Here is a 48,788-nt window from a genome sequence, read left to right as displayed (position 1 = left end):
CGGTCGCGGGGCGCTGGCGGTGAACGGTCTCGTCCTTATGCACCTCGCCCAACGCCGCCCAGGTCTGTTCGGCAAAGCGCAGCGCCGCTTCGTGGCGGCTGTCGCAGGCGATCCACTGGCGCAGCTCGGCCTGCTCCTGGTCGGTCAGGGCACCGGCGTGCAGGCGCACCGCCCACTCGGCGGCCTCCTCGGTAATGCTGTGCTGTTGCGGACCCTGGCTATTCACGTGTGAATCTCGAATTTTTCGTTATATGACGCTGTGACGTCTGAGCTGAGGTTTTTCCGTAATTCATTCGTCGGCTGGCTCCACCTCGCCGTCCTGCAAGCGCTGCATCACATATGCCAGCGCCTTGGCCAGGTGCTTTTGCACGGAGCTGTCGGAGATATCCAAATGCCGGGCGACCTGGGCGTGGGTCATGCCCTCTATACGGTTCAGACGGAAGATCTGCTGGGTGCGTTCCGGCAATTCCGCCAACGCCTGCTTCAATGCCTGTCGCTGTTGCTGCGCCATTGCCTGAGCCTCCAACCCGGCCACTTCATCTTCAATCTCGGCCAGCGCCTCATGGGGCACGGAGTCTGTCTTGCGCCGCGCTTCCTGGCGAATATGGTCGATCAGCAGATTGCTCGCCGTTCGATAGAGATAGCCCTGGGAGTTGTCGATACGCTCGCCGGCGGGTTTTTCCGCCAGGCGCAGGAAGCTCTCCTGCACCAGGTCGGCCGCCAACTGCGGGTCCCGTACCTTGCGCGCCAGATACCCGCGCAGGGTATCGGCGTGCTTGAGAAACAGGCCTTTGAGATCCACGTCCGACAAACCGACTCCCTGGAATGTAAAGGAAACAGGCGGGCATCTTAAGCGTTGTCGAGAATGATTTTCAATTGATATCTAATCTGATTCGAGCGCCGGACACGTCTGATTAACGGTTCGGTAATCGAACACATCTGCCGTCATCAATTGACCAAATTAACTAACCAGTACATTTTATCCCCACAACCAACAAGAACTGTGGAGATCCCCCGTATGCCGCCCATCGTGTTGGTGCTCAACGGCCCCAACCTCAACCTGCTCGGCACCCGCGAGCCTGCGACCTACGGCCACGAAACCCTGGCCGACGTCGCTGCCCTGTGCGGCCGCAGCGCCGAACAACTGGGGCTCAAAATCGAATTCCGCCAGACCAACCACGAAGGCGAACTGCTGGACTGGATCCACGGCGCCCGCGCCCGCTGCGCCGGTATCGTGATCAACCCGGCAGCCTGGACCCACACCTCGGTGGCGATTCGCGATGCCCTGGTGGCCAGTGAAGTGCCGGTGATCGAGGTGCACTTATCCAATGTGCATGCGCGCGAGGCGTTTCGGCATCACTCGTTTGTGTCGCCCATCGCCAAGGCGGTGCTCGCGGGCTTTGGCAGCCATGGCTACCACTTGGCCCTGGAACATTTCAGCCAGTTGTTGAAGGGGTCGGCCCGATGAAACCGCGCATCCTCGCCGGCCTGATCGGCGCCGGCATCCAGGCTTCCCGCACCCCTGCGCTGCATGAGCAGGAAGGCGACGCCCAAGGCTTGCGCTACCTGTATCGCCTGATTGACCTTGAGCCCCTGCACCTGGACATCAACGCCCTGCCCGACCTGCTGGAGGCTGCCGAGTTGATGCACTTCACCGGGTTGAACATTACTTACCCGTGCAAGCAGGCAATCCTGCCGTTGCTCGATGATTTGTCCGACGAGGCCCGAGGCATCGGCGCGGTCAACACCGTGGTGTTCAAGGACGGCAAGCGCATCGGCCATAACACCGACTGCCTGGGATTTGCCGAAGGCTTTCGCCGCAACCTCAACGATGTGCCGCGCCAACGCGTGGTGCAGATGGGCGCGGGCGGTGCCGGCGCAGCGGTGGCACATGCGCTATTGGCAGAAGGTGTGGAACACTTGAGTATTTTCGACGTGGACGCCAGCCGCGCCCGCGACCTTGTGGATAACCTCGCCCAGCGTTTCGGCGCCGGCCGCGCCCAGGTCGGCACCCACCTTGAAAACGCCATGGCCGAAGCCGATGGCTTGGTCAACACCACGCCCATGGGCATGGCCAAGCTGCCCGGCACACCGGTGCCCGCGGCCCTGCTGAGAGCCGAACTGTGGGTGGCTGAAATTGTGTACTTCCCGCTGGAAACCGAACTGCTGCGCGATGCCCGCGCCTTGGGCTGCCGCACCCTGGATGGCGGCAACATGGCGGTGTTCCAGGCGGTGAAGGCGTTTGAGTTGTTCAGTGGCGAGGTGCCGGATGCGCAGCGGATGCTCGCGCACTTCAAGAGCATGAACAGCTGAAATGTGGGAGGGGGGGGCAAGCGCCCTCCCCCATTGGGTCAGGCGGTGTACTCAGGCCTGCAGGTAGCGCAGCACCGATTCGCAAATCATCTCGCGATGCCGTTGTTTAACCGCCTCATCCGACAGGTCGATCTGAAAGATCTCACTGAACGTATGGCGGTTGGACACCCGGTAAAAGCTGAATGAGTTGATCAGCAGGTGCACGTCCAACGGTTCCAGCCCTTCGCGAAACAGCCCCATCTCGGCGCCCCGGCGCAACGTCACCCCTAGCCCCTCGAGGATTTTGCTGTTCATCGCCTTGATGGTTTCGGTGCGTTTCACGTACTCGGCATTGTGGATATTTTCGATGCTGACGATTCGCACGAAATCGACGTTCTGATCGTGGTGATCGAAGGTGAACTCCACCAGCCGCCGGATCGCCTCACGCGGTTCCAGGGCGGTGAGGTTCATCCGCGTTTCGGTGTTGCGAATATCGCCGTAGAGCTTCTCCAGCACCTCGACGTACAACTGCTCCTTGCTGCCGAAGTAGTAATAGATCATGCGTTTGGAGGTATGGATGCGCTCGGCGATGGCATCCACGCGAGCGCCGGACAGGCCCTGCTGAACAAACTCGACGATGGCTTCCTGGAGAATGTTCTCGCGGGTCTTTTCCGGGTTGTTCTTACGACTCTTGCGCGGTGCGTCTGACACCGCGGGGAGTTCGGGACTTGAGGTCATGGTGCGCTCACGGCCATTTTTATTGTGCAGGCCGCGATTATGGGCCGAGGCGTCTTACGAAGGAAGCACCTGGCCCACCGTTATAAACGCGCCTGGCGCACCGCGCCGCTGCGGGATTTGGCCATCGCCGCCAGGCGCACCGCTACGTTGGCCGCGCCGTAGCCGGCGTAACCGTTCTTGCGTTGGATGATCTCGAAGAAAAACCGTCCTTCGAAGGGCTCGGTGTACACATGAAACAACTCACCGCCCTGGGCGTCACGGTCGTACAACACGTTGTAGTACGCCAGTTCGCTGAGGAACTCATCATCGAAATCAAAGCGCGCGGCCAGGTCATCGTAGTAGTTGAGCGGAATATCCAGCAGCGGCACCCCGGCCTCCTTGGCACGGCGCACTTCGGCAAAAATATCCGCGCAGTCAAAGGCAATGTGATGCACACCCGAGCCGCGATAGCTCGACAGCGCGTGGGAAATCGCGGTGTTGCGGTTCTCGGAAATATTCAGCGGCAAGCGAATCGAGCTGCAACGGCTGCGCAGCGCACGGCTCTTCACCAGGCCGTAAGGGTCGGGCAGCACCACTTCGTCATCGGCTTCGAAATCCAGCAGGCTCTTGTAGAACAGCACCCAGCTGTCGAGGCTGTCGGCCGGCAAGGCCATGGCCATATGGTCGATGCGCAGCAAACCACCGCCGGCAGCGCTGGACGCTTGCAGATTGAAGTCGGTGTCGTAGATCCCCCCCTCACTCTGATCCACCAGGTAAATCAGGCTACCGTCCGGCGCACGTACTGCCGCCAGCTCCAACTCGTTGGGCCCGACCAGGCCGCGATAGGGCTGGCCCTTGTAGGCCACCGCCCGTTCCAGGGCCTTGGCGCTGTCCTTGACCCGAATCGCCGTGGCGCACAACGACGGCCCATGGGCCTCGAAAAAGTTATGCGCGAAGGAATAGGGTTCGCAGTTGAGGATCAGGTTGATGTCGCCCTGGCGCAGCAGGCTCACGCTCTTGGAGCGGTGCTGGCCGGCCTTGACGAAACCCAGGCGTTCCAGCCAATGGGTGAGCTTGGCGCCGAGGTTTTCATCCACGGCGAACTCAAGGAACTCAATACCGTCGTATTCGCTGGCCGCCGGGGTATCAAACAGAATCTCGACAGGTTGCGCGGGGGCCTCCTGTTGCAGGCGCTCGCGGGTTTTCTCTTCCAGGTACAGCAGGGAGCGCAGGCCATCCGCCGCATTCGCGCGGGTTGGGGCGGCGCGAAAGCCATCGTTGAAAATTTCCAGGGACAACGGCCCGGTGTAGCCGCTCTTGATGATCGGCGCGAGGAACCCCGCCAAGTCGAATTCACCCTGGCCGGGGAAGCAGCGAAAATGCCGGCTCCACTCCAGCACATCCATGGCCAGGATCGGCGCGTCGGCCATTTGCACAAAGAAGATCTTGTCGCCGGGGATCTGCGCGATGGCACTCGGGTCGCCCTTGAGCGACAGCGTGTGGAAGCTGTCGAGCAACACCCCAAGGCTCGGGTGATCGACCTGGCGCACCAGGTTCCACACCTGCTGCCAGGTGTTCACATGCTTGCCCCAGGCCAACGCTTCATAACCAATGCGCAGGCCGCGACGGCCGGCGTGTTCGGCCAACAGGCCGAGGTCGTCGAGCAGGATGCGTTCATCCCCGACGCAATCGGCCGAAGCGTTACTGCACACCAGCACCAGGTCGGTGCCCAGTTCCTGCATCAGGTCGAACTTGCGCTCGGCGCGCTCCAGGTTGCGCGCCAAGCGATCGCGGCGGCAGCCTTCAAAGTCGCGAAACGGCTGGAACAAGGTGATGGCAATGCCGAGGTCGGCGCACATCTGCCTAACTTCCCGAGGGCTGCCGTCGTAATACAACAGGTCGTTCTCGAAGATCTCAACCCCATCGAACCCGGCGGCGGCAATGGCTTCGAGCTTCTCCGGCAGGGTACCGCTCAAAGACACGGTGGCGATGGAACGTTGCATGGGTGACTCCCGGCAATTGTTGTTTATGGCAAATTATTCGCCCCCAGACTACCCGCAGCAATTAAAATGTACGAACCGGTTAGTTTTTGGTGCGATTATCGAACACTAAGCCTCTTTGGCGAATTGACGATTTTTTAGCCACTGCGCACCATCAATCACGCAGCGACACCCAAAAGAAGACCCACAACACCTCATAAAAATTTCAAAAAACGGGTACAACCACATGCCTTCGCAAAATTCCGCCCTGGCCGCGCGCCCGGGCACCCCGCACGCCGGCATCGGCGACAAGATCCGCGGCGCCATGGCCGTGGGTAAAACCCGCTGGGGCATGCTGGCCCTGGTGTTCTTCGCCACCACCCTCAACTACATCGACCGCGCCGCCCTGGGCGTGATGCAACCGATCCTGGCCAAGGAAATGAGCTGGACGGCGATGGACTACGCCAACATCAACTTCTGGTTCCAGGTCGGCTACGCCATCGGCTTCGTGCTGCAAGGCCGACTCATCGACCGCGTGGGCGTCAAGCGCGTGTTCTTCTGCGCCGTACTGTTGTGGAGCCTGGCCACTGGCGCCCATGGCTTGGCCACTTCGGCGGTCGGTTTTATGGTCTGCCGCTTTATCCTCGGGCTGACCGAAGCCGCCAACTACCCGGCCTGCGTGAAGACCACCCGCCTGTGGTTCCCCGCCGGTGAGCGTGCGGTGGCCACCGGTATCTTCAACGCCGGTACCAACGTCGGCGCGATGATGACGCCGATGCTGCTGCCGTTGATCCTGCATGTGTGGGGCTGGCAGGCTGCGTTCCTGTGCATGGCGTCGCTGGGCGCGATCTGGCTGGTGTTCTGGGGCTTGAAGTACTACAACCCGGAAGACCACCCGAGCGTTAAACAATCCGAACTGGACTACGTGCAACGGGAAGTCGAACCGGAACAACCCGGCGTACCGTTCAGCCGCATCCTGCGCATGCGCGGCACCTGGGCCTTTGCCATCGCTTATGCACTCACCGCACCGGTGTTCTGGTTCTACCTGTATTGGCTGCCGCCGTTCCTGAACCAGCAATACAACCTGGGCATCAACGTGACCCAGATGGGTATCCCGCTGATCATCATCTATCTGACCGCCGACTTCGGCAGTGTGGGCGGGGGGATTCTGTCTTCGTTCCTGATCGGTCGGGGGATGAACTCGATCAAGGCGCGGTTGCTGTCAATGCTGCTGTTTGCCTGCTGCATCGTCGGCGTGATCATGGCGGCCGGTTCCAGCCAGCTGTGGGTCGCGGTGTTTGCCATTTCCCTGGCCATCGGTGCGCACCAGGCGTGGACCGCCAACATCTGGAGCCTGGTGATGGACTACACGCCCAAGCACATGATGAGTACGGTGTTCGGTTTCGGCGGCATGTGTGCGGCCATCGGCGGCATGTTCATGACCCAGATCGTCGGCCACATCCTCACCGTGACCAACAACAACTACACCGTGTTGTTCACCCTGATCCCGGCGATGTACTTCATTGCGCTGACCTGGATGTACTTCATGGCACCGCGCAAGATTCCGACCGTAGACGCCTGATCACCTGCGCCGCTGCTGCCAGGCAGCGGCCAGACCGCTCATGCAGATCACCCCGATGCCGACCACCGTGGTCACATCGGGGGTATGGTTGAACACCAGCCAGCCCAACAACCCCGCGAAGACGATCTGGCAATAGCCGAACGGCGCCAGCAAGGCCGGTGCCGCGAAGCGAAACGCCTGGGTCAGCATCAAGTGCGCGGTCATCCCACAGGTGCCCAGCGCCAGCATCAACACGCCATGCCACAGCGTGGGAACCTGCCAGAAGAACGGCACCATCGCACTCATCACCAAGGTATTGCACAGCCCGGCGAAGAAGTTGCTGGTGGTGGGCGTGTCGTATTGGCTGAGGATGCGCGTAAGCAGTTGGTAGAAGCAGAAGAACAGCGCCGAGCACAGCGGCAGTAACACCGCGGGCGTGAACAACTCACCGCCTGGGTGAATGATCACCAGCACGCCGACGAAACCGCAGATCACCGCCAGCCATTGGCCGCGTGTCACGTGTTCGCCAAGCAGCGGCACCGACAGTGCCGTCACCAGGATCGGCGCGAGGAAGTTCACCGCCGTGGCTTCCGCCAACGGGATGTAATGCAGCGCCGTGGTGAAAAACAGGCTGGTGCCCAACAGGCACAAGGCCCGCACCACCTGCATCCCCGGGCGTTTACTGCGCAGCACGCGCAGCCCTGATTGCGGCAGGAAAATCCCGGCCATCAGCAAGGTGTGCACCACGTAGCGCACCCACACCACCATCACGATCGGGTAGAACCCGGCCAGGTATTTGGACAAGGCATCGTGGCTGGAGAACAGGAATGTCGCCAACACGATCAGCAAAATGCCTTTGAAAGGATGGTTGACGCCGGAAAGGGGGGTGCTGACAGTCATGGAATTCTCTTGCGTGGCGAGCGGAACGCTGAGCACTGAACGAAACAGCGCTCAACCCGGTAATCTAGCAGCCGGGCTGGCGCCTGCCCCAAGAGCATAACCAAACACCGGGCGAACAGCGCACTAAATCACTGGATTCGAGTCCAACGCAGCACCTTAGCCTGCGCATTGCATACTTTTTAACCAAGGCCTTGCCGCGATGAAAAAAATTCTTTTTGTTCTTTCTGCCCTTGCCCTGCTGACCGCCTGCAACCAGGCGTCCACGCCAGCGCCCAAACCTGCGCCGCCTTCCGTGCAGGCCACCCTGGTACCCGAAACCCCGCCCACGGATAAATGGGTCGGCAAATGGATCGGCGTCGAAGGCCTGCACCTGACCATCGTCAAGGACGACAGCGTCGGCCGTGGCCATTACCTCCTGACCATGCAATACGGCCTCGACGCCGACGACTCGGGCACCTTCAAGGGTGAAGCGGCCGAAGACGGCATCGCCTTCACCCGTCCGGACGGCCCGCAACTCCTACGCGCCGGCGACGGAGAAGCGACCGGGCTGAAATGGCTGGCGGACAAAAAAGACTGCCTGATCGTCGCCACCGGCGAAGGCTATTGCCGTTAATACCGACCATACTCAATCACGGTTAGCACACAGAGGATTGCCCCATGCTATGGAAAAAAGGCCGACGCAGCGACAACGTGGTGGATGCCCGCGATGACAGTGGCGGCGGCGGTGGCGGGATGCGCTTTGGCGGCGGCAAGGGCCTGAGCCTGACCGCGATTGTGCTGATCGTCGGCATCGGCTGGCTGACCGGCCAGGACCCGATGCAGATCCTCGGCCAGTTGACCGGCCAGATGGAACAGGCGCCCTCGGTGAGTACGCAGTCACGCCAGGCGCCGCCGGCCAACGATGAGCAAGCCGACTTCGTACGCGCGGTGCTGGGCGATACCGAAGACACCTGGGGCCAGGTGTTCAAGGAAAACGGCCTGGTCTACAAAAACCCGAAACTGATCCTGTTCCGTGGCCGGGTCAATTCCGCCTGTGGTGGCGCCACCTCGGCCAGCGGCCCGTTCTATTGCCCGGCGGATCAGCAGGTTTATCTGGACCTGGATTTCTTCCGGGAAATGTCCCAACGCTTCCAGGCGGCCGGCGATTTCGCCCAGGCCTATGTGATCGCCCACGAAGTCGGGCACCACGTACAAACATTGCTGGGCATTTCGTCGAAGATCCAGGCCGCACGCCAGCAAGGCCGGCAGATGCAAGGCGACGGTGGCCTGCTGGTGCGCCAGGAGCTGCAAGCCGACTGCTTCGCCGGTGTGTGGGCCAACCGTGCGCAAAAGCGCCTGAACTGGCTGGAACCGGGCGATATTGAAGAAGCGCTGAATGCGGCCAACGCCATCGGCGATGACCGTTTGCAGCAGCAGGGCCAGGGACGCGTGGTGCCGGACTCGTTTACCCACGGCACCTCGGCACAGCGGGTGCGCTGGTTCAAGACCGGCTTCGCCCAGGGCCAGATCACTCAATGCGACACGTTCGCTGCCAAGAGCCTATAAATGAATCAACGATTGGGACTGCTGTTGGGCCTGTTGCTCATCTCATCATCCGCCTGGGCCGCCGAGCATGGCGTCAAGGTGGTCAGCCCCGAGCGTTTTCATCTGGAGGCCGGCGATCTCAGCCTCGGCCTGAGCCAGGACTGGCGCCAGCCACTGCCCGACGTCACCCGCGCGTTGATCATCGTGCACGGGCGCCTGCGTAATGCGCAGACCTACCTGCAAAGCGGAATGGATGCCGCCGAACACGCCGGCGTCGCCGCCAACACCCTGGTAATCGCGCCGCAGTTTCTGAACGGGTCCGACATGAAGCGCAACCACCTGGGCAACCAGGTGCTGCGCTGGAAGGGCAATGACTGGATGGCCGGCGACGCCTCGACCGGCCCGGGCCAGATCAGCTCTTTCGGCGCCCTCGACCAGATCATCAAGCACCTGGGCAACCGCACGCTGTTCCCGGCGCTGAAGGAAATCGTGGTCGCCGGCCATTCCGGCGGCGGCCAGGTGGTGCAGCGCTTCGCCCTCACCGGCCACGCGCACCCGACCCTGCAAACCGAGGGCATCCGCCTGCGTTATGTGGTGGCCAACCCCTCGTCCTATGCCTACTTCAGCCCACAGCGGCCGGTGAAGTTCGAGACCGCCAGTTGCCCGGGCTTCAACGCCTGGAAGTACGGCATGCAGCACCTGCCGGCCTACGCCAACGGCCAAAGCGCCGAGCAGCTGGAACAGGCCTACGTATCACGCACCATCACTTACCTGCTGGGCCAGCAGGACACCGACCCGAACCACCCGGCACTGGATAAAAGCTGCGAAGCCGAGACCCAGGGCGCGTATCGGCTGATTCGCGGGCACAACTACTTTGACTACCTCAAGCAGCGCCATCCGCAGTTGCGCCAGACGCTGGTGGAAGTGCCGGGGGTGGGGCATGACGGAGATAGGATGTTTACGTCGCCCGAGGGCCAGAAGGTACTGTTTTCCCAGCATTAACTGAAGAAACCGCACCTCCCACATTTGATCTCTATTGCCTGGCCTAAATCATCCGGCGCAGTACCGCGCAATCTGCAGCATGCCAATCCGCCAGCTCCGGCCACGGGTTCTCCGGCAGGTTGACCAACACCGTCCGCGCCCCTGCCGCCCGGCCGCAGTCCAGGTCAAAACGGTAATCGCCGACCATCACCATCTCGCTCGGCGATACATCCCACGCCGCCGCCAATTTCAACAACCCACCCGGATCGGGCTTGGGCGGCGCATCGTCGCGCCCCAGCACATCGTCCACGGCAAAGCAGTCCGCCAGGCCAATCGCCTCCAGGGTGATATGCGCCAACTCCCGCGCATTGCGGGTCAAAATGCCCAGGCGATAACCGCGCCCGGCCAGCTCGCGCACCAGTTCCACCGCACCGTCCGCCGCGACGGAGCCCAGCGCCAGCTCGCGCTCATGTTCCAGCAACCAGGCGTGCTTGGCCGCTGCGATGTCCGCCGGTAATGCGGCAAGGTGAGTGAGGATGTCGTCCTCGGGGGGAATATCCAGGGCCACGCGAATCGCCGCAAAGTCATGCACCGCCACCGTCAGGGTGCCGTCCATGTCGAACACCCAGTGCTTAACGTCCGTCAGGCTCATGCCCAATCCTTGCGATGGCGGATCAAACCTTCCTGGGTCACCGACGCCACCAGTTGCCCGGCGCGGTTGTACACGCTGCCGCGGGAGAACCCACGGGAATTGCCGGCCCATGGGCTGTCCATGGCGTACAGCAACCAGTCATCGGCACGCAGGTCGGCGTGGAACCACAACGCGTGGTCGAGGCTGGCGACCTGCATGTCTTTCTGCCAAACAGTCTTGCCGTGGGGCAGCAACGAGGTGGTCAGCAGGCCGAAGTCGGAGGCGTAGGCCAGCAGGTATTTGTGCAGCGCCGGCGTATCCGCCAGGGCACCATCGGCGCGAAACCACACGTATTTGACCGGGTCGGACGGCTGCGGGTTGAACGGGTCTTTTTCGGTGACCGGGCGCACTTCGATGGGCTTGGGGCACAGCAGCTTGTCGCGCATATGCTCGGGGATCAGGTGCGCGCGCTGCTGGGTCAGCTCCAGCTCCGACGGCAGGTTTTCCGGGCCGACCACCACGGGCATGGTGGTCTGGTGCTCGAAGCCGGCCTCGTCGTACTGGAACGAAGCGCTGCAGGTGAAGATCGGGTGGCCCTTCTGGATCGCCGTCACGCGGCGGGTGCTGAAACTGCCGCCATCGCGTACACGGTCCACCGAGTACACCACCGGCAACTTCGCATCGCCGGGGCGCAGGAAATAGCCATGCAGGGAATGCACATGCCGCGCTTCTTCGACGGTCTGGCTGGCGGCCGACAGCGACTGGCCGAGCACCTGGCCACCGAACAGTTGGCGAAAACCCAGGTCCTGGCTGCGGCCGCGAAAGAGGTTTTCCTCGATCGGCTCCAGGGTCAGCAAGTCCACCAGATCTTCCAATACTTGGCTCATAGAGCAACTCCTACAACAATCGATAGGGCATTCCGGGCTGCTTATCCGTGCAGCGTGTCCAACCATTGGGCGCGGGTGATGCGGTACAAAACGTGGGGGCGCAGCGGGTCATCGGCTGCGACCTTGGGGTGTGCAAAATCTGCCTGGGGATCGTAATGCATACCGATGGCCTGCATGACTTTTTGTGATGGCAGATTGGCTTGAGTGGTGAAGGCGACGATTTCGTCCAACTGCAAACGGTCGAAACCACAGCGCAGCGCGGTCCAGGCCGCCTCACTGGCATAACCCAGGCCCCAATGCTCACGGGCCAGGCGCCAGCCGATTTCCACTGCGGGGGTAAAGCCCGCTTCGAAGCTGACGTTCTGCAACCCGGTCAGGCCGATGAACTCACCCGTGTCCTTGCGTTGCAGGGCCCACAGGCCAAAACCGTATTCGGCGAAGTGGCCGCGAATCCGGCCGATCAGGGCGGCGCTTTCCAGGTGGCTCAATCTGGCCGGGAAATAGCGCATCACCTGCGGGTCGGCACACATGCGCGCGAATTCCGTCAGGTCTGCATCGCGCCACTGGCGCATGACCAGGCGCGCGCTTTCCAATTGCAATATCTCCTCCATGGGTCCCCTCCCCTTGCCATGTGCGTGAGTGTACAGCGCTGGTAAGATCCTTCGCAGACCCCCGTCAGAAAATCCCATGCCTTTGCCATTGATCTACCACGATGACTACAGCCCCGAGTTCCCGGCAGACCACCGGTTCCCCATGGACAAGTTCCGCCTGCTGCGTGACCACCTGGTGGCCAGCGGCCTGACCGAGGACAGCCAATTGCTGCGCCCATCGTTGTGCCCACCGGAGATTCTGGCCCTCGCCCATGAACCTGGGTATATCGAACGCTACATGAGCGGCGAGTTGTCCCGCGAAGACCAACGGCGCCTTGGCCTGCCCTGGAGCGAAGCCCTGGCCCGGCGCACCGTGCGCGCGGTCGGCGGCTCGATCCTGGCGGCGGAGCAGGCGCTGGAACATGGCCTGGCCTGCCACCTGGCGGGCGGTACCCACCACGCCCACTACGACTACCCGGCGGGCTTTTGCATCTTCAATGACCTGGCGGTGATCAGCCATTACCTGCTGGCCAGCGGCCGGGTCAACCGCGTGCTGATCTTCGACTGCGACGTGCACCAGGGCGACGGCACCGCGCGCATCCTCCACGACATGCCGGATGCAATCACCGTGTCCCTGCACTGCGAAAAGAACTTCCCTGCGCGCAAAGCCCAGAGCGATTGGGACATCCCGCTGCCCATGGGCATGGGCGATGCCGACTACCTCACGGTGGTGGACGACGCCCTCAACTACCTGCTGCCGCTCTACCAGCCGGACCTGGTGCTCTACGACGCCGGCGTCGATGTGCACAAGGATGACGCCCTCGGTTACCTCAAGCTGACAGACGCAGGCGTGGCCGCCCGCGATGAAAGCGTGATGCGCCATTGCCTGGGCCGCGACATCCCGGTGATGGGCGTGATCGGTGGCGGCTACAGCAAGGATCGCCCGGCCCTGGCCCGCCGCCACGGGATCCTGCACCACAGCGCGCAGCGGGTGTGGACGTCATCAGGGTGTCATTGAAGTGTGGGCGTTACCCACAATGCCTGTGGAACGGCCTGTGGATAACTTGAGCGTAAGCGTCTGAAAGCCTGCATCCGTATAGCCTGTAGGAAGCTGTACGTTTTTTGATCAGGCAGCGCCGCGCGCCTCGGGTAGAATGCTCGGCCTATTTCCGCGATCGTAGCCCTGCCCATGCCCGATATTTCCTCTCGACACGTCACCATCATCGGCGGTGGCCCTGCCGGGCTGATGGCCGCCGAAGTCTTGAGCCTGGCCGGGGTGCGAGTAGACCTGTACGACGGCATGCCCTCGGTGGGGCGCAAATTCCTGCTGGCCGGCGTGGGCGGCATGAACATCACCCACTCCGAAGCGTACCCCGCGTTCCTGTCGCGCTACGCCGAGCGTGCCGCGAATATGGCGCCGATGCTGCGCGGGTTTGGGGCCGAGGCGTTGTGCGAGTGGATTCATGGTCTGGGTATTCAAACCTTTGTCGGCACCTCCGGTCGTGTATTTCCTACCGATATGAAAGCCGCCCCGCTATTACGTGCCTGGCTCAAACGCCTGCGCGACCAGGGTGTGGTTATCCACACCCGGCACCGTTGGGTGGGCTGGAATGCCGAGGGTGATCTACTTATCCACAGCCCGGACGGCGAAAAAGTTGTTCACAGCGATGCTGTGCTGTTGGCCTTGGGCGGCGGCAGTTGGTCGCGCCTGGGTTCCGACGGCGCCTGGCTCAAGCTGCTGGAGGATAAAGGCGTGCCTTACGTGGCACTGCAACCCAGCAATTGCGGCTTCGAGGTGTCGGCCTGGAGTGAATTGATGGTCAGCAAATTCGCCGGCGCACCGTTGAAAAACGTCGCCATTGGCCTGGGGGATGACAAGCCGCGACTCGGCGAATGCGTGATCACCGCCACCGGTATCGAGGGCAGTTTGATCTACGCGCTGTCGGCGCCGATTCGTGAGGCGATCAACCGTAATGGCTCGGCGACGGTGCATATCGATTTGCTGCCGAGCAAGCCATTGGACAAGGTCCAGGACGCCTTGACCAAGCCGCGTGGCTCACGCTCGATGAGCAAGCATTTGCACAGTCAATTGGGCCTCGATGGGGTCAAGGCGGCGCTGCTGCGCGAGTTGGCACCCGCCGAACACTTCAACGACCCGGCGCAGTTGGCGGGGGCTATCAAGGCGTTGCCGCTGACAGTAGTGAAGACACGGCCGATGGATGAAGCCATCAGCACCGCAGGCGGTGTGCCCTTTGAGGCGTTGGATGAGCGGCTGATGCTCAAGCAATTGCCGGGGGTGTTTTGTGCGGGGGAGATGCTGGACTGGGAAGCGCCGACCGGGGGGTATTTGCTGACGGGGTGTTTTGCCAGTGGCAGAGCGGCTGGGCGGGGGATGTTGGAGTGGCTCAACCGCTGAGATCTGCGGTGGATTCAAAGCCGCCATCGGGGGCAAGCCCCCACAGTTTGATTTGTGAATACATTCAAAATGTGGGAGGGGCTTGCCCCCGATGAGGCCATCAGCCACCCCGCAAAATCACTTCTTCTTACGCGGCCCGGTATTAAACACCGGCACCTTACGCACCGGCTTGATCGAAGGCTCCGACGGCGCCACTTCACCACTGTCCACCCACTTGCCGAGGTTGCGTTTACCACCGCCACCACCGGACGCCTTGGGCTTCTTCGGTTTTTTCGGCTTCTTCACCACCTGACCGCTGGCATCGGTATCCGGCACGCGGTGTTCCGGCTCGAAATCCTGTTCCATCTTGCGGGTCAAGGTCTGGCGGGTCAGCATCTCGATGGCCGACAGCATGTTGACTTCATCGGCGCACACCAGGGAAATCGCCTCACCGGTGTTACCCGCGCGACCGGTCCGGCCGATGCGGTGGATGTAGTCCTCCGCCACGATCGGCAGGTCGAAGTTGACCACCAGCGGCAGGTCTTCGATATCCAGGCCACGGGCCGCTACATCGGTGGCGACCAGGATCTGCACTTCGCTCGATTTGAAACGGTCCAGCGCGCGCTGGCGCGTGGCTTGCGGCTTGTCGCCATGGATGCCATCGGCGTTGATGCCCAGGCCCTGCAACTTATCCACCAGCGCATCCACGCCGTTACGGGTCTTGGCAAACACCAGCACCTGCTTCCAGCGGCCTTTGCGCATCAGGTGCACAAACAGCTCCGCCTTGCGCTTCTTGTCCACCGGCACTACCCATTGCTTGACGGTGTTGGCGGCGACGTTACGCGGGCTGACTTCGATGGTCAGCGGGTCGTTGAGCATCTGCCCGGCCAGCAGGCGAATGTCATCGGAGAAGGTCGCGGAGAACAGTAACGTCTGGCGCTTTTTCGGCAGCATGCGGTAGATGTTCGCCAGTTCTTCGGAGAAGCCCAGGTCGAGCATGCGGTCGGCTTCGTCCAGCACCAGGGTTTGCAGCTGGTTGAGTTTCAGCGCGTTCTGGCGGAACAGGTCGATCAGGCGGCCCGGCGTGGCGACCAGTATGTCGACGCCCTTGCGCAGCTTCATCATCTGCGGGTTGATGCTCACGCCGCCGTACACCGCGTAGGTGGTGAGCGGCAGGTGCTGGGCGTATTCGGCAACGCTGGCGTGAACCTGCTCGGCCAGCTCACGGGTCGGGCACAGGATCAGCGCGCGCGCCGAGTTGGCGGCGACTTTCGGCCCTTCCATGGTCAGCAGTTGCAGCAGCGGCACGGCGAAACCGGCGGTCTTGCCGGTGCCGGTCTGGGCCGCGGCCATCAGGTCGCGACCGGCGAGCACCGCCGGAATGGCTTGCGCCTGCACCGGCGTCGGGGTCTGGTAGCCGAGCGTCTCAAGGGCGCGCAGCAAGGGTTCGATCAGGCCAAGTGTGGCGAAAGTCATGTAGTTACCGTAGGAAAAATTCAGCGCAAGGGCGTAATGCGCGGCAGTTTACCTTATTTCCGGCTTGGGCTTTCGCCACTGGGGCAGGCTGATCAACAGCACGGCGCTGATAATCACCAGCATGGCCAGGGCCTCTTCCAGACCGATGGTCTCGCCGATGAACACAATCCCCAGCAACACTGCGACGGCAGGGTTGACGTAGGCATAGCTGGTCGCGGCTGCCGGGCGTACGTGCTTGAGCAGGTACATATAGGCGTTGAAGGCGATGATCGAGCCGAACACGGCCAGGTAAGCCAGGGCCAGCCAGCCTTCCAGCGGCGGCATGGCTTGCAGGCGCTCACCGGTCAGCGCGCTGGCGATCAACAGTGTCACCCCGGCCACCAGCATTTCTGCGGCACTGGCCATAGCGCCCGGCGGCAACGGCAGGCGCCGGCTCCACACCGAACCAAACGCCCACGACGCCGCTGCAAACAACAATAAAGCGGCGCCCATGGGGCTCGACTGCAACGTGCTGCCCATGTTGAGCATGGCGATGCCGATCATGCCCAGGATCACCCCGGCCCATTCCAGCCGGGTATTGCGCGCGCCCCAGAAATACCCACACAGCAAGGTGAACAACGGCACGGTCGCCACCGCCAGCGCCGCCACGCCGGACGACACCCCAGTGTGCTCGGCCACACTCACCGCGCCATTGCCGAAGGTCAGCAGCAAAATACCGATCTTGGCAGCGGCCTTCCACTGCTCCCAGGTCGGCGCCGGCGCCCCACGCCAACGCAAAAAGCCATACATCGCCGCACCCGCCAGCAAAAAGCGAATGCCGCCCAGCATCAGCGGTGGCCAGTATTCAACGCCGATGCGAATCACCAGGTAGGTGGAACCCCAAATCACATACAGTGCAAAAAAGGCGGCGATCAACGGTAAGGGAAAGCGACGTGTGCCAGGCATTGGGCGGCTCGAAGGCAGAGATAAGAGAGGCTTATTCTAAAAAGGCAGGTTGTTAAACATAAGTTACAAAACCTGTTTAAACCGCCCATACACTTTTCAAAACATGGTTATGAGGGCTATAAACCATGCTTTCGAAAGCCACGCGCAACTGGAGCCTTCCGATGGACAAATACGACCGCATGCTCCTCAGCGCCCTGCTCGAAGACGGCCGCGCCTCCTACGCGCAACTGGCCCGCACGGTAAACCTCTCCGCCCCCGCCGTGGCCGAACGCGTGGCCAAGCTGGAAGCCAGCGGGGTGATCACCGGGTACCAGGCCAAGGTGGATTTTTCGAAAGTGGGCTTGCCGATTCAGTGCGTGATCGAACTGCGGCTGACCAACCACGGCAACCAGAAGGTCTATGACGCACTGGCCGAAATCCCGGAGTTGACCGAATGCCACCGGGTAACGGGCGATCCGTGCGTGATCATGCAAGCGGCGGTGGGCTCGATGCCGGAGCTGGAGAACTTGATCAATCGGCTGGCGAAATTCGGGTTCAGCAAGACCTCGATCATTTTGTCGAGCGCGATCGAGCGGCGGGTGCCGTTGGGGCAGTTGGAGGTCAATGGCAAAACGGTTGCCTGATCTACCGCCATCGGGGCATGGGTATCTACACAACCTTCCAGACCCTGACAAATCTCCCTGTGGCAAGCGGGCTTGTCCCGCGTTGGGCTGCGAAGCAGCCCCAAAACCGGCCTCTACAGAGTGTCTGATACACCGCGTTCTTCTCTACTGGGGCTGCTACGCAGCCCAACGCGGGACAAGCCCGCTCACCACAACAGCTCTATCTGCCGGGCGTTGAGCGTTGAGCCAAAGTTGTTTAGATACCTATGTCCATCGGGAGCAAGCCCCCTCCCACATTTTTTTGAACGGCGTTGTTCTATCAGAACCCGCGATGTTTCTTCAGATGCTCATTGATCTTCGCCGCCGGCACTTTCTGCAGGGTGCACAGCAGGTCGTGGGACAGTTCGCGCAAGCCATGGGTACGCCGCAGTTCCTGGGCCAGGTGCGCCGTGAGGTTGGCGGCCATTTCCGCATCCGCCAGCGCGCGGTGGGCCTGGCCGGTGTGGGGCAGTTTCGCGTAGGCGTTGAGGGTGCCGAGCTTGTGGTTGGGCGCAGCCGGCATCAGGCGGCGGGCCAGCAGCAGGGAGCAGGCGAATTTTTGCAGGCGGGTGCGGCGGATCAGGCCCAGTTCGAAATCCCAGAACTTCTGGTCGAACGCGGCGTTGTGCGCCATCAGCGGCGTGGTGCCGACGAATTCGTTGACTTCGTTCATCACCCGCTCGGCCGGCGGGGCGCTGCGCAGCATGGCGTTGCTGATGCCGGTGAGTTGCTCGATAAAACCGGGCACGCGCACACCGGCGTTCATCAGGCTCTGGTAGCGGTCCACGATCTGGCCGCGCTCGAGGATAACCACCGCGATTTCCGTGGCCCGGCAGTGGCTGCTCGGGGTGATGCCGGTGGTTTCAAAGTCGATGACCGCTATACGTTCCAAACCTGTTCCAACTCCGTCTAACCCTTTATTTATTAAGCCGCTGTGCTTATTTGAGCAGCAACGCGCCTTCGATCGGCACGTAGCGGCTGGCGGCACGTATCAATGAGTTGGCCGTCAGCCCCGGTACACCGTAGGCCACGGCTTCGACGCCGTGCTTGTGGATGATGCGGTCGAGCAGCATGTCGAAATCGCCGTCACCGGAGGCCAGCACAATTTCGTCGACGTGGTCGGCGGCGTCCATGATGTCGATGGTGATGCCCACGTCCCAGTCACCCTTGGCCGAACCGTCGCTGCGCTGGATATACGGCTTGAGCTTTACCGTGAACCCCAGGTTGCGCAGGATCTGCTGGAACTGCTGCTGCTTGCTGTCACCGCGGTCGATGGCATACGCATAGGCCTCGACGATCTGCCCCCGCGCGCTGATATCAGCCCACAGGGCGGCGTAGTTGAAATGGCAACCATAGGCCTGGCGGACGGTGTAGTAGAGGTTTTGTACATCGGCGAACACTGCAATTTTCTTCACCGCACTTCCCCATGACAGCCAGGCGCCAGGGCCCGGAAAGGGTGCCAGTATGCCAGCCGCGAGAAGGTTGCCGGGAAAAATCAGACCGGGGCGGCTCAGCGCCCCGGGCCGGGAGGGTCAGACGAAGGAATCGTCGTCGCCAAAGGAAGAGGAATCGTCGGAATAGTCGCTGTCGGCAAAACTGTCCGAGGCATTGTCGCTGCCCCAGCTGTCATTGCCGGCGAACTTCTGGTCGTCGTTACCCCAGTTGCCGTTGTCACTGGCGGGCGCCGGCTCTTCACGGATGATCTCTTCCACCACCTGCGGCTGTTGCGAGTTGTGGTTGAACAGGCTGCTGATGCCTTCGGCCAGCAACACACCACCGGCCACGCCCGCGGCGGTTTTCATCGCGCCACCGAGGAACCCGCTGCCAATGGGGGCAGCGGCAGGTTGTTGTGGCTGTTGATAGTTCTGTTGCGGCGCTGGCTGGCCAAAGGACGGCCGCGCCGGTTCACGCCAGCCGCCGCCGGAAGAGGCCGGAGCGGTCTGGGCCGGTTGCGGATCACGGGAACCGCCGCCAAAGATGCTCGACAGGAAACCACCGCTGCTCGCCGGGGCCGCTTGTGCGGACTTGGCCCGCTGCAACTCATCCTGCAATTGCTGGATCTGCTGCGCCTGTTGCTTGTTCTGCGCGTCGAGACTCTTGAGCGCGTGTTCCTGAACAAGGATCGACTGGGTCATGTAGTACCCGGCGGCCGGTTGGCGAGTCATATGCTCCTTGATCCGCGCTTCGGCCTGGGCGTCGCGGGGGGCTGAGTCCGTTTCGGCTTGCTGCAACCGTGAAAACAGTCCATCGATCAGGGTTTGCTCTTCGCTGTTCATGGCGACCTCGTTAGATTGCCGGTAGAAATCGTGGCCTTGCCTGTGATCAGGCCAGGTGCTTAACCGTTATGGGGGTGTTACGAGTTGTTTCAATGGTCTTTACTCAAGGTTTACATTTGCTTACCGCTGGCCATGATCGGTTAAAGTGTTGCCCTTGCTTTCAGGCCTGCGATGAACCCGATGAATCCGTTAGACGTATTGCGTGACTCCTTCCGTTTTACCCGAGGCAACCTGGGCGCAATCGTCCAACTGTGCCTGCCATTGGTGATCCTCGAAGCCCTGTTGCAACAGCTGCTCGACCACACGCTCGGCGCGGATGCGTTCCCCGGCTACAGCGTGGTGGTGGGCTTGCTGGTGTACCCGCTGTACACCGGTGCCTTGATCCTGTTTCTCGACGCCCGCACCCGTGGCGAGTCGCCGCGCACCAAGGACATCTGGGCCATGGCCCTGACCCTGTGGCCGCGCTTCGCCCTGCTGACCGCCATGAGTACCCTCCTGATTCTGCTGGGCCTGTCGCTGTATTTCCTGCCGGGCCTGTGGCTGATGGTGGTGTTGGCGTTCGCCGAGTACCTGCTGGTATTGCGCGGCATGCCGGCGCTGGAGGCGATGAAGGAAAGTCTGCGCCTGACCCGTGGGCATTTCTGGCGAATCCTGGTGTGCCTGCTGTGTGTCATGACGCCCCTGTGGCTGCTCAAGGGCGCCAGCGTCGCGGCCTATCCCAACCCCGCGCCGTTGCTGGGGCTGTTGATGGACAGCGCCCACAGCTTCCTGCAACTGTTCACCAGCGTGGTGCTGTTCCGTTTATTCATGCTGATCGGTGGCGATGCCGACGCGCGGTGATATGCTCCACGCCACTCCTGAAACGCCATAAGCCGAGCCGATGACCCGTTTATTGCGCATCACCCTGCTGGGCCTGCTGATCGTCGCAAGCCTGCTGACGGCCCTGATCTACAGCCTGACCTGGCGCCCCGCCGCCAAGGAGACCCTGCCCGTCAGTTGCGTCGCGCCCCGTGCGCCAACCCTGTTGCCCGGGCAGGCGCTCAAGGTCATGACCTGGAACGTGCAATACCTGGCCGGCAAGAACTACGTGTTCTGGTACGACACTGCCGACGGCAGCGGCCCGGACGACCGCCCCACCGTAGAGGACATGGCCGCCAGCCTCGACGAAGTGGCGCGGGTGGTTCGCGATGAACAACCCGACATCCTGCTGTTGCAGGAACTCGACGAAAACGCCAAGCCTTCCCACTATCAGGACCAACTGGCGCTTTTGCAGGAGCGCCTGGTCGACCTCTACCCGTGCAGTGCCCAGGCCTTCGACTGGAAAGCCGACTTCGTGCCCGACCGGCATATCTTCGGCAGCGTCGGCCGCAAGCTGGCCACCCTGAGCCGCTACCAGATCGAACACGCCGAACGCCTGCAATTGCCGGCGCCCGAGGCCAATATCATCAGCAGCCAGTTCCAACCCAAGCCGGCCTTGCTGCTGACCTACCTGCCGCTGAGCGATGGCGGCCAACTGGCGGTGCTCAACACCCGCCTGGATGGCGACGCGCCGGGGCGCAGTGCGGTGCAGGAACAGGTCATCAGCACGGTCAAGCTGTTGGATAAATTCGAAGGCCGTGGCACGCCCTGGCTGATCGGCGGCGATTTCAACCTGCTGCCCCTGGGGCAGTTCCTGCGTTTGGAGGCGGGTAAGCGCGGGCAGTATTCGCCGGACAGCGAGCTGCATTTACTGTGGGACAAGTACCCGATGATCCCGAGCAACAGCCAATCCAGTGGGATTGATCGTGAGAAATGGCTGACGTACTTTCCCAATGACCCGAGCATCGATGGCCCGGATCGCACCGTCGATTACCTGTTCTACAGCCCGCGGATCAAGCGGGTGGAGGCCAAGGTGCGGCAGGAGGATACGTTGCGTATTTCCAACCATCTGCCGGTGATTGCGCGGTTCCTGTTGCCCGCCGCGCAATAACCCACACAACAAGATTAATGTGGGAGGGCCGGTGCGACGATTCGACTTGCCCCCTCCCACATTTGAATCTCTGCCACGCTTACTTTCGGGGTTTGATCCGCGCGGTCGGCTCGGCTATCAGCGGATCATCCGGCCAGTAATGCTTGGGATACCTGCCCTTCAGATCCTTCTTCACTTCGGCGTAGGTACTGCGCCAGAAGTTCGCCAGATCCTGGGTCACCTGCACCGGCCGCCGCGCCGGGGACAGCAGGTGCAACTTCACCACTTGGCGCCCGCCGGCAATGCGCGGGGTGTCGGCCAGGCCGAACAGTTCCTGCAAGCGCACCGCCAGGATCGGCGGCTGTTCGCTGTAGTCCAACCGCACCGATGAACCCGATGGCACCTTCACATGCTGCGGTGCCAGTTCGTCCAGGCGCTGGGGCAGCGGCCAGGGCAGCAGGTTGTGCAGGTAGCTGGAGATATCCAGGTTGGCGAAGTGACTCAGGCGCGAGACTTTGCCCAGGTAGGGCATCAGCCAGTGCTCCAGGCCGGCGAGCAGGGCGCTGTCGCTGACGTCGGGCCATTCGCTGGTTTTGCCGGCGTCCAACTGGCGCAACAGCAGGACGCGGGATTGCCATTGGCGCAGTTCCGGGGTCCAGGGCAGCAGCTCCAGGCCTTTGCGCCGCACCAGGTTGACCAGCGCCTGGCTGCGCGCGGCTTCGTCGAGGCCGGTGAGCGGTTCGCGGCTGAGCACCAGTTCACCGACTTTGCGCTGGCGTTCGGCGCGCAGCACGCCTTCGCGCTCGTCCCAGTCCAGTTGATCGACGTTGCGCACTTGTTCCGCGAGCACCGTGTCGAACAGCGCCGGATCGAAGTCCGCCGCCAGATAAATACGCTCTTCACGCTGGCCCTGGCGGCTGCCGAGGTCGGCGATCACCAGCCAAGGTTGTTTCATCAGGCTGTCGGCCTCGGCGAATAATGCCGCGCGGCCATTGGCCAGGCGATATTCGGCACCGCCGGGGCGACGTTGCTGGGCGACACGGTCCGGGTAGGCCAGCGCCAGCAAGGCGCCGAGCCAGCGCGGGTGGTCGGGGTCGGCCACCGGCCGGGTCGCCTGGCCTCTCAAATGGCCACGGTATTGCCGCGCCAGTTGCTTGGCGCGTTGCACGCCGCCTTGAGTACCGCGCGCACGCTCTTCACCGGACATCAGCGCCAGGCGGCTGTGCAAATCCGCGCCGCCACCACGCAAAATATCGCGCTCGCCCAACAGTGCCGCGACATCACAGGCCGTGGCCGCCAGCCCCAGGTCCTGCCCGCGCAGCAACAAATGGGCGATGCGTGGATGGGCCGGCAGCTCGGCCATCTTCTGGCCATGTGCCGTGAGTTTTTCGTCATTCAAGGCCCCGAGGCGTACCAGCAAATCCTGGGCCTGGGCATAGGCGGCGGTGGGTGGCACATCGAGCCACACGAGCTGTGGGGGCGTGACGCCCCAGCGCGCCAGCTGCAAGGCCAGGCCAGCGAGGTCGGCGGCGAGGATTTCCGCACTGCCATACGCGGCCAGCCCTTCATGCTGGTCTTCGGACCACAACCGATAACACACCCCCGGCTCCAACCGCCCGGCCCGGCCCGCGCGCTGGGTGGCGCTGGCGCGGGAGATGCGCTGGGTGTCGAGGCGGGTCATGCCGCTGCCGGGGTCGAAACGCGGCACTCGCGCCAACCCGGCATCGATCACCACACGCACGCCGTTGATGGTCAGGCTGGTCTCGGCGATGTTGGTGGCGAGCACCACTTTGCGTTTACCGGCCGGTGCCGGATCGATGGCCGCGCGCTGGGCGTTGAGGTCCAGCTCGCCATGCAGCGGGCAAAGCAACACGTCAGGGCTATTCCCCAGGGCGTCGGCCAGTTGCTGGTTGACCCGGCGAATTTCCGCCTGACCCGGCAGGAACACCAGCACGCTGCCGGTTTCATCGTGCAGGGCTTCGAGGATGGTTTGCACCACGCGCGGCTCGATAAATTCACCGGCCTGGTACGGCCGCCCCCAACGCATCTGCACCGGGAACATGCGCCCCTCGCTGCGCAGGATCGGCGCATCGTCCAGCAGGCTGGCCAGGCGCTCGCCTTCAAGGGTGGCGGACATCAGCAGGATTTTCAGCGGTTGCTCGTCGCGAAACAGGTCGCGGCCGTTCAGGCTCAAGGCCAGTGCCAGGTCGGCGTCGAGGCTGCGCTCGTGGAATTCGTCGAAGATCAGCAGACCGACACCGTCCAGTGCCGGATCGTCCTGCAAACGACGGGTGAGGATGCCTTCGGTGACCACTTCGATGCGCGTGTTGGGCCCGACCTTGCTGTCGAGACGGATGCGATAGCCGACGGTTTCACCGACTTTCTCCCCCAGTTCGCTGGCCAGGCGTTCCGCGGCGGCACGGGCGGCCAGGCGCCGGGGTTCGAGCATCAGGATGGTCTGCCCCGCCAGCCAAGGCTCATTCAACAAGGCCAAGGGCACGCGGGTGGTTTTACCGGCGCCGGGCGGCGCTTCCAGCACGGCTTCATGGCGATTCGCCAAGGCGTCACGCAGGGCGGGTAAAACATCATCAATGGGCAACGAATTCATACTGGCTCCCGAATAGGTCGGGAATGATAACAATGCCCTTTCTAATGCACGACTCAAAACGGTCGCGCTTTCAGAACCTCCATTACACGCTGAGCCTGGAGCATCATGGATGCCGTATCAGAACAACGGAACTCGACCAGCTCACAAATTTTCTGTAAATCGCTGTGGAGATTGCGATTGAAAATAGGCTCGTGATGGGCAATTCGATTTCGCAGGTGGCGTATCGTCTCCAAGTCGCAAGCAATTCGCTGTCGATGGAGTTTCACTGATCCACTGGGATCAAGGTTGGGAAACAATTGGAAAAGATAGGGCTCCCATAGCCGCTGATCATTTCGCTTGGTGAATTGTTTTTCCCAAAATACATTTTTGAGCTCTGTAACAACGCCACCCGTTGTTCGGTGCTTTTCACGGGTTCGACCCAGGTCCATCTTCGCGTCGTATCTCGCCCCTGCGCCAGTAGGAAGGCTGCGCAACAGGCCAACACTCCACGGCCATTCAGACCCGTATCTAAGAATCAGCGCCTCGGAGACAGCATTTCGTACAACCACTTCGCAGATATGTAAGGGGATCAGAAAGACACCGGATACTTGCGCATTCCATGCATAAAGCTCTACTGCACGCTCTATTGGCAAACCCGCACCCACAGTGGCCGACTCATACGTCGCAATTCTTGCCTCTGAAAGAGACGCTCGCAAGGCTTGAAGGTGGCGCATCTCGGGTACAGCTCCCATAAAGAGAATAGGCTCCAAGCCCGCAATCTGCGCCGCCGCAGCCATCTCTGGCTGGACGGCGCACGTAGCTGTCGATGACAATGACATTGACGACATCCCAGTACTTCCCTATAGTCGACTCACTAGCCGAGGGACTTGTTGGCGAAAGCCTCCCCCCACGGACGTACGAAAGTGATTCAAAAAAAGGCCCACCCTTCGGTGGGCTTTTTTGTTTCTGATGATTTTCACCGATCCGTTAATGATCAGACATGACCGACCCACTCACGAAGCTGTGTCAACCTCGCCTCAAGTGTTTCAAGTTCTGTTTTGAGTTGAGCACGCTCCGCCCGCAAGATCGCTAAATCAATTTGCTCTTCATCCTCGGCTATCTCGACATAGCGGGCCACATTGAGGTTGTAATCATTCGCTTCAATTTCCGTGCGTGAAACCAGCGTTGCATAACGCTCTACACTTTGGCGGTTATCGTAAGTCTGCTCAATTCGATCCAGATCAGCATCGCGCAGCGAGTTCCAAATCTTTCCTGGCTGGAAATCACGACTGGCATCTATAAAGAGCACATCATCACCCGACTTGTTCTTACGCAGAATCAGAATTGCCAACGGGATTGATGTGTACGACAGCATTTTGGCCGGCAGACCAATCACTGCATCAACCAAATTCTCTTCGATAAATTGCTTTCTGATTTGCAGCTCTGCGGCGCCTCTGAAAAGCACCCCCAGAGGCACGAGCACAGCCATGCGCCCAACTTCAGATGCGAGCGTTTCAACCATGTGGCTTATGTACGCGTAGTCACCCGAAGTGCGCGGAGGAACACCTCGCCAAAAACGCCGATATCCATCTCTCTCAGCATCTTCATGGCCCCAGTCCCGAACGGAAAAGGGAGGATGAGAGACCACCACCTGAAACTTAATCAGATCGCCGTTCGCCTCCACCAACTTTGGATTGCGTAGCGTATCTCCCCACTCCAGCCGAAAATGGGTTTCACCGTGAAGGATCATACTCATCCGCGCCAACGATAAAGTACTGCCGTTAGCTTCTTGCCCATAGAGTGAACACCCCCACGTGCAAGGCGATTTCAGAGCATATTCGTTGCAGGCAATCAGTGTGGAAGCCACGCCACAAAACGGATCACTTATGCGTTCACCCCCTACGGGCCGCATCAAACGAGCCATCAACCTGGAAATCTGCGGCGTCGTGAAAAACTCACCACCTCGCTTACCACTGTTGCTTGAGGCATGCGTCAAAACCGCGTCACACGCCCAAGCTGCAGCCTCTTTCGCGCCATCTCGAACAGGGCGAAAATCCAGCGCGTCACAATTTAATGCGTGAAGCAGGCTACCCAGGGCACGGTCTTTTGGCGTCTCATTACCCAGTACGATGGAGTCGAAATCTATGCCCAGAAAGGCATCTTTCAATTCGTAATTAGCACTCTGCAATGCAGCAAGAGCCTGGTTCAGACGATTGCCATTTCCCGGCTCGCGAGCATTGCTCAGTAATCGATAGAAGTCCGCTTTCTCAGGCACAATAAAGCGCGCGTCCTCCATCGCTTTATGTTCTTTGCGAGGCTCGTCAAGAAGCACATCGGACAAGTACTTGAGCAAGAGCAGCGCCATGGTGAAGCTGACGCTTTCAATCGGATCACCGTACCCGCGAAAGACATCGGCACTTCGCAAAACAGCCTCGTCAATTTCACCTTTCCTGTCTTGATCAAGCATGGCGAACCCCCTCTCGCAAAATGAGGTTAGTGAGAAATGTCGTTTCCAATCGATCAAGCTCGCTCAAACGGTGCCTGATAGCGGCCATCTTTTCCGTGGTCTCGTCCATTTCAGCAATTTGCTTTTGCCTGTCCATCGCCGGAACTTCGATTTCCAAGGAAAGCAGGGCCGATTTGGTGAGTGCCTTAATGCCGGTACCCGTCAACATCACACTTATCTTTACCTGCGTTGCGGGCTGATTGAGATACCAGGCAAGGAAACGACCATTCAAGTTGGTTTCGGGGGTAATTACGTTCAACTGCCCCATTGGAAACACAGGCTCTTCAGCGCCCTCAAAAAACCAGGCTTTGTAATAGTCTCCGCGTGAGGGCAGGACAACGTCGCCTGGACGCAGGCAATGGGACAGATATTTTTCATCCAGCCACACGCGAGGGAGTTCATGCCAATGCAGTGGCTTGCTTGATACCAGGTCTCTGATCGCTACCGCACGCACATTGCCGTCTGGATTTTCCTGAGGTGGGTTGCTTCTAAAAACCACTGCCGTGCGAATTTTGGTAAGCTTCATAAGGTCAACGCTGTAGAGCTCTTCTGTAATGTTGCGGCAATATATGTCACGGCCTGCATAACAAGCAAGCAGTAGATTGCTACTGCATATAATTATTTGTGACGTTTCAGATTGTTTACGGCGTTCCAAGTATCAGATGTTGATGCCGACGGCATAAGTCCAAGAGCACCACGCACATTCAAGCCCAAGCGTTATTTTTAGCCTCTTTTGCGAGCAAGCTCGCTCTTACAGGAGATTTTCCATGCGTATCGCTTCCCGTGTCATCGGCGGTGTCCTCGCCGTCACCCTGCTGAGCCAACTCACCGCCTGCGGGTCGATTTTCTACCCCGACCGCCGTGGCCAGATCGATGGCAAGATCGACCCGACCATTGCCGTGCTCGATGCCGTGGGCCTGTTGTTCTACGTGATCCCTGGCCTGATCGCATTCGGCGTCGACTTCGCCACGGGCGCGATCTATTTCGAACCCGGCAAGACTGCCCAGGTTGACCCGGAAAAACTCCACGAAGCCATCGGCGCCGACGGCAAGGTCGACAACGCCAAGCTGCAAAGCATCATCCAGAAGGAAACCGGTCGCACCCTGCCGCTGGACGATCCACGCATGATCCAGTTCAAGGGCAGCGTGCAACAACTTGCGCTCCTGGGCCTGCAACCCGCCGCCTAAGGATCGTTTATGACCAGCAGTCCCGAACACGCCCGGCTATTACGCCTGGCCACCCGCGCCTCGGTGGGCGTGGCCTGTGCGTTGATCGTCACCAAGGCGATTGCCTGGTGGCTCAGCGGCTCGGTGAGCATGCTCGCCGGGTTGACCGACTCACTGCTCGATGGCGTGACCTCGCTGCTGAACCTGCTGGCCGTGCATTACGCCCTGCGCCCGGCCGATGACGATCACCGTTACGGCCATGGCAAGGCGGAGTCGCTGGCGGGCATGGCCCAGGCGTTGTTCATTGGTGGCAGTGCGGTGTTGATCGCCTTGCAGGCCTACGAGCGCCTGCAGCATCCGGAACCGGTTGGCGCGCCGTGGCTGAGCATTGGGGTGATCGTGTTTTCCCTGGTACTGACCGTGGCGCTGCTGATGCTGCAACACCGGGTTGTGCGCGAAACCGGCTCCAATGCCGTGCGAGCGGACTCGTTGCACTACCGCTCGGACCTGCTGCTCAACGGCAGCATCCTGGTGGCGCTGGTGCTGGCGGGCATAGGCTTTCATCAAGTCGACGCCTGGTTCGGCCTGGGCATCGCCGCCTACATTTTGTGGAGCGCAATCCAGATCGCCAGGGAAAGCTTTGCGGTGTTGATGGACGAGGAACTGCCGCCGGACGTCAGCCAGCACATGCTGGAACTGGCGCGAAGCGTACCGGGGGTGTTGGGTGCCCATGACCTGCGCACGCGCATCTCCGGCAACCACTGGTTCGTGCAGTTGCACCTGGAACTACCGGGGGAGCTGACGCTGTCAGTGGCCCACGGCATCAGCGACCAGGCCGCCGATGCCATTCACGCAGCCTACCCGCGCGCCGAAGTGCTGGTGCATGCGGATCCTGCGGATCAGGTACAAGCTGCAAGCTATAAGCCGCAAGCTTGAAGCTTGAAGCTTGCAGCTGTCCCTATTGCACCTGATACCCGCGACTGCTCAGGCAGTTGCCCTGGGCCTGGCGGTAGGTTTGCACCACCGCCGGGTCAGGCGCGTAGGTGACGGCCTGCGGGTCGAAGCCGCTTTGTTGCACTGCCCAGCGATAACAGTCGTAGCCGTCCTGCTGCACTTGCGCCGGTGACTGCCCGTTGGCGGGATAGGCCACCACATCATAACCATTGCCTTGGGGTGCTGGCTGCGGTGCCAGCACTTGCGTCGGCGGTTGTACCACTACGTATTGCTGGGTGCTTTGTTCGTAGGCGTAGTAGGCGCCGGCGGCCAGGAATAGCAGCGAACCACCCACCCACACTTCACGCGCGTAGTCGGGCAAGTAATGCACGCGGATGCCATACGGCGGCGCCACGACCACATAGCGCGGGCCTTGGGGGCGGTACCAGTAGCCGCCGGAGAAGAAGTAATCCTGGCCACGGTACGGCACGCGGTAATTGCGGTCGGGGAAGCGGTCGACGGTATAACCGGGACGATATTGCGGGCCAGGGCCCCAGCCGTTGCCATGGCCATCGGGGCGACCTGGCCAGCGGTTATCGTTGGGATGCCCGTTGTAGCCCGGCCGCGAACCTGGGCCGCCGGCCTCCCAATTGCGGTTGTCGTCGTTGCGTCGAGGAATGTCACGGTAGTAACCCTGACGCGGCTCCTGGGTCTGGCGCACGGTATCGGGGCGACTCTGGATCGGCAGGTTATTCGCAGGCTGCGGGGCTGGCCGAGGCTGTTCGGCACCTGGCGGGCGACCTTGCCACTGCCCGCCGTGGGGCGGTTGCTCGGCACGATCAAAATGCGGGTTCTGTGGACGGGGCTGATTGTTTTCCGGCCGGGGTTGATTGTTCTGTGGACGCGGCTGGTTATTCTGCGGGCGCGGCTGTTCGTTACCCTCCGGCCCTCTTTCATGCTGGCCGCCCCCCTCAGGGCGCGGCTCGTCGGCCATCACTTGCGTGCCGACGGTGACTATCAGCAAACCTACACCTGCCATACGCCAGATGCGCTTCATGCTATTCCTCACTGCGGATAAGGGCCTGGAAGGTCCGGCCTCATAGATAAGACTGGAAAAGCCTCACCCGGTTCTGAGACAGGTTATCAGTCACAAGAACAATTTTCTTAAGGCAAAAGAAAAGGGGTGACCCGTCGGCCACCCCTTGAGAACTTCGTCCATGCTCAACGCTTTTGACGTTGGCTCACCTCACGCCGTCTTGTGGACAGTGTGCAGCCTGGAGGCCGGCTCGACCCTGCTGGGGTGGCGGCCGCAGCACGCCTGATTGGGCGAGCTGCTGTGGACTGTTGTCCAGGCGGTGATTCTGTTGATAAAGATACAGGCCAGCGCCGGACAGATGATTGCGAAGATTGCGTCAATAAACAGTGCTTGCGCAATTTTTAACCCTTCATGGATAATTCACCGCAATAGTTACGACAAAGGCCAACCCGATGAGCAAGCTTGACCGATACGACCTGAGTATTTTGGCGGAATTGCAGCGCGACGCGAGGATCTCCAACCAGGAGTTGGCCGAGCGTATCGGCCTGTCGCCTTCGCCCTGCTCACGCCGGGTCAAGCAGTTGGAGGACGACGGCTACATCGCGCGCCAGGTCGCCCTGCTCGACCGCAAGATGCTCGGCCTGAGCCTCACGGCCTATGTGCTGATCGGCATGGACCGCCACACCCCCGAGCGTTTCGAGAACTTCGAAGCAGCCATCCGCACCCTGCCCCAGGTGCTGGAATGCAGTTTGGTGACGGGGATGGATGCTGACTATCAGTTGAAAGTGGTGGTGCCGGACATGGACCACTATCAGAAACTGCTGCTGGGCCACCTCACTCGGATCGAAGGCGTGACCAGCGTGCGCTCGAGCTTTGTGCTGAACCAGGTGCTCAACAGCACCGAGCTGCCGCTGACCCACCTGCGCACCTGATCCCATGAACAATGAAGATCAAATGTGGGAGGGGGCTTGCCCCCGATGGAGTATCAGTCACCAGATACACAGCCTGACACACCGCTATCGGAGGCAAGCCCCCTCCCACATTTGGCCTGTGTTTCAACAGTGAAGTCTGCGTGCGACGCACCGACGCAGGTCAATGTTGCGCCTGTGACGCTGCCGTATACTTGCCGCCTGCCCCGTTGGAAGAGCCCATGAACAACATCGACCCCGCCCTGTTCGAAGAATGGATGATGACCGGCCTGGTCACTATCCTGATCATTTTCATGGGCTTTATCGTCTGGGACCTGGCGAAGAAATCCAAGGCCGGGCGCTTTGGTTCGTTCATCCTGTTTTTCGTATTGGGCCTGGGCGTGGCCGCGTTCATCATCAAGAGCGTGGTGATCGGCCTCATCGAGTCTGGCGCTTTATAAACGCGCAGGTACTTCCTTCCATTGGCCTTGGTCCAGGCCGTCGATTGTCCAATCGCCAATACGCACCCGCACCAGGCGCAAGGTCGGCAGGCCCACGGCGGCGGTCATGCGCCGAACCTGGCGATTACGCCCCTCTCGAATCACCAGCTCAAGCCAGTACGTCGGTAGGTTTTTGCGAAAGCGCACCGGCGGGTTGCGCGGCCATAACGCCGGTTCATCCAGACGCCGGGCCTCGGCGGGCAAGGTTTTGCCGTCGTTGAGTTCCACCCCGTCGCGCAGGCGTTGCAGCAATGCTTCGGTGGGTTCGCCTTCCACCTGCACCCAGTAGGTTTTCGCCAGCTTGTGCTTGGGGTCGGCAATACGCGCCTGCAACTGGCCGTCGTTGGTCAGCAACAACAGACCTTCGCTGTCACGGTCCAGGCGGCCTGCCGGGTAGATGCCGGGGATGTCGATAAAGTCCTTGAGCGTCGCGCGCCCGCCTTCGTCGCTGAACTGGGTCAGCACATCGAAGGGTTTATTGAACAGCACCAACTTCGGCTCGGCCGGTGGCGCCTTGGCAACACGGCGCGCGGCAGAATACGGAGGTTTCACGCCAGGGCGGCGCGAATCGGGACGGGTGGGACGGGACATGGCAAAGGAACATCTAACGGTCAGGACCGACAATGCTAGTGGCCTGACCGCTAAATGACCATCCCAACCGCTTAGCGGAACGGCGGCTCGTCGAAGCTGCGCAGTTTGCGCGAGTGCAGCGAGTTGAGTTCGGTACGCAACAGGTCCACCGCCTCGATGCCGATCTTCAAGTGCTGGCTGACCGCACGTTCGTAGAACGCGTTGGCCGAACCCGGCAGCTTGATCTCGCTGTGCAGCGGCTTGTCCGACACACACAACAACGTGCCGTACGGTACGCGCAAGCGGTAGCCCTGGGCAGCGATGGTGCCGCTTTCCATGTCCACCGCCACGGCGCGGGACAGGTTGATCAACGGCCGTTCCTGGGCCCAGCGCAGTTCCCAGTTGCGGTCGTCGTAGGTCAGCACGGTGCCGGTACGCAGGCGTTTTTTCAGCTCTTCGCCTTTCTCACCGGTGACATTCGCCGCCGCCTGCTGCAAGGCCATCTGCACTTCGGCCAGGGCCGGGATCGGGATGTTCGGCGGTACCACCCGGTCGAGAATCCCATCGCGGCGCATATAAGCGTGGGCCAGTACGTAGTCGCCGATGGTCTGGGATTGGCGCAGGCCGCCACAGTGGCCAATCATCAGCCAGCAATGCGGACGCAGCACCGCCAGGTGGTCGGTGATGTTCTTGGCGTTGGACGGGCCGACACCGATGTTCACCAGGGTCACGCCGTGGCCATCGCTGGCCTGCAGGTGATAGGCCGGCATCTGGTAGCGGTGCCACACTACGCCGGCGGCAATCGCCGAGGCTTCGCCGTGGTCCATGCTCTTGTCGATGATGACGTTGCCCGGCAGCACCATGCGGATAAAACGCGGGTCGCTGCGCAATTGTTCCAGGCCATGCAGGATGAACTGGTCGACATAGCGGTGGTAGTTGGTCAGCAGGATCCACGGCTGCACATGGCGCCAGTCGCTGCCGGTGTAATGCACCAGCCGACGCAGGGAAAAGTCCACGCGCGCCGCATCGAACAGCGCCAGGGGCAGCGGGTCGGTGTTTTCCCAGTCATACAGGCCATCGGCGATGCCGTCAGTGGCGGCCGACAGGTCGGTGCTGGGGAACACGCGCGCCAAGGTCGCGGCGGTCACACCGGAGCCGGCCAGTTCGTCGCCCTGCTCCACTACGTAAGGGTATGGAATGTTTTGCTGGCTGACGCCCACTTCCACCGTCACGGTGAAGTCGTGCATCAGCGGCACCAGTTGTTCCAGCAAATACTTACGGAACGCCGCCGGATGCGTGACGGTTACGCTGTAGGTCCCAGGTAACTGGACCTTGGCATACGCCCGGGTAGTCTGTGGGACTTCGCCGTGGCAGTGGTAAGTCAGGCGCAGTTCCGGATAGCGAAACAGCGCGCGTTGTTCGGCGTCGGGTTCGACGCGGTCCTTGAGGTATTGCTTGAGGGCTTGATTGAGCGCGCCGGTAGCCCGCTCATGCAGGGCCGCCAGCCGATCCACGGCCTCTTCGGCGGTTTGAACGACAACAAAAGCTTCGGTCACGGTAAGCATCCTGTGTTCTGACTTGCAGGCCTTTATCTTGCCTGTATCCCTGTCAGACGCAAACCTTGAATTGGAGTGTCCTCTCAAGATGGCTGCAAGCCCCCTCCCACATTTGGACCGTGTTTATTCAGATACATTGGGGCTTGAGCGCGCGACGATGGCCCCGACATCGACGCCACGCGGCAAGGTGCCGTAGACGCGGCCAGACGACTGGCCCAAACGGCTGGCGATAAAACCATCGCTGACCGCCGCATGACCGGCCTCCAGCAGCAACTTGGCCTGTAGCGCCACGGCAATATCCTCGGTCAACTGCCGCGCGCGGTACTGGATGTCCTGGGTGTCCATGAACGCCGACTTCAGGTGTTCGATATGCCGTGCCAGCTGCTTATCTCCATGCCCGTCACCGAGTTCGACAAACAGCGCTTCCAGCACACCGGGCTCCTTGGAGAGTGCGCGCAGCACGTCCAGGCATTGCACATTGCCGGAACCTTCCCATGTCGAATTCACCGGTGCCTCACGGTACAAGCGCGGCAGGATGCTGTCCTCCACGTAGCCCGCGCCGCCCATGCATTCGGCGGCTTCGTTGATCATTGCCGGGGCGCGCTTGCAGATCCAATACTTGCCCACCGCCGTCACCAGCCGAGCGAACTTGGCTTCCCGCTCATCGCCCAGATTGTCCAGGGCGCAGCCCATGCGCATGCTCAAGGCGAGCGAGGCTTCGCTTTCCAGAGCGAGGTCGGCCAGCACGTTTTGCATCAGCGGTTGCTCGCTGAGCACACGGCCACCGACCCGGCGATGAGCACAGTGATGGCTGGCCTGAGTCAGCGCCTGGCGCATCAAGGCACTGGAACCGACCATGCAATCGAAGCGGGTCATGGCGACCATCTCGATGATGGTCGGCACGCCACGCCCCTCTTCACCGATCATCCAGGCCAGGGCCCCACGAAACTCCACTTCACTGGACGCATTGGAGCAGTTGCCCAATTTGTTTTTCAGGCGCTGGATATAGAACTCGTTGCGGGTGTCATCCGGGCGGTGCCGGGGCAGCAGGAAACAGTTCAGTCCTTTGTCGGTCTGGGCCAGGGTCAGGAAGGCATCGCACATCGGCGCGGAGCAGAACCACTTGTGACCGACCAGCTCATAGGCTTGCCCGGGCCCGCCGGCGCCCACCGGATAGGCGCGGCTGGTGTTGGCGCGCACGTCGGTGCCGCCCTGCTTCTCGGTCATCGCCATGCCGATGGTTGCACCGGCCTTGTGGGCAATGCCGACATTGCGCGGGTCATAGTGGGTGCTGAGGATTTTCGGCAGCCAGGTCTGCGCCAGGTCCGGTTGCAAGCGCAGGGCCGGGACGCAAGCGAAGGTCATGGTCAGCGGGCAGCCGGTGCCGGCCTCAGCCTGGCTGTGCAGGTAGGTCATGGCCGCACGCGCCACATGGGCACCGGACTGTGGATGGGCCCACGGCAACGACGGCAGGCCATGCTCGACCGCGGAGCGCATCAGCTCGTGGTAGGCCGGGTGAAACTCCACCAGGTCGATGCGATGCCCATACCGGTCATGGCTGCTGAACACCGGTTTGTTCTGGTTGGCCAGGAACCCGGCCGCCATCAGCGGCCCGCCGGCCAACGCCCCGTAGGCATCGATGCGCGCCTGCGCCCAGCCGGCGCCAAAGCGCCGCGACCAGTCTTGCAGGGGCACGTCGATGCGGTACAGGTTGGTGCCGTCCAGGGAGGGCGGCTGGTTGGTGACGTCGTGGGTTTCGGCGAACTGATGCAGGTTCATGACGGGCCTCCTGGAAAAAGGCCCTGTCGAATGCACACCTACCCAGAAAGAAAGGCGCAGATCGATTGAGGCCGGTTTTTTCAGTTAAGCACCGTCATCCGGGTTAAAAAAGTGGCATACCCGCCGAATGCCCGGCGCTTTCGCCCTCGAGCGCGCTCAACAAGTGGCGCTCCAGTACCGCCTGCAACGCCTCGAAGCGCACCGGCTTGGCCAGGCGGTCGGTGATGCCGATGCCATGACCGCGCTCGCGCTCGGACGTATTCAGCGACGTACTCAAGGCGATCACGGGCAATTCACCGCAGCCCGGCAGTGCACGAATCTGACAACACAACGAGAAGCCGCCTTCGGGCACATCCAGCAAGACCGCGTCAAAGCTTTGCCCCTGCAAGGCCGCCAACGCCGCCGGGCCGCTGTCCACGGTTTTCACCCGGTAACCCAGCTTGAGCAACATGCCGCGCACCACCAACTGGCCGACGCTGTTGTCATCCACCAGCAATACCGCGCAATCCTGGGGCGCGCGTTGCCGGCCGGGCGCCGGTTTTGCTTCCGGCGGCACCGGGCTGACGTTCACGTCCAGCTGGAAGCGGCTGCCCTTGTGCGGCTCGGAATGATGGGTAAGGCGCCCGCCCAACAGCTCGATCAATTGCCGGCAGATGGCCAGGCCGATGCCCAGGCCGCCATATTCGCGGGTCATGGAGCCATCGAGTTGGAAAAAGCGCTGGTACAAGGTCGCCTCGTCAAGGAAGGCGAAGCCGATACCGGTGTCGGTCACAATGAAGCTCAGGCGCACGCCGCCATCACTGTGAGGTACACCCACCACCCGCAGGCGCACGGAGCCTTCGCGGGTGAACTTGAAAGCGTTGTCCAGCAAGCAATCCAGGCACTGGAGCAGTTTGTCGGCGTCACCCACCACACGGTCCGGCAGCTCATCGGCCACATCGATGGAAAATGCCAGGCCTTTGCCTTGGGCACTGGTGGTAAATTGCTGGCGCAAGGTGTCGAGCACGCCGCGCAGGCTGAACACCCGAGGCTGGGCACTCAGGCGCCCGGCCTGCAATTCGGTGAGGGTGAGGATGCCGTTGACCATGCGCATCATGTCCCGTGCCGAACCGGCGGCCGTTTGCTGGTACTGCGCCAGGTCGTCGTCCAGCGACACCGTTTGCATCAGCTCAAGGGAGCCGATCACACCGTTCATGGGCGTGCGCAGTTCGTGGGTCAGCGTCGCGAGGAATTCATCCTTGAGACGGTTGCTGCGGGCCAGTTGCTGGTTGAGCACTTCGAGCTTCTGGCTGGCATCGAACAGGATCTGCGCCTGCTGCTCACGCATGGCATTGATACGGTCGGCGAGGGCCAGGGATAGCAGCGCCACTTCAATCGCCGAGCCGATCTGGCTGGCGTACATGGTGAGGAACACATTGGGCAGGTAGCCCAGTACCATCAGCGTGTTCACCACCCCGCCCAGCAGGAACGCCGACCACGCGATAATGAAATACCGCGCCACCCGCTGGCCGCAGTACCAGGCCTTGATGGCGGCGACGAAGATGGTCACGGTGAATACCAGCGCCAGGCCGGTCGCCAGGCGCAAGGCCAGGGCGTAGCTGGTCAGCAGCGCCAGCGCCATCACTACGCCGCCGCATACCGCCAGTGCCAGCAAGAGCCGGTTGAGCCAGCGGCTGTGCTGCGCGGTATGCAGGAAGCTGCGGGCGAACAGGCTGCCGAACAGCGCCGCCGAACCGATCAGCAACGGCACCGCCGCATTCGCCCACCACGGGTTGTTCGGCCAGAAGTACTGCACGGCCACGCCATTGACCGACAGTTGGTACAGGCCAAACGAGGCGATATAGAGGATGTAATACAGGTAGCTGGTGTCGCGCACGCTCAGGTAGATGAACAGGTTGTAGACCAGCATCCCCAGCAGGACGCCATAGATCACCCCCAGCACAGACAGGCGCAGCGGTTGTTGCTCCAGGTAAGCGGTGCCGGCCCAGAGCGTCAACGGCGCCTGGATCGAGCCCTCGCTTTGCAGGCGCAGGTAGAGCGTTTGCTGCTGGTCGGGCACGAAATTGAGCTTGAACAGGTAGTTGCTCTGGCTGACTTCACGACTGGAAAAAGGCAGCGCACTGCCGGTGCGGCTGGCCAGCCGATAGTTACCGGTGCCATCGTTCTGGTACAGGTCCAGATGATTCAGCGGCGGGTAAGCCAACTCCAGGAACCAGGTACGGGGGGCACGGGGGTCCTTGGCCACGTAATGCAGGTCGACCTTGAGCCAGAACACTGAGCGCGAATAGCCGGCGTTGAGGGTGGCGTTGTCATGGTGCTTGAATTGAGCAGCGTAGGCGGGGGAGCTTACTTCGGCGATGGTGAGGGCATCGGTCGGGTCTTCGAGCACTTGCATGGCTCGGCCCAGCGGCAGGCTTCGGGTGTCCTGGTTGAACTCGATGGCGCTGGCGAGCATCGGCAGCCCGCACAACAATAAGATCAGCAAATAGCGCATAGAGCCCCAGCGTGGCCTGTCCGGTTATGTCAAAAGCCCCCCATTCCTTTTGAGAAGACGTACACCGGCGGTACAGTTAAGTTGTTTTAATCCACTTTAGCATAGCCGCTAAAGGCCATTGGACACCATTGAAATGATTTTTTGAAAGGCTCTAGAACAAGGCTTTCAGCGCGTTTCATCGACGAGAAAACACCAAAAAAAGCGGCGTTTTCGCGACAACATTCAACCATCGCCCGAAGGCCCCGCCAAAAGCGTTTGGTGGTAAGCTCGCGCACCATGAATATCTACAGCTCTCGCCCCGTTGTCCTCTGTCTCTCCGGCCATGATCCCAGTGGTGGCGCCGGCTTGCAGGCAGATATCGAAGCCCTGCTCGCCCAAGGCTGCCATGCGGCCCCGGCCGTCACTGCCCTGACCGTGCAGAACACCGTCAATGTCAGCGATTTCCGCGTACTGGACCGTGAGTGGGTACTGGCCCAGGCCAATGCCGTCCTCGGTGACTCCGACGTGGCGGCGGTCAAGCTGGGCATGCTCGGCTCCACCGCAATGGTCGACACCGTGGTCGAACTGCTGCAGGCGCACCCGCACCTGCCGGTCGTGTGCGACCCGGTGCTGCGCGCCGGCGGCGGCGGCAGCCTGGGCAAGGACGAAGTCGGCTATGCCATGCGCGAGCGGCTGCTGCCGCTGTCGCTGATCGCCACGCCGAACCTGCCTGAAGCCCGTATCCTCGCCGAACTGCCCGAGGGCACCGCCGACGAATGCGCCGAGAAGCTGTTGCCGTTCATCAAGCACCTGTTGATCACCGGCGGCCATGGCGATGAGCACGAAGTGCACAACCGCCTCTACAGCCGTGATGGCACGCGCCAGACCTTTACCTGCCAGCGCCTGCCCGGCAGCTATCACGGTTCGGGCTGCACCCTGGCCAGCGCCCTGGCCGGACGGATCGCCCAAGGCGAAGGGCTGGTGAGTGCGGTGCAGTCGGCACTTAACTACACTTGGCGCACCCTGCGTGATGCCGAACAACTCGGCCAGGGCCAGTTCGTACCGCGCCGGCTGCCGCTGGATTTCTGCTCGTAACTATCTGCTCTTAACAGCAAGAGGCCTGCCCGATGAAACTACGTGGCCTTTACGCCATTACCGACAGCCAACTGTTGGCCGGCAAGTTCCTCGCCTACGTCGAAGCGGCATTGGACGGTGGCGTGACCCTGCTGCAGTACCGCGACAAAAGCAGCGACGAAGCCCGGCGCCTGCGCGAAGCGGAAAAACTGCGGGAGCTGTGCTCGCGCTACAAGACCCAGCTTATTATCAATGATGACTTCGACCTGGCCGCGCGCCTGGGCGTCGGCGTGCACCTGGGCCAGACCGATGGCCCACTGACGCCGGCCCGTGCGTTGCTCGGTTCCAAGGCGATCATCGGCGCCACCTGCCACGGCCAGATCGAACTGGCCGAACAGGCGGCAAAAGAAGGCGCCAGCTATGTCGCCTTCGGCCGCTTCTTCAATTCCAACACCAAGCCGGGCGCTCCGGCCGCCACCGTTGAAATGCTCGCCGAGGCCCGCAAGCGCCTGCATGTGCCGATCTGCGTGATCGGCGGCATCACCCTGGAAAACGCCGGACCGCTGGTGGCCCATGGTGCCGACCTGCTGGCCGTGGTCCACGGCCTGTTCGGTGCCGACAGTACCCAGGAAGTCACGCGCCGCGCCCGCGCCTTCAACGACCTTCTTAAAATTTCAGTTTAGAGAGCCCGATCATGTCTCGTTCCGAAACCCTGTTTGCCGATGCCCAGAAACACATCCCCGGCGGTGTGAACTCCCCCGTGCGTGCGTTCAAAAGCGTGGGCGGCACGCCGTTGTTCTTCAAGCATGCCGAAGGCGCCTACGTCACCGACGAAGATGACAAGCGCTACGTGGATTACGTCGGCTCCTGGGGCCCGATGATCCTCGGCCACAGCCACCCCGACGTGCTGGACGCAGTGCGCAGGCAACTGGAACACGGCCTGTCCTACGGCGCACCGACCGCCATGGAAACCGAGATGGCCGATCTGGTCTGCAGCATCGTGCCGTCGATGGAGATGGTGCGCATGGTCAGCTCCGGCACCGAAGCCACCATGAGTGCGATTCGCCTGGCCCGTGGTTTCACCGGCCGCGACAGCATCATCAAGTTCGAAGGCTGCTACCACGGCCATTCCGATAGCCTGCTGGTCAAAGCCGGTTCCGGCGCGCTGACCCAAGGCGTACCCAGCTCGGCCGGCGTACCGGCAGCGTTCGCCAAACACACCCTGACCCTGCCGTTCAACGACATCGGCGCCGTCGAGCAGATGCTCAGCGAAGTCGGCCAGGACGTAGCGTGCATCATCGTCGAGCCAGTGGCCGGCAACATGAACTGCGTGCCGCCCGCCCCGGGCTTTCTGCAAGGCCTGCGCGAACAGTGCGACAAGCACGGCGTGGTGCTGATTTTCGACGAAGTGATGACCGGCTTCCGCGTTGCCCTCGGCGGTGCCCAGGCGCACTACGGCGTCACGCCGGACCTGAGCACGTTCGGCAAGATCATCGGTGGCGGCATGCCCGTGGGCTGCTTCGGCGGCAAGCGCGAGATCATGCAGCACATCGCGCCGCTGGGCCCCGTGTACCAGGCCGGCACACTCTCGGGTAACCCGCTGGCCATGGCGGCCGGCCTGACCACCCTGCGCCTGATCAGCCGCCCGGGCTTCCACGCCGAGCTGACCGACTACACCACCCGCCTGCTGGACGGCCTGCAACAGCGCGCCGACGCCGCCGGTATCCCGTTCGTGACCACGCAAGCGGGCGGCATGTTTGGCCTGTACTTCAGTGGTGCCGATGACATCGTCACCTTTGATGATGTGATGGGCAGCGATGCCGACCTGTTCAAGCGCTTCTTCCACCTGATGCTGGAGGGCGGCGTGTACCTGGCACCGAGTGCCTTCGAAGCCGGCTTCACCTCGATCGCCCATGGCGATGCCGAGCTGAAACTGACACTGGATGCCGCCGAACGCGCCTTCGCCGCACTGAAATAAGCCGGAGCAAAAACCTGACGTCGCTGTGGGCGGCGTCAGATTTGCTACTTTGCCTACAGGGATTTCCTTATTTTTCCGAGAATTTACCTGCAATCCGGCAGATAACTTGCCCAAGCAGCAGAAAAACGAGTAAAGACTTTGTAAGCAGAGGCCTGCTTATTTCATAATGCGCGCTTATTGGATCCCGAGAGGGTCCGCGCGCCCCGTCAGAGGTAAGTCGATTCCCATGAAACGCACCGGCCGCACCCTGGTACTGGGCTGCCTGTTGCTCCTTCAGCCGCTGCTGGCACATGCCCAGGCAGGCGGCAACTCGTTGTTAATCCCAGCGATGGGTCGTTGCACCCTCAATACCCAGCCAGACAGCCAGGCCGAAGCCCTGAGCGCGTGTCAGAAACAGGCCGACGGTGGGGATGCGCAGGCGCAATACGAGTTGGGCGAGTACTACCACGACAGCAAAAACCCCGCCCGTGACCTCAACAAAGCCTTGAGCTACTTCGAGAAAGCCTCGCTGCAGGGCCACGCGCAGGCGCAGTTCCAGCTCGGCACCATGTTCTTCAAAGGCGAAGGCGTGCCGGCCAATAACGTCCAGGCCTATATCGTGCTGAAAATGGCCGCGGTCAACGGCGCCGAAGACGCGCTGGACACCGCCGACGAAGTCGCCGAGCACATGCAACGCGATGAATTGGAAGTGGCCACCCAAGTACTGGGGCAGATTTTCCGCAACTACCTGCTGGAACTGCAGAGTGCCGATGGGCGCTCGCCCTTCTCACCCCTGCCCTGACACCCAGCCTATTTCTCAGGCATCGGCATCGGAAACGGCATGACATTGCTCATGCCCCGGGCTTCGCTGATCTTCGGCGTGCCCAGGCGCTCGACTTCGTCGATGCGCACGATCGAATGCATCGGCACAAAACTGCGCACCACGCCTTCGAACTGGGCCTTGAGCTTTTCCTCGCCCGGGTCGACGACCAGCTGTGTGCGCTCGCCAAAGACGAACTCTTCCACTTCCAGGAAACCCCACAGATCACTTTGATAGATCTGCTTGGCGTACATTTCGAACACCTGGCCCTGGTTGAGGAAAATCACCTTATAGATTGGAGCTTCACGTTTGGTCATGGTGGGTGAGGAACACATGGGGGATATAAAAGAGGGCGCGAACTATAGCATGGCACCCGATGCACAGTGCTAGGAACCGATGGACATGACCCCTATAATGCGCGGTTCTTTACCACCAGTTGACGATTCCCATGGCCAAGAAGCTTTATATCGAAACCCACGGTTGCCAGATGAACGAGTACGACAGCTCGCGCATGGTCGACCTGCTGGGTGAACACCAGGCCCTGGAAGTCACCGCCCGCGCCGAAGATGCCGACGTGATCCTGCTCAATACCTGCTCGATCCGCGAGCGGGCCCAGGACCGTGTGTACTCGCAGCTGGGCCGCTGGCGCGAATTGAAACTGGCCAACCCGGACATGGTGATCGCCGTCGGCGGTTGCGTGGCCAGCCAGGAAGGCGCCGCGATCCGCGACCGTGCGCCGTATGTCGACGTGGTCTTCGGCCCACAGACCCTGCACCGCCTGCCGGAAATGATCGACGCCGCACGCGTCACCAAGCTGCCCCAGGTCGACGTCTCGTTCCCGGAAATCGAAAAATTCGACCACTTGCCCGAGCCGCGTATCGACGGGCCGAGCGCCTACGTGTCGGTGATGGAAGGCTGCAGCAAGTACTGCACCTTCTGTGTGGTGCCCTACACCCGTGGTGAAGAGGTCAGCCGGCCGTTTGACGACGTGCTCGCAGAAATCATCCATCTGGCCGAAAACGGCGTGCGCGAAGTGACCCTGCTGGGCCAAAACGTCAACGGCTATCGCGGCCTGACCCACGACGGGCGCCTGGCTGACCTGGCGGAGTTGATCCGCGTGGTCGCTGCGGTGGATGGCATCGAACGCATTCGCTACACCACCTCGCACCCGCTGGAGTTCTCCGATAGCCTGATCCAGGCCCATGCCGACGTGCCGGAACTGGTCAAGCACCTGCATTTGCCGGTGCAATCGGGCTCGGACCGCATCCTCTCGGCGATGAAACGCAACCACACCGCCCTGGAATACAAATCCAAACTGCGTAAATTGCGCGCGGCGGTGCCAGGCATCTGCATCAGCTCGGACTTTATCGTCGGCTTCCCCGGCGAAACCGAGAAAGACTTCCAGCAGACCATGAAGCTGATCGAAGACGTCGGTTTCGACTTCTCCTACTCGTTCGTCTACAGCCAGCGCCCCGGCACCCCGGCGGCGGACCTGTTGGATGAAACGCCGGAAGCGCTGAAAAAAGAGCGCTTGAACGCGCTGCAACATCGCCTTAACCAGCAGGGTTTCGAGATCAGCCGACAAATGGTCGGCTCCATCCAGCGCATCCTGGTCACCGACTACTCGAAAAAAGACCCTGGCGAATTGCAGGGCCGCACCGAGAACAACCGGATCGTCAACTTCCGTTGCGATAATCCGACATTGATCGGTCAGTTTGCCGACGTGCACATCGATGCGGCGCAACCGCACTCGCTGCGCGGGTCGCTGGTGCAATAAACCAAGTTTCTGTAGGAGCGAGCTTGCTCGCGAAAAACCTGAGGGCACCGCGTATATTCAGGCTGCACGCGTTACCGTTGACGTTTTTCGCGAGCAAGCTCGCTCCTACAGAATCGCCGTCAGCCAATATGCTCCGTTTAAGTGCTTTCGCACCCGGCGTGCTGGCGTTATCCTCTCTTTCACTTAAACAGCCAAAGGGCGGCTAAAAGCAACCTTGAACGCACCCATAGCAGAACCCCATCGTTTTCTCCTCGAGCCCTTTGAGGCTCGCCGTTTCGCCAACCTGTGCGGACAGTTCGACGAGCACCTGCGCCTGATCGAACAACGCCTGAGCATCGAGATCCGCAATCGCGGCAATCAGTTCGAGCTCATTGGTGAACCCCAACACACCACGTCTGCAGAAAACCTGCTGCGCCGCCTCTACCGTGAAACCAAGGGTAGTGAGCTGTCGCCGGAAACGGTGCACCTGTACCTGCAGGAATCTGCCGTCGAAGACCTGGCCAACAACCCGGTGGCCGAAGCCAGCGTGGCCCTGCGCACCAAAAAAGGCATGATTCGCCCCCGCGGCTTGAATCAACAGCGCTACGTCAAGGAAATCCTCGGCAACGACATCAACTTCGGCATCGGCCCGGCCGGTACCGGCAAGACCTACCTGGCCGTGGCCTGTGCGGTCGACGCCCTGGAGCGTGAGCAAGTACGCCGTATCCTGCTGGTGCGCCCAGCGGTCGAGGCCGGTGAAAAACTCGGCTTCCTGCCGGGCGACCTGGCCCAGAAGATCGACCCGTACCTGCGCCCGCTCTACGACGCACTGTACGAGATGCTCGGCTTTGAATACGTGGCCAAGCTGATCGAGCGCCAGGTGATCGAGATCGCCCCGCTGGCCTACATGCGCGGCCGCACCTTGAACAACAGCTTCATCATCCTCGACGAAAGCCAGAACACCACCGTCGAGCAGATGAAGATGTTCCTCACCCGTATCGGTTTCGGCTCCACCGCCGTGATCACCGGTGACGTCACCCAGGTCGACCTGCCCAAAGGCACCAAGTCCGGCCTGGCCCAGGTGATCGAGGTGCTCAAGGATGTGCCGGGTATCAGCTTCACGCACTTCATGCCCAAGGACGTGGTCCGCCACCCGCTGGTGCAGCGCATTGTCGAAGCCTACGAGCGCTTCGACCACCGCGATGACACACCGGCCAAGGACGTTCGCCGCGATGCTTGAGCTTGACCTGCAGCTGGCCACCGAAGCGCCCGCCCCCAGCGAAGAACAGTTCCGTCAATGGTGCGCCCTGGCCCTGCGCCAGCGCAGCGCCGACTCGGAACTGACCATCCGCCTGGTGGACGAGCCCGAGGGCCGCGAGCTGAACCACACCTGGCGCCAGAAGGACTACGCGACCAACGTGCTGTCGTTTCCCGCCGATGTACCCGATGAGTTGCTGGATATCCCCCTGCTGGGCGACCTGGTGATCTGCGTCGAGGTGGTCGAGCGTGAAGCGAAGGAACAAGGCAAGGAACTTGAGGCTCACTGGGCCCATCTAGTCATCCACGGCTGCTTGCATCTCTTGGGTTACGACCATATAGACGATGAAGAAGCCGAGGAAATGGAAGCACTGGAACGAACGTTGCTTGCAGAATTGGGTCACCCTGATCCATATGCAGACGACGAAAACTGATCAACACTCAACTGTCACATCAAAGGATTTAGAGTAATCGCTATGAGCGAAGACCGATCGAGCAACGGGCAAAAGTCATGGCTGGGTAAACTGACCCAGGCTTTTGCCCACGAGCCGAAAAACCGCCAGGAGCTGCTGGAGCTGCTGCGCGAGGCCCACCAGAATAAGTTGCTGGACAGCGAAGCGCTGGCCATCGTCGAAGGCGCCATCCAGGTGGCTGACCTGCAGGTTCGGGACATCATGGTCCCCCGCTCGCAGATGATCAGCATCAAGGCGACCCAGACCCCACGGGAATTCCTCCCGGCCGTGATCGACTCGGCGCACTCGCGCTACCCGGTGATCGGCGAAAGCCATGACGACGTCATGGGTGTCCTGCTGGCCAAGGACCTGCTGCCGCTGATCCTCAAGGAGAACGGTGACAGCTTCAACATCAAGGACCTGCTGCGCCCGGCCACCTTCGTGCCCGAATCCAAGCGCCTGAATGTGCTGCTGCGCGAATTTCGCGCCAACCACAATCACATGGCCATTGTGATCGACGAATACGGCGGCGTGGCGGGCCTGGTGACCATCGAAGACGTGCTGGAACAGATCGTCGGCGACATCGAGGATGAGCACGACGTCGAAGAAGACAGCTACATCAAGCCGCTGCCCAGCGGTGACTTCCTGGTCAAGGCGCTGACGCCGATCGAGAACTTCAACGAGTTCTTCGACAGCGAATTCTCCGACGACGAGTTCGACACCGTCGGTGGCCTGGTGATGAGTGCGTTCGGGCACCTGCCCAAGCGTAACGAAACCACCGAGATCGGCGCCTATCGCTTCCGCATCCTGAATGCCGACAGCCGCCGCATCCACTTGATTCGCCTGACACCTATTGCCCGCTAAGGATTGATATGCAGCGCCTAACCCGCCCCGGCTGGCCCGGTAATCTGCTGGCCGTGGTGGCCGGCGCCATCACCACCCTGGCGCTGGCGCCATTCGACCTGTGGCCGTTTGCATTGGTTGCGGTCGGATTGTTCTATGTCGGGCTGCGGGAGCTGACGCCGCGCCAGGCCCTGGGCCGTGGCTGGTGCTTCGGGTTCGGCCTGTTTGGCGCCGGCACCAGCTGGATCTACTACAGCATCCACCACTTCGGCGGCGCTTCGGTGCTGCTGGCGGGGTTTCTGATGCTGTTGTTTACCGCCGCCATTGCCTGGTTCTTCGCCCTGCCCGCGTGGTTATGGGCGCGCTGGCTGCGTCGCAATGAAGCGCCGTTGGCGGATGCGCTCACGTTTGCCGCGTTATGGGTCGGCCAGGAGGCCTTTCGCGGCTGGTTCCTCACCGGATTCCCGTGGTTGTACTCCGGTTACAGCCAGCTCGACGGCCCCCTCACCGGCCTGGCGCCAGTGGGCGGGATGTGGCTGATTTCCTTTGCCCTGGCGCTGACGGCGGCCCTGCTGTGCAACCTGCCACGCCTGCTGGCCGGCAAACGCAATGGGTTTATCGGCGCTGGCCTGGTGTTACTGGTAGCGCCCTGGGCCATCGGCCTGGCACTCAAGCATCATGCCTGGACCACGCCCTCGGGCGCGCCACTGACCGTCGCCGCGATCCAGGGCAACGTCGAACAAAGCATGAAGTGGGACCCCGAGCAGTTGAATGCGCAGCTCGCGCTGTACCGCGACATGAGCTTCAGCTCCAAGCCGGTCGACCTGCTGGTGTGGCCGGAAACGGCCGTGCCGGTGCTCAAGGAGTCCGTCGAGGGCTACCTGGGAATGATGGGTAAGTTTGCGGCTGACCGGCACACCGCGCTGATCACCGGCGTGCCGATTCGCCAGGAAGTGCATCACCAGAAGCGCTACTTCAACGGTATCACGGTGGTGGGTGAAGGTGACGGTACCTATCTCAAGCAGAAGCTGGTGCCGTTTGGCGAGTACGTGCCGCTGCAGGATATGCTGCGCGGCCTGATTGCCTTCTTTGACCTGCCCATGTCGGACTTCGCCCGTGGCCCTGCCGACCAGCCGATGCTGCAAGCCAAGGGCTATCAGATCGCGCCGTTCATTTGCTACGAAGTGGTGTACCCGGAGTTCGCAGCCGGCCTTTCCGCCCAGAGCGACCTGCTGCTGACCATCAGCAATGACACCTGGTTCGGCCGCTCCATCGGCCCGTTGCAGCACCTGCAAATGGCGCAGATGCGTGCGTTGGAGGCTGGCCGCTGGATGATCCGCGCCACCAATAATGGCGTGACCGGGTTGATCAACCCATTTGGGCAGATCACCGTGCAGATCCCGCAGTTCGAACGCGGTATCCTCTACGGCGAAGTGGTGCCGATGCACAACCTGACGCCGTACCTGCAATGGCGCTCGTGGCCGCTGATCATCGTGTGCCTGGTGCTGTTTGGTTGGGCGCTGCTGGCAGGCCGGATGGCCAAAACCGTTTAAGAGCCAACGCGAACAAAGTGTGGGAGGGGGCAAGCCCCGGTACAAACCGGGGACATCGTTTACATTTCTAACCGGGGACATGGTTTACAGGCTAATACGCATGATCAGGAGGTAACTGATCATGCCCTGGAACCAAGAGTCCCCCATGAATCAAAGAATCAAGCTGGTAGCTGATTGGCTTTCTGGCAACTTCACCAAAAGCCAGTTGGCACGCCGCTTTGACGTTAGCCGACCTACCGTCGATAAGTGGATTGCCCGGCACGACGGCGATTTGAGGTCTTTATCCGAACTGTCCCGGCGACCTCACAACAGCCCAAATAAAACCGACGACGAGATTTTGGCCCGTGTAGTCGCGATGAAGGAGGCTCACGATAAATGGGGGCCGAAAAAGCTTCTCGAGCTATTACGGCTGGAAGATCCCTCCGTCACCTGGCCCTCTCCAAGTACGGCCGGTCAATGGCTTGACCGACTTGGGCTCGTCAAAAAGCGGCGCTTCAAACGCCGACACAGCATTTCCCACGCACAAATGCGAAAGGCCGACGAACCTAACAAGACGTGGTGTGCTGACTACAAAGGGCAGTTCAAGATGCTTAATGCTCAGATGTGCTTCCCTTTGACCGTCACAGACCATGCGTCGCGGCTGATTTTAGCGTGCAGGGCCCATCCCAAGATCATGACCCAGCCTGTAAAACAGGCCTTTGAGAGGCTTTTTCAGGAGTACGGCATGCCGGAAGTTATCCGTTCGGACAACGGGGTACCGTTCGCCTCTCCTGGCCTGGCAAGAATATCCACACTGGCAGTTTGGTGGATTCGGCTGGGTATTTATCCCGAGCGAACCATGCCGGGAAGACCCGCCCAGAATGGTCGCCATGAACGAATGCACCGTAGCTTGAAACTTGAGTTGCCCTTAGGGAAAAACTTAGTCGAGCAGCAGCTTTTGCTGGAGCATTTCAGGCATGAGTTTAATTACGTACGCCCTCACGAAGCGCTCGGCATGAAACGTCCGGGAGACTTGTATGTGCCGTCCACCCGAATTTATCCAGGATGCTTGCCCGATGTGGAATATCCGGCAGAAATGAAAGTTCGAAGCGTCAGGCAGGACGGATCGATCAAGTGGAACGGCAAGTTGGTATTTATCAGCGAGGCGCTGTCCGGGGAAAGGATAGGGCTCAAAGAAGCTGAAGATGAAGCTTGGGATTTGTACCTGTGTGATTATCCCTTGGGGAGGCTTGGACGAGGTATGACCCGCGTCCAGGCCTCAAATGTGTAAACGATGTCCCCGGTTTCAGATGTAAACGATGTCTACGGTTCTACACCCC

At 61.3% G+C, this 48,788-nt stretch carries 48 protein-coding genes; 25 read left to right on the top strand and 23 right to left on the bottom strand.

Features of this window, described 5'->3' with window-relative positions:
* Window positions 1-226 (bottom strand): FecR/PupR family sigma factor regulator (locus BFQ01_RS09100; protein ID WP_141691256.1); only part of this gene is annotated, 226 nt, incomplete at its 3' end.
* A 63-nt stretch (window positions 227-289) separates the two neighbouring features.
* Complete coding sequence (locus BFQ01_RS09095; RefSeq protein WP_065925006.1) at window positions 290-811, bottom strand: RNA polymerase sigma factor; 522 nt, start codon at window positions 809-811, stop codon at window positions 290-292.
* Between the two features lie 207 nt (window positions 812-1,018).
* Between BFQ01_RS09095 and aroQ the strand changes: the two genes are divergently transcribed.
* The gene (aroQ, locus tag BFQ01_RS09090) at window positions 1,019-1,468 is read left to right on the top strand and encodes a type II 3-dehydroquinate dehydratase (RefSeq protein ID WP_010206717.1); all 450 of its coding nucleotides are present in this window, start codon (window positions 1,019-1,021) and stop codon (window positions 1,466-1,468) included.
* Window positions 1,465-2,313 (top strand): shikimate dehydrogenase, encoded by an 849-nt coding sequence (locus BFQ01_RS09085; RefSeq protein ID WP_065925005.1) that lies wholly within the window; start codon window positions 1,465-1,467, stop codon window positions 2,311-2,313. Before aroQ ends, BFQ01_RS09085 begins: the two co-directional genes overlap by 4 nt.
* A 51-nt stretch (window positions 2,314-2,364) precedes the next feature.
* On the opposite strand, the gene BFQ01_RS09080 is transcribed toward BFQ01_RS09085, so the two are convergent.
* Window positions 2,365-3,030: a TetR/AcrR family transcriptional regulator gene (locus BFQ01_RS09080; protein ID WP_027605289.1), complete on the bottom strand. Its 666-nt coding sequence runs from the start codon at window positions 3,028-3,030 to the stop codon at window positions 2,365-2,367.
* Between the two features lie 80 nt (window positions 3,031-3,110).
* Complete coding sequence (quiC, locus tag BFQ01_RS09075) at window positions 3,111-5,012, bottom strand: 3-dehydroshikimate dehydratase QuiC (protein WP_027605288.1); 1,902 nt, start codon at window positions 5,010-5,012, stop codon at window positions 3,111-3,113.
* A 223-nt stretch (window positions 5,013-5,235) separates the two neighbouring features.
* Between quiC and BFQ01_RS09070 the strand changes: the two genes are divergently transcribed.
* The gene (locus BFQ01_RS09070) at window positions 5,236-6,570 is read left to right on the top strand and encodes an MFS transporter (protein ID WP_065925004.1); all 1,335 of its coding nucleotides are present in this window, start codon (window positions 5,236-5,238) and stop codon (window positions 6,568-6,570) included.
* Here BFQ01_RS09070 and BFQ01_RS09065 read toward each other — a convergent pair whose 3' ends face one another.
* Window positions 6,571-7,449, bottom strand: a complete 879-nt coding sequence (locus BFQ01_RS09065) for a DMT family transporter (RefSeq protein ID WP_065925003.1) — start codon at window positions 7,447-7,449, stop codon at window positions 6,571-6,573.
* 199 nt (window positions 7,450-7,648) lie between these two features.
* Between BFQ01_RS09065 and BFQ01_RS09060 the strand changes: the two genes are divergently transcribed.
* From BFQ01_RS09060 to BFQ01_RS09050, 3 genes are read left to right on the top strand one after another with little or no spacing between them, the layout of a single operon-like run.
* On the top strand, window positions 7,649-8,062 hold the full coding sequence (locus BFQ01_RS09060) for a membrane lipoprotein lipid attachment site-containing protein (RefSeq protein ID WP_065925002.1): 414 nt from the start codon (window positions 7,649-7,651) through the stop codon (window positions 8,060-8,062).
* A 44-nt stretch (window positions 8,063-8,106) separates the two neighbouring features.
* Window positions 8,107-8,994 (top strand): KPN_02809 family neutral zinc metallopeptidase, encoded by an 888-nt coding sequence (locus tag BFQ01_RS09055; RefSeq protein WP_065925001.1) that lies wholly within the window; start codon window positions 8,107-8,109, stop codon window positions 8,992-8,994.
* Window positions 8,995-9,975, top strand: a complete 981-nt coding sequence (locus BFQ01_RS09050) for a hypothetical protein (RefSeq protein WP_065925000.1) — start codon at window positions 8,995-8,997, stop codon at window positions 9,973-9,975.
* 43 nt (window positions 9,976-10,018) lie between these two features.
* Here the strand turns inward: BFQ01_RS09050 and BFQ01_RS09045 are convergent, their stop codons facing one another.
* From BFQ01_RS09045 to BFQ01_RS09035, 3 genes are read right to left on the bottom strand one after another with little or no spacing between them, the layout of a single operon-like run.
* Complete coding sequence (locus BFQ01_RS09045) at window positions 10,019-10,606, bottom strand: HAD family hydrolase (protein WP_065924999.1); 588 nt, start codon at window positions 10,604-10,606, stop codon at window positions 10,019-10,021.
* Window positions 10,603-11,472, bottom strand: a complete 870-nt coding sequence (gene tesB, locus BFQ01_RS09040) for an acyl-CoA thioesterase II (RefSeq protein WP_027605282.1) — start codon at window positions 11,470-11,472, stop codon at window positions 10,603-10,605. Before tesB ends, BFQ01_RS09045 begins: the two co-directional genes overlap by 4 nt.
* A gap of 41 nt (window positions 11,473-11,513) precedes the next feature.
* Window positions 11,514-12,083: a GNAT family N-acetyltransferase gene (locus tag BFQ01_RS09035; RefSeq protein WP_065924998.1), complete on the bottom strand. Its 570-nt coding sequence runs from the start codon at window positions 12,081-12,083 to the stop codon at window positions 11,514-11,516.
* A 76-nt stretch (window positions 12,084-12,159) separates the two neighbouring features.
* Here BFQ01_RS09035 and BFQ01_RS09030 point away from each other — a divergent pair, with 76 nt between their 5' ends.
* Both BFQ01_RS09030 and BFQ01_RS09025 read left to right on the top strand, forming a co-directional pair.
* Window positions 12,160-13,080, top strand: a complete 921-nt coding sequence (locus tag BFQ01_RS09030) for a histone deacetylase family protein (RefSeq protein WP_065924997.1) — start codon at window positions 12,160-12,162, stop codon at window positions 13,078-13,080.
* Window positions 13,081-13,251: 171 nt separating this feature from the next.
* Window positions 13,252-14,478 carry a TIGR03862 family flavoprotein gene (locus tag BFQ01_RS09025; protein WP_065924996.1) on the top strand — a complete coding sequence of 409 codons (1,227 nt, stop codon included), beginning with the start codon at window positions 13,252-13,254 and terminating at the stop codon, window positions 14,476-14,478.
* A gap of 117 nt (window positions 14,479-14,595) precedes the next feature.
* On the opposite strand, the gene BFQ01_RS09020 is transcribed toward BFQ01_RS09025, so the two are convergent.
* Complete coding sequence (locus tag BFQ01_RS09020; protein WP_065924995.1) at window positions 14,596-15,933, bottom strand: DEAD/DEAH box helicase; 1,338 nt, start codon at window positions 15,931-15,933, stop codon at window positions 14,596-14,598.
* Window positions 15,934-15,981: 48 nt separating this feature from the next.
* On the bottom strand, window positions 15,982-16,878 hold the full coding sequence (yedA, locus tag BFQ01_RS09015; RefSeq protein ID WP_065924994.1) for a drug/metabolite exporter YedA: 897 nt from the start codon (window positions 16,876-16,878) through the stop codon (window positions 15,982-15,984).
* Window positions 16,879-17,039: 161 nt separating this feature from the next.
* Here yedA and BFQ01_RS09010 point away from each other — a divergent pair, with 161 nt between their 5' ends.
* Window positions 17,040-17,501 (top strand): Lrp/AsnC family transcriptional regulator, encoded by a 462-nt coding sequence (locus BFQ01_RS09010; protein WP_065924993.1) that lies wholly within the window; start codon window positions 17,040-17,042, stop codon window positions 17,499-17,501.
* Window positions 17,502-17,799: 298 nt separating this feature from the next.
* On the opposite strand, the gene BFQ01_RS09005 is transcribed toward BFQ01_RS09010, so the two are convergent.
* The 3 genes from BFQ01_RS09005 to BFQ01_RS08995 all read right to left on the bottom strand — a co-directional run bounded on the left by BFQ01_RS09005 (window position 17,800) and on the right by BFQ01_RS08995 (window position 19,795).
* Window positions 17,800-18,411 (bottom strand): 3'-5' exonuclease, encoded by a 612-nt coding sequence (locus BFQ01_RS09005; RefSeq protein WP_065924992.1) that lies wholly within the window; start codon window positions 18,409-18,411, stop codon window positions 17,800-17,802.
* Between the two features lie 46 nt (window positions 18,412-18,457).
* Complete coding sequence (locus BFQ01_RS09000; RefSeq protein WP_034117765.1) at window positions 18,458-18,934, bottom strand: LabA-like NYN domain-containing protein; 477 nt, start codon at window positions 18,932-18,934, stop codon at window positions 18,458-18,460.
* Window positions 18,935-19,051: 117 nt separating this feature from the next.
* Window positions 19,052-19,795 (bottom strand): DUF2076 domain-containing protein, encoded by a 744-nt coding sequence (locus BFQ01_RS08995; protein ID WP_065924991.1) that lies wholly within the window; start codon window positions 19,793-19,795, stop codon window positions 19,052-19,054.
* Window positions 19,796-19,975: 180 nt separating this feature from the next.
* On the opposite strand from BFQ01_RS08995, the gene BFQ01_RS08990 reads away from it, so the two are divergent.
* Both BFQ01_RS08990 and BFQ01_RS08985 read left to right on the top strand, forming a co-directional pair.
* A complete protein-coding gene (locus BFQ01_RS08990; protein WP_065925008.1) occupies window positions 19,976-20,635 on the top strand; it encodes a YciC family protein in 660 nt (219 codons plus the stop codon).
* 40 nt (window positions 20,636-20,675) lie between these two features.
* Window positions 20,676-21,764: an endonuclease/exonuclease/phosphatase family protein gene (locus BFQ01_RS08985; protein WP_065924990.1), complete on the top strand. Its 1,089-nt coding sequence runs from the start codon at window positions 20,676-20,678 to the stop codon at window positions 21,762-21,764.
* A gap of 79 nt (window positions 21,765-21,843) precedes the next feature.
* Here the strand turns inward: BFQ01_RS08985 and hrpB are convergent, their stop codons facing one another.
* The 4 genes from hrpB to BFQ01_RS08965 form a co-directional block, all read right to left on the bottom strand.
* Entirely contained in the window at window positions 21,844-24,351 is a 2,508-nt protein-coding gene (gene hrpB, locus BFQ01_RS08980) for an ATP-dependent helicase HrpB (protein ID WP_065924989.1), read from the bottom strand.
* Between the two features lie 53 nt (window positions 24,352-24,404).
* Window positions 24,405-25,169 carry a hypothetical protein gene (locus BFQ01_RS08975; protein WP_235865611.1) on the bottom strand — a complete coding sequence of 255 codons (765 nt, stop codon included), beginning with the start codon at window positions 25,167-25,169 and terminating at the stop codon, window positions 24,405-24,407.
* 155 nt (window positions 25,170-25,324) lie between these two features.
* Window positions 25,325-26,797 (bottom strand): HsdM family class I SAM-dependent methyltransferase, encoded by a 1,473-nt coding sequence (locus tag BFQ01_RS08970; RefSeq protein WP_065924988.1) that lies wholly within the window; start codon window positions 26,795-26,797, stop codon window positions 25,325-25,327.
* The gene (locus BFQ01_RS08965) at window positions 26,790-27,362 is read right to left on the bottom strand and encodes a restriction endonuclease subunit S (RefSeq protein ID WP_065924987.1); all 573 of its coding nucleotides are present in this window, start codon (window positions 27,360-27,362) and stop codon (window positions 26,790-26,792) included. Before BFQ01_RS08965 ends, BFQ01_RS08970 begins: the two co-directional genes overlap by 8 nt.
* A gap of 241 nt (window positions 27,363-27,603) precedes the next feature.
* Between BFQ01_RS08965 and BFQ01_RS08960 the strand changes: the two genes are divergently transcribed.
* Both BFQ01_RS08960 and BFQ01_RS08955 read left to right on the top strand, forming a co-directional pair.
* Window positions 27,604-28,023, top strand: coding sequence for a hypothetical protein (locus BFQ01_RS08960; RefSeq protein WP_027605268.1), 420 nt, complete (start codon window positions 27,604-27,606; stop codon window positions 28,021-28,023).
* Between the two features lie 9 nt (window positions 28,024-28,032).
* Window positions 28,033-28,938, top strand: a complete 906-nt coding sequence (locus tag BFQ01_RS08955; protein ID WP_065924986.1) for a cation diffusion facilitator family transporter — start codon at window positions 28,033-28,035, stop codon at window positions 28,936-28,938.
* A gap of 22 nt (window positions 28,939-28,960) precedes the next feature.
* Here BFQ01_RS08955 and BFQ01_RS08950 read toward each other — a convergent pair whose 3' ends face one another.
* Window positions 28,961-29,992 (bottom strand): DUF6515 family protein, encoded by a 1,032-nt coding sequence (locus tag BFQ01_RS08950; protein WP_065924985.1) that lies wholly within the window; start codon window positions 29,990-29,992, stop codon window positions 28,961-28,963.
* A gap of 431 nt (window positions 29,993-30,423) precedes the next feature.
* Here BFQ01_RS08950 and BFQ01_RS08945 point away from each other — a divergent pair, with 431 nt between their 5' ends.
* Both BFQ01_RS08945 and BFQ01_RS08940 read left to right on the top strand, forming a co-directional pair.
* Complete coding sequence (locus BFQ01_RS08945; protein WP_003194418.1) at window positions 30,424-30,903, top strand: Lrp/AsnC family transcriptional regulator; 480 nt, start codon at window positions 30,424-30,426, stop codon at window positions 30,901-30,903.
* A gap of 227 nt (window positions 30,904-31,130) precedes the next feature.
* On the top strand, window positions 31,131-31,340 hold the full coding sequence (locus tag BFQ01_RS08940) for a DUF2788 domain-containing protein (RefSeq protein WP_025999909.1): 210 nt from the start codon (window positions 31,131-31,133) through the stop codon (window positions 31,338-31,340).
* Here the strand turns inward: BFQ01_RS08940 and BFQ01_RS08935 are convergent.
* The 4 genes from BFQ01_RS08935 to BFQ01_RS08920 form a co-directional block, all read right to left on the bottom strand.
* A complete protein-coding gene (locus BFQ01_RS08935; RefSeq protein WP_027605265.1) occupies window positions 31,335-31,970 on the bottom strand; it encodes a pseudouridine synthase in 636 nt (211 codons plus the stop codon). The genes BFQ01_RS08940 and BFQ01_RS08935 overlap by 6 nt on opposite strands.
* A gap of 71 nt (window positions 31,971-32,041) precedes the next feature.
* Window positions 32,042-33,514: an AMP nucleosidase gene (gene amn, locus BFQ01_RS08930; protein ID WP_024077553.1), complete on the bottom strand. Its 1,473-nt coding sequence runs from the start codon at window positions 33,512-33,514 to the stop codon at window positions 32,042-32,044.
* A gap of 114 nt (window positions 33,515-33,628) precedes the next feature.
* Window positions 33,629-35,284, bottom strand: a complete 1,656-nt coding sequence (locus BFQ01_RS08925; protein WP_065924984.1) for an acyl-CoA dehydrogenase family protein — start codon at window positions 35,282-35,284, stop codon at window positions 33,629-33,631.
* Between the two features lie 103 nt (window positions 35,285-35,387).
* A complete protein-coding gene (locus BFQ01_RS08920) occupies window positions 35,388-37,778 on the bottom strand; it encodes a hybrid sensor histidine kinase/response regulator (protein ID WP_065924983.1) in 2,391 nt (796 codons plus the stop codon).
* Window positions 37,779-38,054: 276 nt separating this feature from the next.
* Between BFQ01_RS08920 and BFQ01_RS08915 the strand changes: the two genes are divergently transcribed.
* The 4 genes from BFQ01_RS08915 (at window position 38,055) to BFQ01_RS08900 (ending at window position 41,590) form a co-directional block, all read left to right on the top strand.
* Window positions 38,055-38,852: a hydroxymethylpyrimidine/phosphomethylpyrimidine kinase gene (locus BFQ01_RS08915; protein ID WP_065924982.1), complete on the top strand. Its 798-nt coding sequence runs from the start codon at window positions 38,055-38,057 to the stop codon at window positions 38,850-38,852.
* A 32-nt stretch (window positions 38,853-38,884) separates the two neighbouring features.
* On the top strand, window positions 38,885-39,514 hold the full coding sequence (gene thiE, locus BFQ01_RS08910) for a thiamine phosphate synthase (protein WP_065924981.1): 630 nt from the start codon (window positions 38,885-38,887) through the stop codon (window positions 39,512-39,514).
* A gap of 11 nt (window positions 39,515-39,525) precedes the next feature.
* Entirely contained in the window at window positions 39,526-40,809 is a 1,284-nt protein-coding gene (hemL, locus tag BFQ01_RS08905) for a glutamate-1-semialdehyde 2,1-aminomutase (RefSeq protein WP_065924980.1), read from the top strand.
* A 226-nt stretch (window positions 40,810-41,035) separates the two neighbouring features.
* Window positions 41,036-41,590: a tetratricopeptide repeat protein gene (locus BFQ01_RS08900; RefSeq protein WP_065924979.1), complete on the top strand. Its 555-nt coding sequence runs from the start codon at window positions 41,036-41,038 to the stop codon at window positions 41,588-41,590.
* An 8-nt stretch (window positions 41,591-41,598) separates the two neighbouring features.
* On the opposite strand, the gene BFQ01_RS08895 is transcribed toward BFQ01_RS08900, so the two are convergent.
* Complete coding sequence (locus tag BFQ01_RS08895) at window positions 41,599-41,925, bottom strand: DUF1820 family protein (protein WP_003215457.1); 327 nt, start codon at window positions 41,923-41,925, stop codon at window positions 41,599-41,601.
* Window positions 41,926-42,056: 131 nt separating this feature from the next.
* Here BFQ01_RS08895 and miaB point away from each other — a divergent pair, with 131 nt between their 5' ends.
* The 6 genes from miaB (at window position 42,057) to BFQ01_RS08865 (ending at window position 48,739) form a co-directional block, all read left to right on the top strand.
* Window positions 42,057-43,385: a tRNA (N6-isopentenyl adenosine(37)-C2)-methylthiotransferase MiaB gene (gene miaB, locus BFQ01_RS08890; RefSeq protein ID WP_065924978.1), complete on the top strand. Its 1,329-nt coding sequence runs from the start codon at window positions 42,057-42,059 to the stop codon at window positions 43,383-43,385.
* 214 nt (window positions 43,386-43,599) lie between these two features.
* Complete coding sequence (locus BFQ01_RS08885; protein WP_065924977.1) at window positions 43,600-44,604, top strand: PhoH family protein; 1,005 nt, start codon at window positions 43,600-43,602, stop codon at window positions 44,602-44,604.
* Window positions 44,597-45,055: an rRNA maturation RNase YbeY gene (gene ybeY / locus BFQ01_RS08880; RefSeq protein ID WP_027605250.1), complete on the top strand. Its 459-nt coding sequence runs from the start codon at window positions 44,597-44,599 to the stop codon at window positions 45,053-45,055. The genes BFQ01_RS08885 and ybeY overlap by 8 nt, the downstream gene beginning before the upstream one ends.
* 42 nt (window positions 45,056-45,097) lie before the next feature.
* Window positions 45,098-45,937, top strand: coding sequence for an HlyC/CorC family transporter (locus BFQ01_RS08875; protein ID WP_005791724.1), 840 nt, complete (start codon window positions 45,098-45,100; stop codon window positions 45,935-45,937).
* Window positions 45,938-45,945: 8 nt separating this feature from the next.
* A complete protein-coding gene (lnt, locus tag BFQ01_RS08870; protein ID WP_065924976.1) occupies window positions 45,946-47,469 on the top strand; it encodes an apolipoprotein N-acyltransferase in 1,524 nt (507 codons plus the stop codon).
* Between the two features lie 145 nt (window positions 47,470-47,614).
* The gene (locus BFQ01_RS08865; protein ID WP_249226998.1) at window positions 47,615-48,739 is read left to right on the top strand and encodes an integrase core domain-containing protein; all 1,125 of its coding nucleotides are present in this window, start codon (window positions 47,615-47,617) and stop codon (window positions 48,737-48,739) included.
* Window positions 48,740-48,788 lie beyond the last annotated feature (49 nt).

Source organism: Pseudomonas sp. 8 R 14 (assembly GCF_900005955.1).
Classification (GTDB): Bacteria; Pseudomonadota; Gammaproteobacteria; order Pseudomonadales; family Pseudomonadaceae; genus Aquipseudomonas; species Aquipseudomonas marginalis.
Note: the sequence above shows the minus strand (reverse complement) of the source record. Positions and strands in the feature narration are given on the sequence as shown.

Coding starts and splice junctions, on each gene's coding strand:
- thiE (WP_065924981.1), top strand. CDS start 38,885: ATGAAACTACGTGGCCTTTACGCCATTACCGACAGCCAACTGTTGGCC.
- BFQ01_RS09060 (WP_065925002.1), top strand. CDS start 7,649: ATGAAAAAAATTCTTTTTGTTCTTTCTGCCCTTGCCCTGCTGACCGCC.
- quiC (WP_027605288.1), bottom strand. CDS start 5,012: ATGCAACGTTCCATCGCCACCGTGTCTTTGAGCGGTACCCTGCCGGAG.
- BFQ01_RS09070 (WP_065925004.1), top strand. CDS start 5,236: ATGCCTTCGCAAAATTCCGCCCTGGCCGCGCGCCCGGGCACCCCGCAC.
- BFQ01_RS08925 (WP_065924984.1), bottom strand. CDS start 35,284: ATGAACCTGCATCAGTTCGCCGAAACCCACGACGTCACCAACCAGCCG.
- BFQ01_RS08895 (WP_003215457.1), bottom strand. CDS start 41,925: ATGACCAAACGTGAAGCTCCAATCTATAAGGTGATTTTCCTCAACCAG.
- BFQ01_RS09055 (WP_065925001.1), top strand. CDS start 8,107: ATGCTATGGAAAAAAGGCCGACGCAGCGACAACGTGGTGGATGCCCGC.
- BFQ01_RS08970 (WP_065924988.1), bottom strand. CDS start 26,797: ATGCTTGATCAAGACAGGAAAGGTGAAATTGACGAGGCTGTTTTGCGA.
- ybeY (WP_027605250.1), top strand. CDS start 44,597: ATGCTTGAGCTTGACCTGCAGCTGGCCACCGAAGCGCCCGCCCCCAGC.
- BFQ01_RS09010 (WP_065924993.1), top strand. CDS start 17,040: ATGGACAAATACGACCGCATGCTCCTCAGCGCCCTGCTCGAAGACGGC.
- BFQ01_RS08990 (WP_065925008.1), top strand. CDS start 19,976: ATGAATCCGTTAGACGTATTGCGTGACTCCTTCCGTTTTACCCGAGGC.
- BFQ01_RS08965 (WP_065924987.1), bottom strand. CDS start 27,362: ATGAAGCTTACCAAAATTCGCACGGCAGTGGTTTTTAGAAGCAACCCA.
- BFQ01_RS08975 (WP_235865611.1), bottom strand. CDS start 25,169: ATGTCATTGTCATCGACAGCTACGTGCGCCGTCCAGCCAGAGATGGCT.
- BFQ01_RS08995 (WP_065924991.1), bottom strand. CDS start 19,795: ATGAACAGCGAAGAGCAAACCCTGATCGATGGACTGTTTTCACGGTTG.
- BFQ01_RS08915 (WP_065924982.1), top strand. CDS start 38,055: ATGAATATCTACAGCTCTCGCCCCGTTGTCCTCTGTCTCTCCGGCCAT.
- BFQ01_RS09050 (WP_065925000.1), top strand. CDS start 8,995: ATGAATCAACGATTGGGACTGCTGTTGGGCCTGTTGCTCATCTCATCA.
- hrpB (WP_065924989.1), bottom strand. CDS start 24,351: ATGAATTCGTTGCCCATTGATGATGTTTTACCCGCCCTGCGTGACGCC.
- BFQ01_RS09080 (WP_027605289.1), bottom strand. CDS start 3,030: ATGACCTCAAGTCCCGAACTCCCCGCGGTGTCAGACGCACCGCGCAAG.
- BFQ01_RS09045 (WP_065924999.1), bottom strand. CDS start 10,606: ATGAGCCTGACGGACGTTAAGCACTGGGTGTTCGACATGGACGGCACC.
- BFQ01_RS08935 (WP_027605265.1), bottom strand. CDS start 31,970: ATGTCCCGTCCCACCCGTCCCGATTCGCGCCGCCCTGGCGTGAAACCT.
- amn (WP_024077553.1), bottom strand. CDS start 33,514: ATGCTTACCGTGACCGAAGCTTTTGTTGTCGTTCAAACCGCCGAAGAG.
- BFQ01_RS08900 (WP_065924979.1), top strand. CDS start 41,036: ATGAAACGCACCGGCCGCACCCTGGTACTGGGCTGCCTGTTGCTCCTT.
- yedA (WP_065924994.1), bottom strand. CDS start 16,878: ATGCCTGGCACACGTCGCTTTCCCTTACCGTTGATCGCCGCCTTTTTT.
- BFQ01_RS09035 (WP_065924998.1), bottom strand. CDS start 12,083: ATGGAGGAGATATTGCAATTGGAAAGCGCGCGCCTGGTCATGCGCCAG.
- BFQ01_RS08950 (WP_065924985.1), bottom strand. CDS start 29,992: ATGAAGCGCATCTGGCGTATGGCAGGTGTAGGTTTGCTGATAGTCACC.
- BFQ01_RS08920 (WP_065924983.1), bottom strand. CDS start 37,778: ATGCGCTATTTGCTGATCTTATTGTTGTGCGGGCTGCCGATGCTCGCC.
- lnt (WP_065924976.1), top strand. CDS start 45,946: ATGCAGCGCCTAACCCGCCCCGGCTGGCCCGGTAATCTGCTGGCCGTG.
- BFQ01_RS09025 (WP_065924996.1), top strand. CDS start 13,252: ATGCCCGATATTTCCTCTCGACACGTCACCATCATCGGCGGTGGCCCT.
- miaB (WP_065924978.1), top strand. CDS start 42,057: ATGGCCAAGAAGCTTTATATCGAAACCCACGGTTGCCAGATGAACGAG.
- BFQ01_RS08955 (WP_065924986.1), top strand. CDS start 28,033: ATGACCAGCAGTCCCGAACACGCCCGGCTATTACGCCTGGCCACCCGC.
- BFQ01_RS09030 (WP_065924997.1), top strand. CDS start 12,160: ATGCCTTTGCCATTGATCTACCACGATGACTACAGCCCCGAGTTCCCG.
- hemL (WP_065924980.1), top strand. CDS start 39,526: ATGTCTCGTTCCGAAACCCTGTTTGCCGATGCCCAGAAACACATCCCC.
- BFQ01_RS08875 (WP_005791724.1), top strand. CDS start 45,098: ATGAGCGAAGACCGATCGAGCAACGGGCAAAAGTCATGGCTGGGTAAA.
- BFQ01_RS09020 (WP_065924995.1), bottom strand. CDS start 15,933: ATGACTTTCGCCACACTTGGCCTGATCGAACCCTTGCTGCGCGCCCTT.
- BFQ01_RS08945 (WP_003194418.1), top strand. CDS start 30,424: ATGAGCAAGCTTGACCGATACGACCTGAGTATTTTGGCGGAATTGCAG.
- tesB (WP_027605282.1), bottom strand. CDS start 11,472: ATGAGCCAAGTATTGGAAGATCTGGTGGACTTGCTGACCCTGGAGCCG.
- BFQ01_RS08985 (WP_065924990.1), top strand. CDS start 20,676: ATGACCCGTTTATTGCGCATCACCCTGCTGGGCCTGCTGATCGTCGCA.
- aroQ (WP_010206717.1), top strand. CDS start 1,019: ATGCCGCCCATCGTGTTGGTGCTCAACGGCCCCAACCTCAACCTGCTC.
- BFQ01_RS09085 (WP_065925005.1), top strand. CDS start 1,465: ATGAAACCGCGCATCCTCGCCGGCCTGATCGGCGCCGGCATCCAGGCT.
- BFQ01_RS08960 (WP_027605268.1), top strand. CDS start 27,604: ATGCGTATCGCTTCCCGTGTCATCGGCGGTGTCCTCGCCGTCACCCTG.
- BFQ01_RS09065 (WP_065925003.1), bottom strand. CDS start 7,449: ATGACTGTCAGCACCCCCCTTTCCGGCGTCAACCATCCTTTCAAAGGC.
- BFQ01_RS08865 (WP_249226998.1), top strand. CDS start 47,615: ATGAATCAAAGAATCAAGCTGGTAGCTGATTGGCTTTCTGGCAACTTC.